Genomic DNA, 57,447 nt, shown 5'->3' with positions numbered 1-57,447 from the left:
GCGCTCGTGCATATCGCACGCCCCTCGGGGCAGCGCACCATCGCGCTGACGGATTTCCATCGGCTTCCCGAGGACAAGCCTCATCTCGATACCAATCTCGGCAGCTGCGAGATCATTATCGCCATCGAGCTGCCGCCGCACGGCTTTGCCCGGAACTACAGCTATCTGAAGATCCGCGACCGGCTGTCCTACGCCTTTGCTCTGGTCTCGGTCGCGGCCGCGGTCGACCTGGAGGGCAACGCGATCAGCGAAGCGCGCCTTGCGCTCGGTGGCGTGGCCCACAAGCCCTGGCGAAGCCTCGAGGCCGAAGCCGCATTGCGCGGTCAGGCGGCAACACCGGATCATTTCGGGCGCGCCGCCGACCTGCTGCTGCAGGGAGCGACGGCACGCTCCCACAACGGGTTCAAGATCGACCTGGCGCGCCGAGCCGTCGTGCGTGCGCTGATGCAGGCCGCAAGCGCCACGCCGCAATCACAAGCTCACAAGAAGATCGCATGAGGACCCGATGAACGCCTATGTCGGAACACCAACGTCGCGCGTCGACGGCCGCGCCAAGGTCACCGGGGCCGCCAAATATGCCGGCGAATTCGCAGCAGACGGTCTCCTTCACGGCTTCGTGGTCGAGGCCAGCATCGCGCGCGGGCGCATCGCTCGTCTCGACACCAGCGAGGCGCTGAAGGTGAAGGGCGTGGTCGACGTGCTCACGCATGAACATCGGCCGCCCCTCGCCGACAAGGACGAAGCCTGGAAGGATGAGGTGGCGCCGGAGAAGGGCTCGCCGTTCCGGCCGCTCTATGATGAGAGGGTCAAGTTCAACGGCCAGCCGATCGCACTGGTCGTCGCGGAGGACTGGGAGATCGCCAAGTTCGCCGCAACCCGCGTTCGCGTCGAATATGAGCAGGAGGCGTTTTCGACCGATCTTGAATCCGAACGCGGCAAGGCCGAGAAAGTGGATCAACCGCACAAGCCGCGTGGTGATGCCGCAGCAGCCCTGACGCGCGCGGCCGTGCGCCACGAGGCGGATTACGTCATTCCGACCGAGCACCACAACCCCATGGAGCTCTTCGCGACGACAGCCGTCTGGAACGGCAGTGGCGGGCTCACGGTCTACGACAAGACGCAGGGCGTCCAGAACGTCCAGAAGTTTCTCTGCAGTGTTTTCGGCAAGGAACCGGACGACATCCGCGTGATCTCGCCCTATGTCGGCGGCGCCTTCGGCTCGGGCCTGCGGCCGCAGCACCAGGTGGTGCTGGCAACCCTTGCCGCGCTCGCACTGAAGCGGTCCGTCCGGGTCGTGCTGACGAGGCAACAGATGTATGGCCTGGGCTATCGTCCCATGACCATCGAGCGCGTTGCGCTCGGTGCAAAGCCGGACGGCACCCTCGATGCGATCACCCACGAAGCCATCGCCGTGACCTCACGCTATGAGGATTTTTCGCGCAACGATACGGGCTGGGCCGAGCAGCTTTACAAGAGTCCCAACAGCAACTTTTCCCATAAGCTGGTCGACCTCGACGTTTCGACGCCCTCCGACATGCGCGCGCCGGGTGCGGCAACGGGCGTGTGCGCACTCGAATGCGCCATGGACGAATTGGCCGTCGCGCTGAAGCTCGATCCGGTCGAGCTGCGCCTGAGGTGCTACTCGGATCGCGACCAGAGCCAAGGCCTGCCTTACACCAGCAAGCAGTTGCGCGAGTGCTACGCCCGCGGCGCCGAAGCGTTCGGCTGGAGCCGGCGTAATCCGGCGCCGCGTTCCATGCGAGACGGCAAGGAACTCGTCGGCTGGGGCATGGCGACTGGGGTGTGGGAAGCGCTGCAGATGCCGGTCGCCGTCCGCATCGTGCTGACGGCCAACGGCCATGCCGAGGTCTCCTGCGCCGCGTCCGATATCGGCACCGGCACCTACACCATCGTGGCGCAGGTCGCGGCCGATGCTCTCGGGCTGCCGATCGAGAATATCAGCGTCCGGCTCGCCGATTCGACCTTGCCGCAAGCCCCCGTCGAGGGCGGCTCCTGGATGGCGGCATCAAGCGCGCATGCGGTCTTGGGAGCGGCCGAAGAAATTCGCTGGGAACTCGCACGTCTTGCCAAGGCCATGCCGGGCACACCGCTCGCTGACCTCGACGCCGCCGACGTCACCCTGACTGACGGCATGATCGCCAGCAGCGACGGTCGCGGGGCCGCTGTCTCGATTGCGGATGTCATGCGCCACAGCAAGCTCGAGCGGATCGAAAAGGAGAAGCTCAACCAATTCGCGGAGGATAATTCGCATGCCCGCAACACACATTCGGCGGTCTTCGCGGAGGTGAAGATCGACGAGGAGCTGGGAATTATCCGCGTCACCCGGATCGTGAATGCGGTCGCGGCCGGGCGCATCCTGAACACCAAGACCGGCCGCAGCCAGATCATGGGCGGGGTGGTCTGGGGTATTGGAATGGCGCTGCACGAGGAAACGGTGATGGATCACCGCTTCGGCCGCATCATGAACGCGAACATTGCCGAATACCACATTCCCGTGAACGCCGACGTCCACGACATTGACGTCATTTTCGTCGACGAGCCCGACGACCGCATCAACCGGTTGGGAATCAAGGGGCTCGGCGAGATCGGCATCGTCGGCGTCCCGGCCGCAATTGCGAACGCCGTCTATCATGCCACCGGCAAGCGCATCCGGCGCTTCCCGATCACACTGGACAAGCTGCTGGAGTGAAGCGTCAGGCTAACCTTGCCGCAGCACTCGGGCATGTCATCCAGATGTCATCGAATGTGCAGAGAGCTGTATCTTCCTGCACATTCGGGACCTGCCATGGACTATTTCAAGCGCTTCAACTTCCTGTTCGCCGCCCCAGTGTTCGATGCCGACGATCTCGAAGGCGTCCGCTTCAACCAGATCATCGAGGAGATCCAGCGCTCCGGCTTCGAGGTGGTCCGGGCCCGCAAGCTGGAGGATGCCGAGATGGCGGTGCAGACCGATGCCGCGATCGGCTGCATGGTGGTGGACTGGGGCAAGAAGGGCCTGGAAGGCAAGACCTCGGCGCTGATCAATCTGATGCGCCGCCGAGGCCTCGACTTCCCGATCATCCTGCTGATCCGTCGCAAGCGGTTCGAGGATTTGCCGGTCGAGGTGCTCGATTTCATCGACGGCTATGTCTTCCTTTCCGAGGAGACGCCAACCTTCATCGCCAAGAACCTGATCAGCCGGCTGAAGCAATATGCTGAGACGCTGAAGACGCCGTTCTTCGGCGCGCTGGTCGACTATGCCGAGGAAGGCAACCAGCTCTGGACCTGCCCGGGCCACAATGGCGGCGTGTTCTACAACCGCAGCCCGATCGGGCGCGTGTTCGTCGAGCATCTCGGCGAATCCGTGTTCCGCGACGACCTTGACAATTCCGTGCTCGACCTCGGCGACCTCCTCACCCATGAGGGCCCGGCGCTGAGGGCGCAGAAGGAAGCGGCGGCGATCTTCGGTGCGGAAAAGACCTATTTCGTGCTCAATGGCACCTCGACCTCGAACAAGGTCGCGCTGGGCGCCCTCGTCACCGACGGCGATCTCGTGCTGTTCGACCGCAACAACCACAAGGCCGCCCATCACGGCGCGCTGATGATCAATGGCGGCATCCCGGTCTATGTGCCGACCGTTCGCAACGCCTGGGGACTGATCGGCCCGATGCGCTGGGACCGGCTCGAAGAGAAGAGCTTGCGCGAGGCGATCCGCAACCATCCCCTGGTGAACGATCGCGACGCTTGGCGCAAGGAGCGGCCGTTCCGTGTCGCCGTGGTCGAGCAGTGCACATATGACGGCTCGATCCACAGCGCCGAGATGATCATCAAGCGTATCGGCCATCTCTGCGACTACATCCTGTTCGACGAGGCTTGGGCCGGCTTCATGAAATTCCACCCCCTTTATGCCGGCCGCTTCGCCATGGGGCTGGTAAATCTCTCGCCCGACGCCCCCGGCATCATCGCGACGCAGTCGACCCACAAGCAGCTGGCAAGCTTCTCGCAGGCCTCGCAGATCCACATCAAGGACCGCCATATCCGCGGCCAGAAGCGTCGCGTCGAGCACCGCCGCTTCAACGAGAGCTTCATGCAGCACGCCTCGACCTCGCCGTTCTACCCGCTGTTCGCCTCGCTCGACGTCGGCGCACAGATGATGAAGGGCCGCTCCGGCGAAGTGCTGTGGGACGACACGATCCGGCTCGGCATCGAGCTGCGCAAGAAGATCCGCGCGATGCGCCAGGAGTTCGAGGAGAAGGAGCAGAACCCGGATCGCCGCTGGTTCTTCGAGCCCTTCGTTCCCGATCGCGTCGCCATTGCCGATGTCAGCCGTCCCGGCGCGGCGCATAACGTCGCCTGGGAGACCCTCTCGACCGACGAGCTCGCCACCAACCCCGCGCTGTGGCAGCTCTCCCCGGATACCAACTGGCACGGCTTTCCCGATCTCGCGGAAGGCTTTGCCATGACCGATCCGAACAAGCTGACGCTGCTCACGCCCGGGTTCGATCGTGCGACGGGAGCTTATGCCGAGCACGGCATTCCCGCGCCGGTCGTCGCGCAATATCTGCGCGAGAACCGCATCGTCCCCGAGAAGAACGACCTCAACTCCCTGCTCTTCCTGCTCACGCCCGGCGTCGAGGCGAGCAAGGCGGGCACGCTGATCTCCGGCCTCGTCGCGTTCAAGCGACTGCACGACGACAATGCGCTACTCGCCGACGTCATCCCCGAATTCTATCAGAGGCGGCAGGCGCGCTACGCCGGTGCACGGCTGCGTGACCTCTGCGGCGAGATGCACCGTTTCTTCCGCACCGCCGATGTCAGCGCGCTCCAGGCGCGGCAGTTCATGCCCGAGCATATGCCCGAGATCGCGATGTCGCCCCGCGATGCCGCGCGCTATCTGTTCAAGAACGACGTCGACTACCTCCCGATCGAGGCGATCGCCGGCCGCATCGCCACGACGCCCTTCGTGGTCTACCCGCCCGGCATCGCCACGATCGTGCCCGGCGAGCGGCTGACGGAACGAGCCAAGCCCATGATCGATTATCTCAAGATGTTCGAGACCTGCTTCAACACATTTCCGGGCTTCGACGTCGAGATCCAGGGCGTCTACAAGGAGGTCGATGCGAATGGGCGCATCGGGCTCTACACTTATGTCGTGACCGAGTAGGTGCCGATGAACGAAGCAGCTGCGCGCGTGGGCGATGAACCCGTCCTGGTTCGGCCATCACGTGAGAGCGACATCGAGGCGATGCTGGCGATCTACCGCCATCACGTCCGCAACGGCGTGCCGCGCGATGTCGAAGGTACCGGTGCGCCAGAGCCGGACGATCTGCGCGACCGGCGCAAGAACCTGAAGCAGACCCGCCTGCCGCATCTGGTGGCGACCTGGCGCGGCGAGGTCGTCGGCTATGCCTATGCCGTGCTGTTCCGCAAAAGGCCGGCCTATCGATACACCGCCAAGCACTCGATCTACGTCCATCACGCCCATCTCGGCCGCGGGGTCGGACGGCTGTTGCTGCAGGAATTGATCGACGCCTGCGCTGCGGCCGGCTTCCGCCAGATGATCGGCTATATCGATGCAGATAACGCGCCCTCGCTGGCGCTGCACGAGCGGTTCGGTTTCGCACGCGCCGGCCTGCTCAGCGGCGTTGCCTACCGCCACGGCCGCTGGTCCGACACCGTCATGGTGCAACGCTCGCTCGGCGCGGGGACGACGACGCCCCCGCCCGTCACGGCACCCGGGCGCTAGTCGCTACGACGGGAAGTCGGCGGGTCTGACATGGATGCGGTCGGCATGCAGTGACCAGTGATGCAACGCCTGGTCCTTGCAGAACCTCGCTTTCGCCCGTTCCCTGGCCTCGTCCTCGTCGGCGGCGTCGATCTCGAGCGTGCCTTGGCAGACCTCGCATTGCCGGCCGTATTCGCCGAGCACGTCCTTCATGAACCTGACGACATAAGTTGACATGGGACCTCCCTGCCTGCCCGCCGGCACTCTAGTCCCATTTAGGCCGGACGGGGAAAGGAGATTTTGACGCGGATCAAGGCTTGTCCAGTCCCGGCGGAAGATTCGTTGCGGAACCTGCCGCGCGGGTTTATGGGCAAATGCCGGTCGCCAATGAGGAACTTGCCTTGCACTTTGTCTCCGATACCGAAGTCACGAAGGCTCTGACCTTTCCGATCCTGATTGCGGCCCTCGAAGAAGGGCATCGCCGGCCGAAGATGGAGGTGCTGGACGCCTTCCTTGGAGACGAGAGGGGGCAATACGTCATCCGCAGCGCCGTCGATTCCGGCCGATACATGGCCAGCAAGATGTTCACCAGCTTTCCGGCCAATCTGGCCGAAGGCAGGATGCCGGCGGTGCAGGCCGTGTGCGTGCTGTTCGACGGCACCAACGGCCGGCCGCTGGCGGCGATGGACGGGACCGAGATCACGCATTGGCGCACCGCAGCCGACTCCGCGTTGGCCACGAAACTGCTCGCCCCGCCCAATCCCGAGACGCTGCTCTGCGTCGGGGCCGGCGAGATGTCCGAATGGCTGATCCGGGGTCATCGCACCGTGCGGCCGTCACTGGAGCGCGTGCTGATCTGGAATCGCAGCCCGGACCGGGGCGTGGATCTCGCTCAGCGCTTGGCGAAGGCCGGCATCAAGGCGGAAGCAATCACGGATCTCGACGCCGCGACGCGCGAGGCCGATGTCATTACCACCTGCACCCGCGCGCATCAGCCGCTGATCAAGGGCCGCAATCTGCGGCCGGGCACGCATCTGGACCTCGTCGGCGGCTACACACCGCAAACCCGGGAGGCTGATGACGAGGCGGCCAAGCGCTCCCGCGTCTTCGTGGACCGGCGGGAATCCGCCTTCCACGGCGTCGGCGACATCCTGCAGCCGATCGCGAGCGGCGCGATCAGCGAGACGGACGTCCTCGGCGACCTCTACGACCTCGTCGGCGGCCTTGTGCAGGGGCGAACGTCACCGTCCGACATCACGTTCTTCAAGAACGCGGGCGGCGGCCATCTCGACCTCATGACCTGCGAGGCCGTGTTCCAGCAGCTCGGCGCAAAGCTGGGGTAGTGGCCCAGGCTGGCGAGACACGGCCGACGTCAGCCCTCACGCCTTGATGTCGAGGAGCGTGTCTTGCGTCTCGGCGTAGGCCTGAATGACCTTCGCATTGGCAACGAAGCTGTATTTTGCGGTCACCAGCTGAGCGAATTCGCTAGCAAGATCGACATTCGGCGCTGCGATCAGGCCGTCCTGGTTTGCGAAGGGAGCGCTCGGGTCGGATTGCGCGGTATAGCTCGGCGATACCGTCGATACGGTCGCAACCGTACCGCCCGGCGTCGAACCGCTCGACTGGGAGACCTGATCGACCCGCAAGGGCACGTAGGCTGCAGGAAACGTTGGAGCAATGCCCGCACCGGCCGATGCGCTCGACCCGCCTGACGCGGGTAGTGGGTCGGTCGTCCTGATGTTGGCGATATTGCTCGCCGCCACGTTCACGCGCAAACTCGCCGCAGAAAGTCCGGATGTCGCAATCGAAAGTATGCTCATGCTCCCTGATCTACAGGAGAGGTCATACGCGTTCATTCACGCCATCAGTAAAATCCACCGCTCTCCGTTTTCATCCTGATAACCAAGGATCGGCGCGCGACTGGGCTTCGCGCGCCCTACCCCGGCGTCACGCCAAAAGCCTGCTTGAAGCGCTCGGCATAGCGCGGCCAGGCTTCGGGATTGATGATGCGCGGCGGGCGCTTGCCGTCGAGCACATCCAGCACCTGCTCGGCGGCGATCCGGCCCATGTTCTGGCGCGCCTCGATGGTGACGCCTGCCGTGTGCGGGCTCGCCAGCACGTTGTCGAACTGGAGCAGCGGATGCTCCGGCGGCGGCGGCTCCTTGGACCAGACGTCGAGGCCGGCACCGGCGATGCGCTTGTCGCGCAGCGCCTGCAGCAGCGCGTCCTCGTCGTGGATGAAGCCGCGTGCGGTGGTGATGAAATAGGCATGCGGCTGCATCAGCGCGAATTCGCGTGTGCTGATCAAGTTGCGGCTGCCCTTGTTGAGCGGGCATGAGATCGAGACGAAATCGGCGCGGCGCAACAGCTCGTCGAGCTCGACCTTCTCCCCGCCCCGCTCGGCCATCACCTCAGCCGACAAATACGGATCGTAGGCAAGCACTGTCATGCCGAGCAGGCCCTTGCACAAGGCGGCGATGCGCCGGCCGACATTACCGAGGCCGATGATGCCGACGGTCTTGCCCTCGACCTCGTTGCCGACGAGATCGTTGCGGTTCACGTCGCGCTCGCGGCGCAGCCGGCGATCCGACTGGATGATGCGCTTGGACAGCGTCAGCATCATCGCCAGCGCGTGCTCGGCGACCGAATGGGCGTTGCCGCCGGACTGGTTGACGACTACGACGCCTGCCTCCGTGCAGGCCTCGACGTCGACGGGATCGAAGCCGGCACCATTGCTGGAGACCAGCAGCAAATTCGGCGTCCGCTTCAGGAAGGCGGCATCGACATGGAAATGCGGGGCGAGCTCATCGCGGGCGGCGCCGACCTGGTAGACGTGGGCAGCGCCGAGGAGCGGGCCATAAACATCCTCGGGGCTTCCATTTTCGATGCGATCGAGCCGGACGTCGGGCCGGGCCTTCAGGATATCGATATAGATCGGATTGGCCAAATAATTGGAGTAGACGACGCGCTTGTTGTTGACGGACATCAGGACCCTTCCGGCTCGTTCGCGGGAGATCCGCAAGGTCAGCGCGATGCGCGCCCTCCTATGCCCCTCCCGTGTTCTGGTTGTCGCCGCTTATGCCATGGCGGTGCCGGCCACGGCAGGCCTGCTGGCGCAGATCACGGTGACGGGGCGGACATGTTGACAATCCCGCTGCCCGCGTCAAGTTCGGCAGACCGCCGCGACGGCAAGAACCAAGAAGCATGCGCGGCCCCAGGGAGAGCGCGATGGCGATTGCGGAACAGCAGCCGCAGGGGAGCAGCGACGGAAGCTGGCACGGCATCGTCCTGCAAACCTTGAAGCGGAACGAGATCAACCTGATCCCTTACGTGCCGGACCGCGTGGTGACGCCGCTGATCAAGAACCTGCACGCCGATCCCTTCTTCACCACTTTCGCGACCGCCCGTGAGGAAGAGGCCGTCGGCATCGTCGCCGGCGCCTGGATGGGCGGTCGGCGCGGCGCGGTGCTGATGCAGACCTCCGGCTTTGCGACGCTCGCAAACGTGCTGGCCTCGCTCGCAGTGCCCTACCAGATTCCGCTGATCATGCTCGTCTCTGAGCGCGGCACGCTCGGCGAATTCAACTACGGCCAGTCCCTGGTCTGCCGCACCATGCGACCGGTGCTGGATTCGCTGGCGCTGGAGCATCACACCATCACCCGGCTCGACGAGCTCGAATTCATCACCGACCGCTCGATCAAGCAGGCCGTCACCACGCAGGCGCCGGTGGCGTTGATCCTCAACCCGCTGCTGACGGGCGGCAAGGTCTTCGACAAGTGAGGCCGGCGATGAACACTGGCAACACCAAGGTGATGAACCGCTTCGACGTCACCTCGCGGCTGATCGCGAAGCTGAAGCACGAGGAAGCCGTGATCGGCGGCATCGGCAACACCAATTTCGACCTGTGGGCCGCCGGCCACCGCCCGCAGAACTTCTACATGCTGGGCAGCATGGGACTCGCCTTTCCGATCGCGCTCGGCGTCGCGCTGGCGCAGCCCGACCGCCGCGTCTTCGCGCTGGAAGGCGACGGCTCGCTCCTGATGCAGCTCGGTGCGCTCTCGACGATTGCAGCCTTGAAGCCGAAGAACCTCACGATGATCGTGATGGACAACGGCATCTACCAAATCACCGGGGCGCAGCCGACGCCGGCAGCGAACGTTGCCGACATCGTCGCCATTGCCATTGGCTCTGGTCTTGCGAGCAGCGCCTGGGCCGCGGACGAGGAAGATTTCGAGCGGTTGGTCGACGACGCCATGGCCGCTTCCGAGCCGAGCCTGATCGCGGTCAGGATCGACGACAAGCCCGGCGTGGGCACCACCCGGCGCGACCCCGTGCAGATCCGGGAACGCTTCATGCATGGCCTCGGCGTGCGCGATCCGCTTTAACATTTTTGTCATTAACTACACGGCGATCTGATACGAGCCTCGCGACAACCCGACCAAATTCGTGCTAAGCGACCCGGATGTTCATTCGTACCTTTGCTTGGCTGCTCGCCGCTGCCGTTACGTTCGCCACCCTCGGTCCTCCCGGCCTTCGCCCCCATTCCGACCTCGGTCAGGACGGCGAACATGCGCTTGCCTTCGTCATGGTGGGATTGGCCTTCGGCCTCGCCTATCCACGCCGGCGCCTACTGAGCGCAGCGGCCGCGGTCGTCCTGATCGGCGTTCTCGAGCTGATGCAATTTTGGGCACCCGGCCGTCACGCGCGGCTGGTGGATTTTTTGGTCGATGCTGCCACCGCGTGCCTCGGCTTTGCACTCGCCGCCGCCGCAGACCGGCTACTCTCGCGCTTTCGCACCAGCTCCGCCATGACAAGCGAAGGCCCCGCGGAGTGATGCTCCGCAGGGCCCTGCTCAGCACAAAGAATTGCGTCGATCAGTCGATGATCTTGACCACGCGGCGTGTGCGCGGCTCGACGATCACCCGGCGATCGTTCACGACCGCATAGCGATATTCGGTGTAGTTCGGCACGGGCCGCAGCACCACGGTCGGAGGCAGCGGCTCGCCGACCACGACGCGCTCCTGGACCACGACGGAGTCGCTGCGAGGAATTCCGCCGAGGACCGCATTCGGAATTTCGAGACCGGCGCCGACGGCTGCACCCACGGTGCCGCCAACCATTGCACCGATCGGGCCGCCGATGTCGCCACCTGCACGCGCGCCGTCCCTGGCGCCCTGTTCGGTCGTCGACTGAGCAAAGGCTGCGCTCGACGCCAGCAGCGACGCTGCAGCCAACGTAATCGCAAGACGGGTTTTCATGGTGTTTTGTCTCCAGTGATTGTCCTGCGCCTTCAACCCGCGGGGCCGGAGCATTGTTCCGGTTCCCCTGCGACGAAAGATGCATCACTGGACAGTGTTACCGCGTAACAGTTCAGGCCCTGGCGATCTCATGCCCCGCCATCAGTTCCAGCGCCCGCACCATGGCGGAGTGATCCCAGGCCCTGCCGCCATGTGCAGTGCAGGACGAGAACAATTGCTGCGCCACCGCCGTGCTCGGCAGCGACAGGCCGAGTGCACGCGCAGCTTCGAGCGCGAGATTGAGATCCTTCTGGTGCAGCTCGATGCGGAAGCCAGGATCGAAATTGCGCTTCACCATGCGCTCGCCATGCACCTCCAGAATTCGCGAGGACGCGAAGCCGCCCATCAGCGCCTTGCGCACCAGCGCGGGATTCGCACCGGCCTTGGATGCGAACAACAGGGCCTCGCTCACGGCTTCGATGGTGAGCGCGACGATGATCTGGTTGGCAACCTTTGTCGTCTGCCCGTCGCCGTTGGCGCCGACATGCGTGACGTTCTTGCCCATCTTGTCGAAGATCGGCTTCATGGTGCCAAAGGCCCGCTCGGGCCCGCCGACCATGATGGTGAGGCTCGCCGCCTTGGCGCCGACCTCCCCGCCCGACACCGGCGCATCGAGATAATCGGCGCCGAGCGCCTCGATCTTCCTCGCAAACTCCTTCGTCGCCAGCGGCGAGATCGAGCTCATGTCGACGACGATCTTGCCCTTGGAGATGCCGCTAGCGACACCCTCCTTGCCGAACAGCACGGCCTCCACATGCGGCGTATCCGGCACCATGATGATGACCGCGTCCGCCTGCTCCGCGACCTCCCTGGCCGATGTGCAGGCGATGCCGCCCGCGGACATCAGCTCCGGCGCGATCGGAGCAACGTCATGCAGGAGAACGCGATGGCCCGCGGCCAGGAGATGGCCGGCCATCGGCCGTCCCATGGTGCCAAGTCCGATGAAGCCGATGTTGGTCATGTTTGATTTCTCACAGTTGAAGTAGCAAAATTCATCCGCGCACTCGGTGCACCTCTCCCGCTAGCGGGAGAGGGAGCGCACCGCCGACGTGGCAATATTCTCAGGTCTCAAACGTCTGTGCCGCATGCCACGACAGGCCCTCCAGCGTCGTGGTGCGGGGCTTGTATTCGCAGCCGATCCAGCCGCGATAGCCGATCGCGTCGAGGTGGCGGAACAGGAAGGGATAGTTGATCTCGCCGGTGCCGGGCTCGTGACGGCCGGGATTGTCGGCAAGCTGGACGTGGGCGATCTGAGGCAGATATTCCTGCATGGTGCGGGCGAGATCGCCCTCCATGATCTGCATGTGGTAGATGTCGTACTGGATGAAGAGGTTGTTCGACCTCACCTCGGAGATCAGCTGCACCGCCTGCTCGGTGCCGTTGAGGAAGAAGCCGGGAATGTCGAGCGTGTTGATGGGCTCGACCAATAGCTTGATGTTCTCTCGCGCCAGCGTCGAAGCTGCAAAACGCAGATTCCCGACCAGCGTCTCTCGAAGCTCGTGCGGATCGGCGTCGACAGGGGCGATGCCGACGAGGCAGTTGAGCTGCTCGCAATCGAGCGCCCTGGCATAATCGATCGCGCGGAACACGCCGTCGCGGAATTCGGCGATGCGGTCGGGCAGAATCGCAATGCCGCGCTCGCCCCCCGCCCAGTTGCCGGCGGGGAGATTGTGCAGCACCTGCGTCAAGCCATGCGCCTCGAGCTGCTCGCGCAGCTGCGCCTTGTCGAAATCATAGGGGAAGAGATATTCGACCCCGGCAAAGCCCGCCGCCTTCGCCGCCGCAAAGCGGTCGAGGAACGGCATCTCGTTGAAGAGCATGGTGAGATTGGCGGCAAATTTCGGCATGGTGCTTCTTCCCCTATTCCGCCGGCTGCAGCACGCGCGTGGTCTCGACTTCGTCGAGCGGAAGGTCCAGCACCTCCTCGAACTCGACGATGTTGTCGATCTCCGTGCCCATCGCGATGTTGGTGACCCGTTCGAGGATGAACTCGACCACCACAGGCACGCGGTGCTTGGCCATCAATTCGCGGGCGGTCGCAAACGCTGCCTGCGTGTCCTTCGGGTCGGTGACGCGGATGGCCTTGCAGCCGAGGCCTTCGGCGACCGCGACATGGTCGACGCCGTAGACGCCGATCTCGGGCGCGTTGATGTTCTCGAAGGAGAGCTGGACGTGATAGTCCATGTCGAAGCCGCGCTGGGCCTGTCGGATCAGGCCGAGATAGGAATTGTTCACGACGACGTGGATGTAGGGCAGATTGAACTGCGCGCCGACCGCGAGCTCCTCGATCAGGAACTGGAAATCGTAGTCGCCGGAGAGCGCGACGATCTCGCGCTCCGGGCACGCCGCGCGCACGCCGAGCGCGGCCGGCAGCGTCCAGCCGAGCGGCCCCGCCTGCCCGGCATTGATCCAGTTGCGGGGCTTGTAGACGCCGAGGAACTGCGCGCCGGCGATCTGCGACAGGCCGATCACGGTGACATAGGTGGTGTCGCGGCCGAACGCCTTGTTCATTTCCTCGTAGACGCGCTGCGGCTTGATCGGGACGTTGTCGAAATGGCTCTTGCGCAGCATCGTCTTCTTGCGGTCGCGGCAGGCCGCAGGCCACGCCTGGCGCTCGCGGAGCCTGCCTGACCGCCGCCACTCCCTGGCGACGGCGACGAACAGTTCGAGCGCGGCCTTTGCGTCCGAGACGATGCCGAGATCGGGATTGAACACGCGCCCGATCTGCGTCGGCTCGATGTCCACGTGAACGAATTTGCGACCCTTGGTGTAGGTCTCGACCGAGCCGGTGTGGCGGTTGGCCCAGCGATTGCCGATGCCGAGCACGAAGTCGGACTCCAGCAGCGTGGCATTACCATAGCGGTGGCTGGTCTGGAGACCCACCATGCCGGCCATCAGCACGTGATCATCGGGGATCGCGCCCCATCCCATCAGCGTCGGCACGACGGGTATGTTGGCGATTTCGGCGAACTCGACCAGCAGATCCGAGGCGTCGGCGTTGATGATGCCGCCGCCCGCGACGATCAGCGGCCGTTCGGCGGCGTTGAGCATCTCCAGCGCCTTCTCGACCTGCTTGCGCGTCGCGGCGGGCTTATAGACCGGCAGCGGCTCGTAGGTCTCGTCATCGAATTCGATCTCGGCGAGCTGTACGTCGAGGGGCATGTCGATCAGCACCGGCCCCGGCCTGCCTGAGCGCATCACGTGAAAGGCTTGGCTGAACACACGCGGCACCAGCGCCGGCTCACGTACCGTCAGTGCCCACTTCGTGACAGGCTTTGCAATCGACTCGATGTCGACCGCCTGGAAATCCTCCTTGTAGAGCCGCGCGCGCGGCGCCTGCCCCGTAATGCAGAGGATCGGGATGGAATCGGCGATCGCGGAGTAAAGACCGGTGATCATGTCGGTGCCAGCCGGCCCGGAGGTGCCGATACAGACCCCGATATTGCCGGCCTTGGCGCGCGTATAGCCTTCGGCCATGTGCGAAGCGCCCTCGACATGGCGCGCCAGGATGTGGCGGATCGAGCCGCGCTTCTTCAGCGCCGAGTAAAGCGGATTGATTGCAGCGCCGGGAACACCGAAGGCCGTCGATATACCTTCCTTCTCCAGGATACGCACGGCCGCATCGACAGCTCGCATCTTCGCCATATCGGACCTCGCTCAAATTGCGTCAGCGAGCGAGATCATCAGATACGCAGAAGCCGATCTCAACGAGACCGATTTTATTTTCCACGATGCGGCAACCACGAGAAAATCGTGGACGTGTCAATCGGTTAGATCAACAGATGCGTGAAAGCAGCTCACTCGAACAGCGGCACCAGCTGCATCTGCGGCACCAGCACGAGTCCCTTATCGGTGATGCGAATTTCCGGAATGACCGATAGCGGAATCAAATTGAAGCCCATGTATGGGATGGTGCAGCCGGCCTCGGCCCATTCCTTCTTCAGCACCTTCACCTCTTCCGCCACTTCGGTGACACGCTTGTCGGACAGGAGTCCTGCGATCGGCAGCGGAACCAGCGCCCTCACCTCGCCGTCGGCGACGACGCAGACGCCGCCCTGCCGCTCCTTGATGGCGGCGATGGCGACCTGCATGTCGCCCTCGTTGGTGCCGGCGACGATGAGATTGTGGCTGTCGTGCCCGACGCTGGACGCGACCGCGCCGCGCTTCAGGCCGAAATCCTTCAAGAGGCCATGGGCGACGTTGCCCGCGGATTGGCCATGACGCTCGACCACCGCGACGAAGCAGAGGCCATAGCGCGCGAACAGCGACGGCCAGTCTTTTGCGGGTTCGATCGCGACCTTCTCGTGGATCAGCGTGATGCCAGGCAGCGCGGTCTTGATGGCGTTGACGGCGCAGGCCTTGGCCGGCAATTCGGGCGTCAGCTTCATGGTCTGCGGCAGCTTGACGGTCGCATAGGCTCCCTTGGGATATTGGTAGCGATGCGACAGCGCCTGATCGAGACGCGGGGTGATCTTGCCGTGCTCGACCACGAGCTCGCCACCATACCACGTGCATTGTGGCTCGAGCTGATCGTCCATCAGCACGAGATCGGCGCGGCGGCCGCCGCCAAGCCCGCCGATATCGCCTTCCATCCCGAAGCGGGTCGCGCCATGCAGAGAGCCCATTGACCAGGCCTGCTCGGGCGACATCCCCGCCTTCACGGCTTCCCGCACGACCCAGTCGAGACCGAACAGCAGGAGATCATCGGCGTCACGATCGTCCGTGCACACGGCGGTGCGCTTGTGCGAGGCCCCGAGCTCGGTGATTGTTCGGATCGCTTGCGGCAGCGAGTGCCAGGGCGTAGTCGGCGGTCCCCCGCGCAAAAACACCCAGACGCCGGCATCGAGCAGGTCATCGGCGATGTCGCGGTCGATCGCCTCATGGGTGTCGGTGACGCCGGATGCCGCATAGGCCGCAACGAATTCGCGGCCGTAGACATGCCCGGAAACGGGACGCCCCCGCTTTAAGGCTGCGGAGAGGATGGCATGGCTGCGCTCGTCGCCCATCGTGACAGGCACGAAATCCATCTTCTCGCCAAGCGCCACCGCTTCGGGCCAGCGATCGAACAGACCGGCGATCTTGTCCGGCGTGAGGTCGCCGCCCGCCGTCTCCAGTTCAGCCGAGGTCGCGGGAACCGTGCTCGGCACGGTCAAGAAGATCGACAGCGGCGCCTCGCGCGCATCTTCCAGCATCGCCTCCACACCGGCGACGTCCATGACGTTGCCGATCTCGTGGCTGTCGCAGAAGATCGTGGTGGTGCCGTTCAGCAACGCAGCCTCGGCATAGGCGCAGGCCGTCACCATCGAGGATTCGATGTGGATGTGCGGATCGACGAGGCCGGGCGCGATGATGCCACCGGCGGCGTCATACAGCGGAACATCGCTCCAGGCTTTCTTGGCTGTGCCTGCCGGTTTCACCGCCGCGATGCGGCCGCCTGTGATCCAGACTTCCCGCCCCTGATGAATGCGCTCCGAATAGGTCGAGAGCACCCGCGCCCCCGTGACGACGAGATCCGGCGCGACGCGGGCCGACGCAACATCGGCCAAGCGCCGCGTCATGCTGTGCAGGGGAGCAACGGTGAAGCGGGTGAGTTTGGTCATCGGGGCTCTCACGGATATTGGACAGCCCAGCGATGGTTGCCCCCGACGGCGGCAGGGGCAACTCAAATAAAACGGCATCTTTGCTTACGCATTGGGCAAACTGGCCGTTGATGAGTTCCGCTAGTCCTCATTCGCCTTGAACCGCCCGAGCCCCTTCAAGACGAAGGGCGCGACCAGCGCGATCAGCGCGACGCCGAGGAGCGTCGCCGAGATCGGGCTCTGCAGCAGCGTCATGGGATCGCCGAGGCTGATCGCGAGCGCGCGGCGCAGCTGGCTTTCGGCAATCGGGCCCAGGATCAGGCCGACGACGACGGGCGCGATCGGGAAATCGAACCGGCGCATCAGGAAGCCGAGCACGCCGAAACCGGCCAGCATCGACAATTCCACCACCGACGGCTTTGCCGCGATGGTGCCCATGGTCGCGAACACGAGGATGCCGGCATAGAGCCAGGGCTGCGGGATCGCGAGCAGCCGCACCCACAGGCCGACCAGCGGCAGATTGAGCACCAATAGCATCATGTTGGCGATGAACAGGCTGGCGATCAGGCCCCACACGAGGTCGGGCCGCTCGGCGAACAGCAGCGGGCCCGGATTGAGACCATATTGCTGGAAGCCCGCCAGCATCATCGCGGCGGTCGCCGAAGTCGGCAGGCCCAGCGTCAAGAGCGGCACCAGCGTGCCTGCGGCGGAGGCGTTGTTGGCGGCTTCGGGCCCGGCGACCCCTTCGATCGCGCCCTTGCCGAACTCTTCGGGGTGCTTCGTCAGCCGCTTCTCGGTCGAATAGGACAGGAAGGTCGGGATCTCCGCACCGCCGGCCGGCAGCGCACCGATCGGAAAGCCGAACATGGTGCCGCGCAGCCAGGGCTTCCAAGACCGCTTCCAGTCCTCCTTGGTCATCCACAGCGAGCCGCGCACCGGCTCCAGCTTCTCCTCGGTGTGGTGGCGGCGCGATGCGACGTAGAGTGCCTCGCCCACCGCGAACAGGCCGACCGCGAGCGTTGTGACTTCAACGCCGTCGAGCAATTCAGGAACGCCGAACGCAAGCCGCGCCTGACCGGTCAACTTGTCGATGCCGACGAGACCGAGCGTCAGACCGATGAACAGGCTGGTCAGGCCGCGGACTGGGGAATCGCCGAAGGTCGCCGACACCGTGACGAAGGCAACGCACATCAGCGCGAAATAATCCTCCGGACCGAAGCGCACGGCGACATCGACCAGCCATGGCGCAAGGAAGGCCAAGCCAATGGTGGCGATGGTGCCGGCGACGAAGGAACCGATTGCGGAGGTCGCAAGCGCCGGCCCGCCGCGGCCGGCCTTGGCCATCTTGTTGCCTTCGAGCGCGGTCGCCATCGAGGCGCTTTCACCCGGCGTGTTGATGAGGATCGCTGTGGTCGATCCGCCGTACATGCCGCCATAATAGATGCCGGCGAACATGATCAGCGAACCGCCGGGGTCGAGCTTGTAGGTCACTGGCAGCAGCAGCGCGACCGTCAATGCCGGGCCGATGCCGGGCAGAACGCCCACGGCCGTGCCGAGGAACACGCCGATCAGCGCGTAAAGCAGGTTCATCGGCTGGACGGCGACCGCCATGCCGTGAGCCAGCGCGGCAAAGGTATCCATCACAGCAATCGCTCCAGCGGGCCGGCAGGCAGGCTCAGCGTCAACAACCGGTCGAACGCGAGATAGATGAGGGTCGACATCACGAGAGCGATGATGGCGTCGATGAGGATGGCACGGCGCCCGAAGGCCGCCGAGGTCGTCACGAACAGGGCCGAGGTCGCCAGGATGAAGCCGCCGCCAAAGCCGATGATGGCGATCAGCAGCGCCAGACCGACGAGGATCAGAACCACAGGCACGGGATCGGCGCTTTCGCGTGCCGGCAGATTGCCGCGCAGTGCGTCGATGAAATTGCCGATCGCAAGCAGCGCAAGGCCGCAGGCGACCACAACCGGCATCGCCTCCGGCCCCATCCCGTACATCGCGGCGGATTGCAGGCCGCGCGCGTCCCAGACCAGCACGGCGGCGAGCACCGCAAGCGATGCCGCGATGACGAGACCGGCGCGGTCGACGCGCCGCGGCGGCTGGACGGGATCGCCCGAGGTCATGACTTGACCAAGCCGACCGATTTCAGCACGTCGGTGACACGGGCCGTTTCCTTCTTCAGGAAGTCGGCAAAAGCATCGCCGCCGAGATAGGCATCCTCCCAGCCTTTTTGCTTGAGGATCTCTTTCCAGGCGTCAGACTTCACCATCTTCTCGACCGCATCGCTCAAGGTCTTGCGCTGCTCCGGCGTGATGCCGGGAGGCGCGACCACCGAACGCCAATTGGCGATCACGAGGTCGATGCCCTGCTCCTTGAACGTGGGGATGTCGCTGCCCGCGATGCGCTTCTCCGAGGTCACGCCGATCGCGCGCAGCTTGCCCGACTTGATCTGCCCTTCATATTCGCTGAGCCCCGAAATGCCCGCGGTGACCTTGCCGCCGAGGATCGCCGCCAGCGACTCGCCGCCGCCGGAGAACGGGATGTAATTGATCTTCTTGGCGTCGGCACCGACGGCGCCGGCGAACAAGGCCGCCATCACATGGTCGACGCCGCCGGCCGAACCGCCGGCAAAGGTGACCTTGGCGATATCGGCCTTCACCGCGGCGGCCAGATCCTGCGCAGTCTTGATCGGCGAGTTCGCGGGAACCACGATCACCTGGATTTCCTCGGTGAGGCGCGCGATCGGCGTCACCTGCTCCAGCGTCACCGGCGACTTGTTCATGGCGAGCGCGCCGACCATGACGAAGCCGTTGACCATCATCTGGTTGCCGTCGCCCTTGGCGCCGTTGACGAACTGCGCGATGCCGACGCTGCCACCTGCACCGGGAACATTGGTGACCTGCACGCTGCGGGCGACGCCCGCAGCCACCAGCGCCTGCTGCATCGAGCGCGCGGTCTGGTCCCAGCCTCCGCCCGGAGCCGCCGGCGCCATCAACTTGAGCTCGAGCTGCTGGGCAAAACCCGGATTGGCTGCCGCCAGAGTCAACGCGACGGCTGCGCCGACAAGGCGCACGGGAAATCGGAACATGAGGGCATCTCCAGGCTCATGCGGACGTTTGCCGCATTGTGTCGTTTGGTCGCATATCAACCAAAACGGCCGATGCTGTCCAGTGACATGCCTCAGGGTTTTTGGTCAGCGGGGCGCCGGGATCACCCCGCCGAGCGCGGCAGTCAGTTCCGCCGCGACGTCCCGGACGATCTGGCCGATCTCCGGCAACCGTTCGTCGGTGACGCGGCTCGTCAGGCCGGAAACAGAGATCGCCGCAAGCGGTTCGGCCAGCGCGTTGTATACCACCGCGGCGACGCAGCGCAGGCCGATCTGCGCCTCCTCATCGTCGACGGCAAAGCCCTGTTTGCGGATTTTCTCGAGCTCCCTGAACAGGTCGCTCGGGCGCACGATCGACTTCTCGGTCAGGCGGGGCATGCCGTGATGACGGATGACGGCGCCGACATCCTCGTCTGAATAGGTTGCGAGCACCGCTTTGCCGACGCCGGAGGTCACCATGGGGACGCGGCCGCCGACCTTGGTCAGCGAGCGCATGATCTCGCGGCTTTCCATACGGGTCAGCACGATGATGAACTCATCGTCGACCACGGCGAGATTGGCCGTCTCGCGGGTGAGATCGCGCAGCTTGCGCAAATATGGAATCGCCTGTGCGGAGAAATTGCGTCGCCGCGCAAAGCTGGCGCCAACCGTGAAGCTGCGCACCCCGACATGCCATTTGGATTCGCCACGGTCGAACTGCACGAAGCGGCGGCTTTCGAGCGTTGCGAGCAGCCGGTGCACGGTGGACGCCGACAGGCCGGTGCGGATCGAGAGATCGCTCAGACGATAGCCTTCGTCGTCCTCGGCCAGCGTCTCGATGATCGACAGCGCGCGGTCGACCGATTGCACGCCACCGTCGCGGCTCTCGTGATCGGCCTCCGAGGCCGATTTGGGCTCGAGCGACTTGCGCCGGATCACGTTCTTGCTCATCGCGACCTGCATTTCTTCTCTTCCCCTCTCCCGCTTGCGGGGCCGAGACGAGCAACGCTCGCTCTGAAAGGGTCAGGGTGAGGGGGAGCTTCCGCAAGGACAGTGGCAATTGGACTCGCGGAAGCTCCCCCTCGCCCGGAATTTGCTGTGCAAATTCCGGCCTCTCCCCGCAAGCGGGGAGAGGTGAACGCAAGCTCAGAGCAGCCCTGCCCCGCGCGCCCACTTGTACTTGGCGCCAAGCACCTCGACCGGTAGCTCGGTCGAATAGGCGTAAGCCGGGATGCCGTTCTGATAGAGATATTCGGCGGCCTCCTCGACCTCGACGTCGCCAGCGAGCGAGGCAACCATCGGCTTCACAAAACCCTTGGCCTCCATCTCCTTCTTCACCTCGACCATGTTGCGAGCGAACACCATCGGCGGCGTGACGATGGTGTGCCAATAGCCGAGGATCAGCGCGTGGATGCGCTCATCCGACAGGCCGAGCTTCACGGTGTTGACGTAGGTGATCGGCGGCTCGCCGCCGGTGATATCCACGGGATTGCCGGCCGCTCCAAACGGCGGGATGAACTTGCGGAAGGCCGCATCGAGATCCGGCGGCATCGACATCAGCGACAGGCCGTTATCGACGCAGGAGTCCGACAGCAGCACGCCCGAGCCGCCGGCACCGGTGATGATGAGAACGTTCTCGCCCTTCGGCGTCGGCAGCACCGGTACACCGCGGGCGAATTCAAGCAACTGGCGAAGTGAGCGGGCACGGATCACGCCGGACTGCTTGAACACGTCCTCATAGATGCGATCGTTGCCGGCGAGCGCGCCGGTGTGGGACGACGCCGCCTTCGCGCCGGCCGAGGTCCGGCCGGCCTTGAGCACCACCACCGGCTTCTTCTTGGACACGCGCTTTGCGGCTTCCGCGAAGGCGCGGCCGTCCTTGAGGTCTTCGCAGTGCTGGGCGATCAGATTGGTGTTCGGGTCCTGCTCGAAGAAGGCGAGCAGATCGTCCTCGTCGATATCGGACTTGTTGCCGAGGCCGACGATCGCGGACACGCCCATCTTGGCCGAGCGCGAGAAGCCGATGATGGCCATGCCGATGCCGCCCGACTGCGACGACAGCGCCGCATGGCCCTTGACGTCATAGGCGGTGCAGAAGGTCGCGCAGAGATTGGCGGGCGTATAATAGAAGCCGTAGATGTTCGGCCCCATCAGACGGATGTCGTACTTCCTGCCGACCTCGACGATCTCGGCCTGCAGCTCCGGCGCACCGGCTTCAGCGAAGCCCGACGGAATCAGCACCGCGCCCGGGATCTTCTTCTCGCCGCATTCGGTCAGCGCGGCCGCGACGAATTTCGCGGGGATTGCGAACACGGCGACGTCGATCACACCCGGCACGTCCTTGACGCTCTTGTAGGCCTTGTAGCCGAGGATCTCGGCGGCCTTGGGATGGATCGGATAGATCTCGCCCTTGTAGCCGCCGTTGATGAGGTTCTTCATCACGGAATTGCCGATCTTGCCGTCCTCCGCGGAGGCGCCGACGACGGCGACCGCCTTCGGCTGCATGATGCGGTTCATCGCCGCGACGATCTCTTCGGTCGGACGCGGCTTCGGCTTCGGCTTGTAGGCGAAGTCGACCACGATGCGGACGTCTGCGGCCGTGGCATCCTTCGGCGTCGCGAACACCGGGTTGAGGTCGAGCTCGACGATCTCAGGGAAATCGGTGACGAGCTGCGAGACCTTGACGATGACGTCAGCGAGCGCATTGCGGTTCACCGGCTCGCCGCCGCGCACGCCCTTTAGAATCTCGTGCGCCTGGATGCCGTCGAGCATCGAGAGCGCGTCTTCCTTGGTCGCCGGCGCGAGGCGGAAGGTGATGTCCTTGAGCACCTCGACCAGCACGCCGCCGAGGCCGAAGGCGACCAGCTTGCCGAACGAGCCGTCGGTGATCGAGCCGACGATGACCTCGGTTCCGCCGGCCAGCATCTGCTGCACCTGCACACCTTCGATCTTGGCATCGGACTTATATTTCTTTGCGTTGCCGAGGATGGTCTCGTAGGCCTTCTCGGCCTCTTCAGTCGTCTTGAGGCCGACGATGACCCCGCCGGCTTCGGTCTTGTGGAGAATGTCCGGCGAGACGATCTTCATCACGACCGGGAAGCCCATGGACGAAGCCATCTTGCCGGCCTCGCCCGCCGACTTGGCCACGCCCTCCTTCGGCACCGGAATGCCGTAGGCGTCGCAGACCAGCTTGCCTTCCGGGGCCGTCAGGCTGGTGCGGTTGTCCGCCTTGACCTGGTCAAGCACCTTGCGGACGGCATCTTTGGAATTGGACATGTGGCTTCTCCCTTGACCTCAGTTCGTTCTTTTCAAAGCGCGCGCGTGTTTGCGGCTGCCCATGATGCTTGCCATTCGCCGCGCTCTGTTCCATGCGGCGGTACGGAGTGGCATAAGCCTCAGGACTACTCCGCCGGCATGGATCAAAAATGGCTGGCGATGGCATTTGGTATGCCAGAAGCCAACTTGTCAAGCTGGTGCATGGCCTAGAAGGCCGCAAAAAATAGGCAGCTTGACATTCTGGCATGTGGTATGCCAAAAACTTTCCAGTTAATATTCCTGTAAAAGACGACTCCCCACTGGAGGAGATTCGTCGTGTCACTACGGAAACCAACCAAGGCGTTGCCGAACATGGCCGAGGCAGACATCGCAATCGTTCGTATTGCCCCGGAGAGCAGCTTCAAGAACAAGGCGTATGACGCCTTGAAGGAAGCCATCCTCAAGATGGACATCTACTCGACGCCCGAGCCGGTGATGCTCGACGAGCGCGCGCTGTCCGAAAGGCTCGGCGTCAGCCGCACGCCGATCCGCGAGGCCATCGCGATGCTGGAGCAGGACGGTTTCGTGAAGACCGTGCCCCGCCGCGGCATCATGGTGGTGCGCAGGACCAAGAGCGAGATCGTCGACATGATCCGCGCCTGGGCGGCGCTGGAGAGCATGGCCGCCCGCCTCATCACCACCACCGCGCGCAAGAAGGACATCACGGCGCTGCGCGACTATTTCAAGGATTTCGGCAAGGACCGACTGCCCGAGGATCACGTCGAGGAATATTCGCGCGCCAACATCGCCTTCCACCAGGCGCTGATCTCGCTGTCGGAATCGCCGGTGCTGGTCGATCTCACCAACGACCTGCTCTTGCACGTGCGCGGCTATCGCCAGCTGACCATCGGACGCAAGGACCGCACCGCGACGTCACTGCCCGAGCATCTCGGCATCATCGAAGCGCTCGAAGCGCGCGACACCGAGCTTGCCGAGAAGCGCGCCCGCGATCACACCCTCGGCCTTGCCGCTTACGTCGAAGCGCACGGCCAAGAACTGTTTACGTAACTGTTCACTTAAGCAACGTTCACCAGAAGGGCGAACAATTCGCCCCAACGACCTTGAGACCAGGGAGACAAGGCCCATGCTGAATACCGCGACCAAGTCCGAAGCACCGGGCACCGAGCAGGAACTGACGGATGGCTTCCATCTCGTCATCGACGCGCTCAAGCTGAACGGCATCAACACCATCTATAATGTGCCGGGCATCCCGATCACGGATTTGGGCCGCATGGCGCAGGCCGCGGGTATTCGCGTGATCTCGTTCCGTCACGAGCAGAACGCCGGCTACGCCGCCGGCATCGCCGGCTATCTCACCAAGAAGCCCGGCGTCTGCCTCACGGTGTCGGCGCCCGGCTTCCTCAATGGTCTCACCGCCCTCGCCCACGCCACCACCAATTGCTATCCGATGATCCTGGTCTCCGGCTCTTCCGAGCGCGAGATCGTCGACCTCCAGCAGGGCGACTACGAGGAGATGGACCAGCTTGCGATCGCAAAGCCGCTGTGCAAGGCGGCCTATCGCGTGCTGCACGCCCAGGACATCGGCATCGGCTTCGCCCGCGCCATCCGCGCTGCGGTCTCAGGCCGTCCGGGCGGCGTCTATCTCGACCTGCCGGCAAAACTGTTCGGCCAAGTCATGAACGCCGAGGCCGGCCAGAAGTCGCTGGTCAAGGTGATCGACGCGGCGCCCGCGCAGATCCCCTCGCCCGCGTCCGTGAAGCGCGCGCTCGACGTGCTCAAGAGCGCCAAGCGCCCCCTCATCATCCTCGGCAAGGGCGCGGCCTACGCGCAGGCCGATGAGGAGATCAAGAGCTTCGTCGAGAAGAGCGGCGTTCCGTTCCTGCCCATGAGCATGGCCAAGGGCCTGCTCCCCGACACCCATCCGCAATGCGCCGGCGCCGCCCGCTCGACGGTGCTGAAGGACTCCGACGTCGTCATGCTGATCGGCGCGCGGCTGAACTGGCTGCTGTCGCACGGCAAGGGCAAGAGCTGGGGCGAGGCGCCGAAGAAGTTCATCCAGGTCGACATCGAGCCGAAGGAGATGGATTCCAACGTCGAGATCGTCGCGCCCGTCGTCGGCGACATCGGCTCGGTCGTCTCCGCCTTCAACCAGGCGATGGGATCATCCTGGACCGCCCCGCCGGCCGAATGGACCAAGGCGGTCTCGTCCAAGCGCGAAGAGAACGTCGCCAAGATGGCGCCGAAGCTCATGAACAACAAATCGCCGATGGATTATCACGGCGCGCTCGGTGTGCTGAAGAACGTCATCAAGGACTATCCCGAGGCGATCCTCGTCAACGAAGGCGCCAACACACTCGACCTCGCCCGCGGCGTCATCGACATGTACAAGCCCCGCAAGCGTCTCGACGTCGGCACCTGGGGCGTGATGGGCATCGGCATGGGCCAGGCGATCGCGGCCGCGCTCGAGACCGGCCACCCCGTGCTGGCGGTGGAAGGCGACTCGGCGTTCGGCTTCTCCGGCATGGAGGTCGAGACCATCTGCCGCTACAATTTGCCGATCTGCGTCGTCATCTTCAACAATGACGGCATCTATCGCGGCACCGACGTCAACGGCGCCAACTCCGATCCGGCAACGACCGTGTTCGTCAAGGGCGCGCGCTACGACAAGATGATGGAAGCCTTCGGCGGCGTCGGCGTCAACGCGACCTCGCCGGACGAGCTGAAGCGTGCCGTCAACGACGCCATGAAGTCCGGTAAGCCGACGCTCATCAACGCCGTGATCGATCCGGCCGCCGGCTCGGAGAGCGGCCGCATCGGCAACCTCAATCCACAGAGCGTTCTGCAGAAGAAGAAGTAAGTCCACCCCTCAACCCTTATTCCCTGCCGGGTGCAGGGGCAGACAGAGTACGGAGCAATACGATGACCAAAGCGCTCGAGGGCGTTCGCATTCTCGACTTCACCCACGTCCAGTCAGGACCGACCTGCACGCAGCTGCTGGCCTGGTTCGGCGCCGACGTGATCAAGGTGGAACGCCCGGGCGTGGGTGACATCACCCGCGGCCAGCTGCAGGACATCCCGAACGTGGACAGCCTGTATTTCACCATGCTCAACCACAACAAGCGCTCGATCACGCTCGACACCAAAAACCCCAAGGGCAAGGAAGTCCTCACCGAGTTGATCAAGAAGTGCGACGTGCTGGTGGAGAATTTCGGCCCCGGCGTGCTCGACCGCATGGGCTTTCCTTGGGAGAAGATCCAGGCGATCAACCCGAAGATGATCGTCGCCTCGATCAAGGGTTTTGGCCCCGGACCGTATGAAGACTGCAAGGTCTATGAGAACGTCGCCCAGTGCACCGGCGGCGCCGCCTCCACCACCGGCTTCCGCGACGGCGTCCCGCTCGTCACCGGCGCGCAGATCGGCGATAGCGGCACCGGCCTGCACCTCGCGCTCGGCATCGTCACCGCGCTCTACCAGCGCACCCACAGCGGCAAGGGCCAGCGCGTCACTGCCGCGATGCAGGACGGCGTGCTCAACCTCTGCCGCGTCAAGCTGCGCGACCAGCAGCGCCTCGCCCACGGCCCGCTGAAGGAATACAGCCAGTTCGGCGAAGGCGTGCCGTTCGGCGACGCCGTGCCGCGCGCCGGCAACGATTCCGGCGGCGGCCAGCCCGGCCGCATCCTGAAGTGCAAGGGCTGGGAGACCGATCCCAACGCCTACATCTACTTCATCACCCAGGCCCCGGTCTGGGAGAAGATCTGCGATGTGATCGGCGAACCCACCTGGAAGACCGATCCGAACTACGCCAAGCCGGCGGCGCGCCTGCCGCGCCTGAACGAGATCTTCGCCCGCATCGAGCAGTGGACGATGACGAAGACAAAGTTCGAGGCGATGGAGATCCTCAACAAGGACGACATCCCCTGCGGCCCGATCCTGTCGATGAAGGAGATCGCGGAAGACCAGTCGCTGCGCGCCACCGGCACGGTGGTCGAGGTCGACCACCCCACCCGCGGCAAGTACGTCTCGGTCGGCAACCCGATCAAGCTGTCGGATAGCCCGGCAGACGTGACGCGATCGCCGCTGCTCGGCGAGCACACCGACGAGATCCTGCGCTCGGTGCTCGGCTTCAGCGATCACCAGGTCGCCGAGATCCACAAGTCCGGCGCGCTCGACCCGCCGCAGAAGCAGGCCGCGGAGTAAGCGGACCACATTTCACGAGACCAAAGGGGCCGTCCGAAGGGGCGGCTCCTTTTGCTTGTGAAGGCGTGCAATCGCAGGCTCAAAACTGGAAAACAACCCCATGCACAGTAGCCATCCCGTTGGCACGCAACGATATTTCTGATTCGACGAAAAACTTCTGACCCGTCGGGCAAAACAGGGGTATTATGCCATCGTGGATATCATGCCGGGAGCGCACATCAGGCGCTGGCTGCTGCACATTGGAGCGAATCCCCGACCACACGCTGTTCGCGGAAGGGGCTGCAGAGGTCTGGAGTCCAAGGGCGCTTATCGGACGTTAGCGCGAGGGACGTCAGCATGGCCACAACCGGACGGATCGCGGCGCGATCCAACGTGCCCGCCCAGCCGGAGCCAGTCGGTGCTAGCGAAGACCGGGAAGATCACCCTTCAGCCGCGCTTGCCGACCGTCGCAGACCCGGCGGTAACCTCGTCCTTGTGCGCGGCAAACGCAGCCAGCACCTCGGCTTTCTCGCGCTTAGGGACCTTGGCAAAGTCGAGGCTCCGCCCGAGTTCCGCCGCGACCTCATCGAACTCTGCCGGAGATATTCTGAGATTGCGGTGCGCTTCCTCAAGTCCGAGCGGCGTCGCGCCAGGCTTGGTGGCCGCGAACTTAAGGGGCCCGCCCGAAACGTCGCAGACCCACAGCGTCCGCATGAACTTGAGGCCCGGCAACCTTGTCAGGTTCTTGGTGTGCCATTCTCGTAGTTGCGGATTCTTGGACTTCTGGCCCACGACGGGATTCTTCACGACAGCGTCGCTGAAGTGATCCACCACGGCCGCAATAGCAAAAACGCCGCCCAGCCGCTCATACAGACTTTTCTCAGGCGAGGTTTGCTGGGCCTGCGCGTATGCCTTACTTGCTCCCTGCAATGCAGTCGTCGGGGCGGCCGTCAGCGCCATTCCTGCGACCATGCTTCGTCGTGTGATGGAAGTCGGAATAAATTGTACCATGGTCACCTCCTCTGGTGAGGCAACAGGATAATCCGTTGGGAGCATGCCGCCGGTCAGAATTTGTCACTTTGTCCCGGCATTAAATTTTAGGTCGATGGATTAAGATGGAAACGTCGGGGTTACACGCTAAGAATGATCCACCGCACATTGGCGTGTGTGGCCGCTCGGGACGTCAGCGATGGGCCACAAGCGGAAGTCGGCTCTCTATTCGATAACTTCATCGGCGCGGGCTAGGAGGCTTTCAGGTAATTCCAAGCCGAGCACTCTCGCGGTCTTGCGGTTGATGATGAATTCGAATTCGGTCGGAGCTTGCACTGGCAGGTCTGCCGGATTGGCGCCGCGCAAAATTCGATCAACGTAGGATGCCGCGCCTGCATATATTTTATTGAGGTTTACTCATACGAAACAAGACCCCCTACATCGCAGAATAGTCGTAGGAAGTAGATCGCGGGCAACCTGCACTTAGCAACAAGCGCGGTCATTTCCTTCCGTCGTGCGGCAGTCAGTGCGTCAGGTAGAAAAACAAGACCAGCGTTCCGCGCGTCTTGGAGAGATACGATTAACCGTTCGATGCTGGAGCTATCGCCGTGGGGCGTCTCCACCGAAACCACTCCGGAGGTTTGTGCGACGGCCTTTATCGAAGCGAGAAACGCAGCAGAGTTATTCCCTGGTTCTGGGTTGTAGACAACGCCGATCCGCTCAATCTGCGGCGCGATTTCCTTCAGCAGGGAGATCCACTTACCCCCGAGAGATGGTACAAAGGCAGTGAACCCGGTAACATTACGACCGGGCCGCGCGAAAGTCTCGACATAGCGCATTCCAATCGGATCGCTGACCATCGCGAATACGGTCGGGATATTAGACCCCTCAGCTTGCAGTGACGCCATCGACGTGTTGGTAACCGCGAACAAGACATCAGGCTTCAACGAGATCAATTCGCGCGCGCACTTGCGGCTCTCCTCAGTATCGCCATCGCTTATGCAATAGTCTATGAGCAGGTTCTGACCCAACAGCCAACCTTTCTCCTTCAATACTCTTTCGAGAATTGGCCTGCTTAGAGGGCTAGCTAGGAGAGCACCCACGCGGCGGACTTGGGCCTGAGCCCCCGCAGCAAATGGGAGGATTGCTACGGCACCGCTGAAGGCTAGGAATTCCCGCCGTCGCATGCGTCGCTCCCTCTAGGGATCACGCCTGTGGGAAGATCAGCTTAGCACTTTTTTCGTGAGACCGGGTGCAATGACTGCTTCGGGTCAAAAGCTGCTGTCGAACACGAAGCCGCAATAGGTCTGCCAAGGGCCAGAAGCGGAAGAAGTACAGCCGAACTAATCAGGTATTCCCCAGGTGGCACGCACAAATAAACGGGCCGGCGGCAGCACGGAGGCGAGGTCAACTGGGGCGCGGTCCGGCTTAATTGCAATCAGATCGTAGCTCGCACCATGGTCGCTCGTCGTGTCCCTTAGCATTACACCGTCCGCGGTGTCTCGCGTCAGGGTCGCCGGTGCGGGATCAACGATGACGGCGGCGGGAATGCGCGCGTCCTGTATCGGCTCGGGCGGCGTCTCGCCGTTGTGAAGCTGTGCGCACATGCCGGTCGTCTCCTTGCAGAGGCTGGCGACCCTGGCGAAATCCGGCTTGATCCCCATCAGCACGAGGCCGGTCGCCCCGCCGAGCGAGAAACCGACGAAGCCGACCCTTGCAGGATCGATCACGGCCCTGTCCTTCGCATTGACTGGTGGCGGCCTGCGCGCACGCCTCGTCCTTCGAGACGGCGCTCACGCGCCTCCTCAGGATGAGGCTCATCGGCGTCAGTGCTCGTTGGCTATCTCGAGCGGCTCAATGCGCCGACATCGTAGTCGACGAAGATGATGCCGCATCATCTCGGCATGGTGCGCAGCCAGTGCCGGATCGCCAGAGCTTTGGCGGCGGTATCGCAGTCTCGCGAGGCGCAAGGACGTCAGCGACAAGCCAATACGCGACTTTCACTGACTGTCACTCCTCTCAGGGGTGCCCACGCAAAAGGACCACGAACAGCGTCGCAGAAAGCACGCTAGCCAGAGCAGCGTCACGACAACAGTGGCGAAGTGCTAATCTATGTCGCGGCGTCTGGCGCGCATTTGTGTTTCCAGCGGGTGGTCAGAGGTCCGGGCGAACGCGACGTATGCACAGCGCAGGCGAGTCGCTCCGCCTCTTCGACCTTGAGGCGGAGTTCTTCTAGTTCTGCAAGTTGGGAAGAGAGTTCGTTCAGCCGTTCGACAAACACAATCGTGCGGTGGTTCTGCATCGACGCCCTCGCCACAAGACTTGAACGGTCTAAGAGTAGAGAAGAGGAAGTGCGCAGCTCATTAAGATAAGTGAATCGGGGGTTGCGCCAAAAGACCTCTAGCCCGATTCAGGCTCAAACCCGTCCACTCCCTCAGGAACTCTCAGAGAGCGGAAAAAAGCGACACAACAACTGCTAGATTCAATATAGGCGGATCACGCGAGCAAATGCATTCTCAAGCGGCTTCGGGTCTGCTCCGATTTTTACATAGACTGGGGCGTAGCTTCTTTTTTCGGAATTTCCATCTTTGTAGACCTGAGACACGCAGTCGCTTAGCAGGCAATATAATCTGAGATGTGGAAGCCCCGGAGCGTGCGTTACAAATTCCGGTTCTGGTTTGAGATCGCCGAGGCGAGCCCAATAAGCCGAAGATCTGTTAAATATCTCAATTTTGTCGTCATTGATGCTAACCCCGTACGTCAAAGGGGGACCAATCTGCTCTCCATACGCGTGCCTTGCAATCTTTCTGAATGCAGTATGAAGGTCTGCAAGAGCTAAACGCTTTTCATCGCGTGTACCTGATTTCTTGTTCGGGAAAAGCTCTTGGAAGATTCGGTCGATACTAGGGCTTTAGGCAATCGAGCTGTCGCTCAGAGAGTTTGACTCCGCTGTCAGTTACTTCTTCTTGCAGTGCAGCCACCAGCCCGTGGGCTTCCTCCTTCGTGAAGTTGACACTGGCGCCGGCGTCGGCGGATGCGTCAGCAGGTCTCAACAGTGTAATGCGACCGGTCGCATTTCCCTTCACTTCTGTTTTCTGCGTTGCCGAGCCGGTAGGGCATCCTACTTTAATAAGCCTCATGCCCAGCTCGATGCGTCTGGCTAAGTCGTCGGATTGGGCATGAGCCAATCCGATACCGATCGATTGAAGCGCGACAAGCCCAACGAATAGCAGCCGTTTCATCTCCTCCTCCACACTTTTAAGTGCTCAAAGCGACTAGGACAGGCCGGTTCGCGAGCTACGCCGCGGTTCGGTTGACAACTTCAAGTAGCTTATCTCTATTTCGACTACTTGAGCTTGGAAAAATGATGGGTGTGGGCGCGGCGTCGCGCGGCAGCTGCGCCCTCGGCTTTCGCGCTCCCTAAGCAGCGCAGATCAATTTCAGATCAGCTTCGAACCTGATGCTGCGCTTGCCCGCAAGCGCCGTGCCCTCGAGGAAACCGCCCTCGGCATCGCACGTCCCGGAAAAACCAATTCCAATCTCGTGTCCACCGAATACCGGATCTTCCCCTCGCGCCGGCGTATGCTCTTGATTGACCATCTGCCCTCTCCATCGACCGCTGGAGGAGGAATATGAACCCAGATAGTAGAAGAAGGCATCGCCACCCAGGATACGGCCGTTGTTCAATAGCATCACTCCAGTCAGGCCGCCGGGAACGCCGTCCAAGATTTTGAGATGGATGGAGTACAATCCGTTGGAAATGCCACCTTCACCAATCATCCCGGGCGCCGGAAGGTCGCTTTCATCCAGCGGGGTCATGATGGATCGAAAGACGGCACCGGGCACCTGCGGGGAGCTGCCCTCGAAGTGAAAGGCCTTACCAACCGCCCTTCCGACGACGGAAATTGACGAGACGTCGGAACCGAGCAAAGACTGATGATCGGCGCCAAAATTGTGTCGTCGGCTGGTCACATCGACACGGATTGAGTCCCCCTCGACATGGTAATTCCCTATATGAGCAAACCCTGAATTGCCGCCCAGCAACTTGCCCCGGCGCACGTACGTGACGCTCCGGCCAACCATTTGATTGATCGAGAATTCACTTTTGAAGAGGCCGTCGAAAGTGCTTGATAACTCGTTCATCCGGCACCACCGATTGACTCGGACTCCTCTTTTGCTCAGCGGCTAGTCTCGGAAGACCGAGAGTACCGTTCGATTATTTCGACATCGGAGTCGATGACGCCCTCGCGATAGCCGAACAAGTTGACGTCCGAGTTCGGGGCAGAGCAGACTTACTCTGCGCTGCCCATGGTTCGCTACTGGCCGCGCCTGCGTTACCACCACTAAGCACCACAAAATCCATTCAGTCAAAACCGATAGTTGATGCCGCCCTTGGCCGTATGAAGCTGAACCTCGGTGTCCGTGAAGGACGCGCCGGGGAATGCAAGCGCATTGCCGTTCGACTTTCCGAGATTGATGTAGATGTACTCGGCCTTGAATGTCCAGCGCGGGTCGAAAGCCCATTCCAGGCCGCCACCCGCGGAGAAACCCACCTGGACCTCCGACGAGGAAGCGCTTCGCGTCAGGGCCGGGAAGAAACCGTTGAAATTGGCGATATTCGGCGTGGCGAGGTTGGAGGTGAAGATGCTGTTCTTGACGTGGCCCCAGGCGAAGCCACCGGTACCGTAGATCAGCACATTGTTCGCCGCGTATCCGAGACGTCCGCGGATCGTGCCGAAGACGTCGATTTCCTGCTTGAGATTGAATACGCCGGTGAAGGCGCCATTGTCGCCGCCGATCGTTCCGGTGACGCTGAAGGGGCGGCTCGCCGTCTCCTTAATGGCAGCGCCGCTGACATCCGCTTCCAGGCCGTACACGAACGTGCCGGACTGCCAGTTATAGCCGATTTGGCCGCCGCCGAATCCGCCCTTGGGGCTCACATCCAGGGTGAACGGCCCAGTCCCGCCCGTGACGACATAGCCGGGCACCGTCCCGGTTGCGAGCGCGCCGGGATCGAAGGTCGCGGTCGGATCACTCCAGCCATAACCGCCATGCACGCCGGCGTAAAAACCGGTCCAGCTGAATGCGACCGGCGCGGGCGGCGCCTTGGTGTAGGCCCTGGCAAGATCGGCCGCGAAGGCGGCGTGGGAGAGACAGAGAGCCGAGAGCAGGAGAGTACCAGAGACAATGGATTTCATGACTTCCCTCAAATTGCGCCGAGAGGCGGCGCACCCATGGAACGATTCAGTAGCGGCTTTTCGCCTGCCTATTTCACAGAGGTGATCGCAACCACCATCTGCATGCGCGTTTGCCACCGTGCACCTAGTCGCAATAGCAGAAGCCATAGACGGCACCGATCTTCGCAATGTGAATATCCGCACTGGTCTTTCGCGACGTGGTGTCTGCGTTCGACCTGAAAATGGTCGTGATGCCCAGGGTCTGCGTGCTCGAGCTGGTCCGTGTCTCGTTGCGGTCGATGTCGAAGTGCATGTAGCGATATTCGCCGCGCAATGACCATCGCTGCGTCAGCTTGAACTCGCCGCCCGCGCCGGCCGTATAACCCGCCACCCACTTGCCGTTGGGCCCTTCGAAATTGCCGGGATCGGGAAAAGTGAAATGGCCCAGCGCCAGGCCGCCGAGACCGTAAAGCATCAAGTTCGGGGTCACGAGATAGCCGGCCCGGCCGATCACGCCGACGTTCGAGCGCAATTGCTCGCTGGCCTGCATCGCCACCTGATTGACACCTGTCGTCACGACACCGTTGGAAACTTGCCGGGTATTCCTCGTTTGCTCGCCGACCGTCTTGAACGCGACATCGGAGAACAGCGTGCCTTCGATCTGACCGCCGGCCACGACATTGCCGGCTCGCCAATTGTAGCCTGCGAACAGGTCGACCATCGAGCCCATCGTGTCGCCGACGGCATTGCCGCGGGTCGTCGTGCTGACGACGCCATTCGTCGTTAGCACGGCGCCATTGAAATTCTGCTGCGCGGAGTCGGCCGTCGAGGCGAGGTTCTGTCGGGCGCGGCCTGCGCCGGCAGCGAAATAGGCGCCGAGATAGGGGCCCGCCCAGTGGTCGCTGGGCGCGCCAGGCATCGCGGCCATGGCCGAACGCGGTCCGCCTTCACCGAACCGGTAGACCATGCCGATCTTCCCGGTGTGGAAATCGGCATTGATCTGACGATGGGTGCTGTCGGTGGACACAGAGGTCCTGGAGGATCCGGTCGATTGCGAGTTCGATGCGAATTTGCTGGATTCGTCGCGGTCGAAGCCGTAATGCGCATAGCGATACTCGCCACGCAGCGACCAATTGCCTGTCAGCTTCACTTCGCCGCCGGCGCCCAATGTGTAGCCGGCCACCCACTTGCCGCTGGAATCGCCGCGGCTGAAGTCCCCGTCTGCGTTAGTGAAATGCCCCAGCGCCAGACCCCCGAGGCCGTAGAGCAGCACGTTCGGTGTCAACAGATAACCGGCCCGGCCGATCACGCCGACATTCGAACGCAGCTGCTGCTGAGCCTGGCTCGCAGCGGTTTGCGAGCCCGAGAACCGCGAGGTGACAGCTCCGTTCGAGGTGTCGACTGAGGTGAATGTCTGAGGACCGATGGTGTTGAACGTAACGTCGGAGAACACCGAGCCTTCGATCTGCCCGCCGGCCACGACATTGCCGGCGCGCCAATTGTAGCCCGCGAAAAGATCGACCATCGAGCCCGTCACGTCCCCGACGGGACGGCCGCGCGCCGATTCAGTGCTGGTGGAGGTCGTGGTCCCGACGCTGGTGGTCGTGCTGGTCCTGCTGTTGTTCGTTGCGATGGTTTCCGCCGCACGTCCGGCACCGGCACCAAAATAGGCACCGATATAGGGTCCCGCCCAGCCGTCGCTCCAGGCCGGGCCCGGCGGTGCCGCCATCGCCGACCGCGCGCCTGACGCGCCGAATTGGTAAACCAGTCCAACCTTGCCGACGTGGAAATCGGCATCGATATGCCGCCGGTGGACGGTGCTGTTGGTGGACGTGTTGGTGCCGCCGCCCGATACGGACGTCGACGAGTTGCCTGACGGCTCGTTACGGTCATATCCGAAATGCATGTAGCGGTATTCGCCGCGCAGCGACCAGCTGTCCGTCAGCTTGACCTCGCCGCCCGCGCCCGCGACATAACCGGCCACCCATTTGCCGTTCTTGTCGCTGACCTGCGCTTCCGGGTCGGGATAATTGTCGGGATAGGTCAGGTGCCCCAGCGCCAGGCCTCCGAGGCCGTACAGCAGCACATTCGGTGTCACCAGATAACCGGCCCGGCCGATCACGCCGACGTTCGAGCGCAATTGCTGCCGGTCCTCGATGCTGTTCGTCCCCGATTCTGTCGAGGTGACGACGCCGTTGTCGCTCGACACCGAGCTGTATGCCTCGTTGCCGACCATCCTTGTGGTGACGTCGCTGAACAGGGTGCCTTCGATCTGCCCGCCGACCACGACATTGCCGGTTCGCCAATTGTAGCCCGCGAACAGATCGACCATCGAACCGGTCATGTCGCCGGCGAGATTGCCGAATCCTGATCGCGTGAACGCCGACGACCCGCCGAGACTGCTGGCATTGCCTTCGTCGTCGATTCTCGTGGAGGTCTGCCTTGCCCGCCCGGCGCCGGCGCTGACGTAAGCACCGATATAGGGGCCGGCCCAGCTGTCACCCCAGGCGCCTGCGAATGAAGACCCGCGTGCTGCCGAAGGTATCGCCGCCATTGCGGACAGCGGCCCGGAATCACCGAATTGGTAGACCAGACCGATCTTGGCCAGGTGGAAATCAGCATTTATGCGTGACGAAAAGGATTGACTGCTAGTCGAGACGGACGTGGTTGCGCCCGTCGCCGAGCTGGCCGTTGAGCTGGCGGCTGCGCTCCGGTTGAAGCCAAAGTTCAGATACCGATACTCGCCGCGCAGCGACCAATTGCCGGTCAGCTTCAGCTCGCCGCCGGCGCCGACCGTGTAGCCGGCAACCCATTTGTTGTTGTCACCGCCGAAAGGATCGGCGCCGTCGGCAAAGGTAAAGTGACCGAGCTCGAGGCCGCCGAGGCCATACAGCAGCAGATCCGGACGCGCGAGAAAACCGACCCGGCCGATCAGCCCGACCCGCGAGCGCAGCTGCTGGTTGCTCTGCACGATCGCCGTGCGGGCACCCGTCGAGGTCACCGCCCCGAGCAGCACGTTGGTGCTGACGCTGTTGAGCGTCTCGTTGCCGAACGGCTTCAACGCGACATCGGAAAAGACCGTGCCTTCGACCTGCCCGCCCGCCACGATACTCCCGGCCTGCCAATTATACCCCGCGAACAGGTCGACCATCGAACCGGTCACATCGCCCGCAAGATTGCTCGCGGTCGTTCCGGCCAGGGTCGAGCTCGACGTCACAACACCGGCGTTTGTCGAGACAGAACTGTTACCGAAACGGCCCGTCGAGGATTCCGTCACACGTCCGGCACCCGCGCCGAAATAGGCGCCGATATAAGGCCCGGCCCAGCTATCGACCCAAGCCGGTCGGGGCGGCGCCTTCACAGTGGGGTCGGCGGCCAGAGCTCCTGCAGAAACCATGATCGAGGCGCCAGCCAATGAAGCGCCCGTCAGTGATGTCAGCTTTTTCACTCCACCCCCCAATTCCAATTCCAAAGCAGGCGCTCCAAAACTACCGGAACGCCCCCTCAACAGGCGTAGCGCACCACGCCTTTGCCGCCTTCGTTCGATGGCTAAGTTACTGACACGTCATGGCCATCGGCTTCTTGTCCTGGCCTGCACCCGAGTTGGACGATTCCGCATCGTCTGCCCTTTTCGGAATCCATGTTGCTCGGTGGATACATTCGCCCGTTCAAAGCATGACGAAGTTTGACAGCGGCGCGCTCGACTTAGACTGGCGCGCGCAGCCAATCAGTTCTCGCAGAGAATGCGGCGCTTTACCGCACGTAGCGCTTGCGCCGCGATAAACTCTGCGGCGGTATCAAGTTACACCTGAACTTTGCCGTGCAACGATGTCCAAGGTCGTATTCGCTTCGGATCAGCTTCCCGCGCATCTTGACGAAGGTGCGCGCCAGCGGCTGTGGCTCGACCTGTTCACCGACCATTTGTGCGCGGCGGACATTTCGTTCTTTCCCGATGCGCCGTTTTATTCGCGGTCCGAATTCCTGAAACTCGGCGATATCGCGGTCACCCAGCTTGAGGCTAATATTCAGACGGCAGTTCGTACCCAGCGTCACGTCGAAGCCGATACCCGCGGCGACTACATCATCGGCACCACGTTCAACGGTGTGAGTACGCTAATCAGGCAGGAAGGCCGCGAAGCCATTCGCGGCGCGGGGGAGGCGATGCTCTATACCAACGCCGCGCCGATCGCGTCGCAACTTGATGGGCCGATCGCCTTTCGCGGCATCACGGTGCCGCGCGCGCTGCTGGCCGAGCGGCTGCCGAATTTCGAGGACCTTGCCTTGACGCCGTTGGCTGCATCGCCGGCCTTGCGTCACCTGGAGCGCTATCTCGCCATCGTCATCGACTCCGACATCGATGCCGACCTCGTGCTGAAGGAGAACATCGGCACGCATCTCATCGATCTGGTCGCGCTGGCCCTCGGCGCCCGCGGCGATTCAGCCGAGCTTGCGACGCGGCGCGGGTTGCGTGCCGCGCGGCTGCAGGACGTGATCGCAGATATCAGGGGGCGTTTCGCTGATCCGTCGTTTTCGCCGAGCGAACTTGCACGCAAGTTAGGGCTTTCGCCGCGTTACGTCCAGGAACTGCTGCAGGAGACCGGATCGAGCTTTACCGAACGTGTCACCGAGCTGCGGTTGCAGAAGGCACGGAAGATGCTGCTCGATTCCCGCTACAACCGATCGAAGATCAGCGATATCGCCTATACCTGCGGATTCAACGAGGTGTCCTACTTCAACCGCTGTTTCCGCCGCCGCTTCGGAACTTCGCCGAGGCATTATCGCCGCGATGTCGGCGAGCCAGTGTGATCGGACGCGCAGTCCGGCGCTCGGCTGGCTCGCGTCCACCACGCACCATGATCGCCTCCGATCGTGTCGTGGCTGCGGCTTGCCAGGCGGAGACACCTTGCCGCCGCTGTTGGTGTTGAGGCAAAGTGTCCGCAAGAAAGTCAGGGCTATCGCATATGACTAGTGGCGGCCTGCGCGCACTCCGCCCTCATCCTGAGAGCCCGCCTAAGCGGGCGTCTCGAAGGATGGCCGCAAGGAGAAGCTTTCAAATGCGATAGCCCCGCGCAAGGCAGGGAGGTCAGCATGTCACTGCTCGGCAAGGCCGCCGTCGCGATGTGGTGGAGCGTCCGCCCGGAGCAGCGCAGCGAGTTCGGCGACTGGCATTCGCACGAGCACTTTCCCGAGCGGCTGAGCATTCCCGGCTTCCGGCGGGGTTCGCGCTGGACCAGCGCGACGGATGCCGAGGGCTTCTTCGTGCTCTACGAGCTCGAGCACTACGGCGTTCTCACGTCGAAGGGATATCTCGACCAGCTCAATGCGCCGACACCGTGGTCGACAAAGATGATGCCACATCATCTCGGCATGGTGCGCAGCCAGTGCCGGATCGCCGCGAGCTTTGGCGGCGGCATCGCAGGCGCGCTCGCCACCATCAGGCTGTCGCCGCTCTCTGGACGTTCCGCCGAGCTGCAGGCGCGCCTTCTCGATACGCTCGGTGCCCTTGCCTCGAAGCCGGGACTGACGGGCGCCCACCTCCTCCTGACCGATACGCCCAAGACGAGTTCGCCCACCACTGAACAGCAAATCCGCGGCAATGACGGTGCCGCCGACTGGATCATTCTGTTGTCAGGTTACGATATCGATGCGGTTGACGCTGTCATCGCCGGACAGCTCTCGCCGCCATCGCTTCAAAGAGCGGGCGCGCAGGATGGTCCGACGCCAGGTCATTACAGATTGGCGTTCACAATGACACCGAATGACGTTGGGGCCTAGGCCGAGCCGATCAAAGAGCGCGCCGCTGCTCCGCAAAGAACTTCCTTGCCGCGGCTTGAAGTTTGCGCCCATCGTTTGGTCGTAGACCGACAATGAGCGCCTCCTGAACTCATTTGGGCGTCGAGCTCTTCTTGGAGGATTGTCCGCCAGGGGTGCTGCTGCCCGAGCCGTCCGTGGTGCCGGTCGACGAGGTCCCGGTCGTCATGCCGCCTTTGGTTTTGTCATTGTTCTTCGTGGTGTCGCTTGTTCCGCCCACCCCGGATTGCGCGCCTCCCTGTTGCTGACTGGGTTGCGCCATTGCGGTGGATCCCATCATCGAGGCGATCACTGCGCCCAGCATGAGCTTCTTGATCATCTGACTGTCTCCTGTTCTGACTGCCAACAACAAGCCGATACGCTCCGTGTTCCTCACGTGCGCGGTTAAACCAGGAGAGAGCTTCTGCGCTCTGCGGTCCCTGCGCAGGCAGGGTTCTCGCATATGAGGGTTCGCGGTCCCGGCACCCGCGACAAAAAATCCGCAAAGTCCTGTCGGATCAGCGACGTCCCGGTCGTCCTCGTGACATGAATGGGCCATAGAGGCCAGCTCGGGCCCATCAACACTGAGGATAACAACCATGCCCAATACCGTCCGCCTGCACCGCGTTCTCGCCACCAGCCCGGAGAAAGTCTATCGCGCCTTCCTGGAAGCCGACGCGATGGCGAAATGGCTTCCGCCGAACGGCTTTACTTGCACCGTGCATCATTTCGAGCCCAAGGTCGGCGGCACGTTCAAGATGTCGTTCCGGAACTTCACGACGGGCAACAGCCATTCGTTCGGCGGCGAATATCTCGAGCTCGTGCCGGGCGAACGTCTCCGCTACACCGACAGATTCGACGACCCCAACCTGCCCGGCGAAATCCAGGTGACCGTGATCCTGAAGAAAGTCTCGGTCGGCACCGAGATCGACATCACGCAGGCCGGTATCCCCGACGTCATTCCACCGGAGGCGTGCTATCTCGGCTGGCAGGAATCGCTGCGTAATCTGGCCAGGCTCGTCGAGCCGGAGATCAATGAATAGCGGTCAGTATGGTAGGGTGGGCCAAGCGACTTGTCCGCCGTAGCTCGACGAGCGAAGGCGGAAGCGTGCCCACCACCAACGGTCTCTCAACCTCGCAAAGATGGTGGGCACGGCGCGCGAAGAGCGCGCCTTTGCCCACCCAACGGCACTTGCCAGATGGCGCGCACGGCGGAGCGCGCCTTTGCCCACGCGGCGGCACTGGTGTGCAGTCTTGATATGCATCAAGCCGTCAAGACGGCGAAGCGGCTAGGAGCAGACGTCTTCCCTGCGCGCGTCGGAGGCGAAATGATGCGATCTGCTGTCGAATGGTTGATCATTGCCGGTGTTGCCGCCGGTTTCGCCACCGCCGCCAAGGGCGAAGACGTCGATATCGGCAAGGCGGAATTTCAGTCTTCGTGCGCGAGCTGTCATGGCACTGACGCGAGGGGCAACGGACCCGTCGGCAGCCAGCTCAAGACCCGGCCTTCCGACTTGACCGTGCTGACCAAGAACAACAACGGGGTGTTTCCCACCAACGCCGTCTACGAAACCCTGTATGGGTCGAAATCGGTCCCGGCGCACGGCACCCGTGAAATGCCGATCTGGGGCGAGCGGTTCAACCCCATCGTCAACCTGCCTCACGCCGTGGATTCCTATTACTGGCAAAAGGCAGGGCCGCAGCAGAACCCGGAGGTCGTCGTGCGGACTCGGATTCTCGCCGTGATCGACTACCTGAACCGAATTCAGCAGAAATAGCGATCGAACAGCGTCGTCGCACAGACGCCGAACGCCGCCTGCTATGCCTTCGCGGCAGGTGCACCGCCTGCCGTCCAGCGCTCGGGATCCGGACTGTGCCCGATCAGCGCCAGGCCATAGGCGATCGACTCGAACTGGTCGCCGGACATCAGGCGCTCGTTGCCGAAGCGGTCGGCGAACAATTTTCGGACCGCAGGCACAAACGAGGTGCCGCCGGTCAGAAACACCTTCTCCACCTCGCGCGAGGCGATGCGGGCCTCGGCCAGCACCTTGTCGACGGTGGCACCTAACCGGGCGATGTCGTCGGCAATCCAGGCTTCGAATTTCTTCCGCGTGATGGCCGCGCCGATGTCGACGCCGCCGCCCCTAAAGCGGAAGTCCACCTCGTCCTGCGCCGAGAGCGCCACCTTGGCGTCGGACACCGCGCGGTAAAGCGCAAAGCCGAGGTCGAGATCGACGATAGTGATGAAGTCCTCGAGCAGCTCGGGCTTCAGCGCGGTGCGCGCGAGCTCGCGGAGCTCGCGCAGATCGCCGTTGCTCTTCATCATCGCGAGCTGATGCCAGCGCGCCAGGTTCGTGTAGTGCCCGGTCGGGACCGGCAGCACCTTGTCGAACGAGCGGAAGCTGGAGCCCTTGCCGAGCCGCGGCGACACGATGTGGTCGACGATGCGATAGTCGAAGGTGTCGCCGGCAACGCCGATGCCGGCATGGCCGAGCGGCTCGGCGCGAAGAACGCCGCCCGTACGCGAGAAACGCATCACGGAGAAATCGCTGGTGCCGCCGCCGAAATCGGCCACCAGCACGGTGGCATCGCGCTCCAGCCTGCGGGCAAACGAGAATGCCGCGCCCACGGGCTCGTAGACATAGCGCGCGTGGCCGGCGCCCAAGCGCTCGAACGCGGCGCGGTAGCGCTGCATCGCCAGCGCCTCGTCGGGATTGCCGCCGGCAAAGCGCACAGGGCGGCCGACCGTGATGTTCGCCGCCTCGAAGCCGAACTTGTCCCCGCCATGGCGCGCCAGCGTGCGCAGGAACGCCGCCAGGATGTCCTCGAATTTGTAGCGCTGCCGGAAGACTTGCGTGGTGTTGAAGCTCGAGCTCGCTGCGAAGGTCTTGAACGATTGCAGGAAGCGGTAGACGTGGCGTCCTTCGAGAAACTGCTCGATCGCCCATGGCCCGCCCTCGGCCTGGGCACCGGCGCCCGGCCGGTCCTCCCAGAAGCACAGGGCCGACACGTAGACGCTGTGGCGCTGCCCGCCATGGTCGAAGCGAATGGCTTCGACCCGGCGGTCGTCCGCCGCCAGCGCAACAACCGTGTTGCTCGTGCCAAAATCGATGCCGATCGAGACGGCGGGCGAGGCGCTCGACATGAACCACTCTGAATGATGCTTGGAAAGGGGGCAGAGCACTAACGGCTTTGCCGTCCCCTTGCAAGACCTGGTCCGAGATGGTCGAGCCCGGACCTCACGTCGCGTGGCTGGCAGGCACGTCGATCAGTTGGACTGATCGCCTCGACGCCAGGCCGGAAACGGATCGGCGAGAGCGGACCATGCGGCGATGTCCATGGTGGACGTATCAGGGACAAGGCATGCGTCCAGCCTGCCACGGATCTCGGCCTCGTCCATGCCGGTGCCGATGAACACGATCTCCTGGCGACGATCGCCGTACAGCTTGTCCCAATACTGGTCGAGCCGCTTGCGCCAGGCCTCATCGTTCGGCCACCGCTCCTTTGGAACGCTCGCCCACCAGAACCCCAGCGCTTCGGTCCTCACGATCGCTCCCGCCTGGCTGATCTCGCCGAGCCATTGCGGCCTCGTCGCCAGCCAGAAATGACCCTTCGCCCGGATCACGCCTGGCCAGGATGCCTTGACGAACTTGTCGAACTTCGCCGGATCGAACGGCCGGCGGGCGCGGTAGACGAAGTTCTTCACGCCATATTCCTGCGTTTCAGGCACGTGGTGGGCGAAACCATAGAGCTCCTTGTACCAGAGCGGATGCTGCTGGGCCTTCTCGAAGTCGAACCGGCCGGTGTTGAGCACGCGGTCGAACGGCACGCGGCTGTGATTGGCTTCGATGATGTCGGCTTCGGGATTCAACGAGCGGATGATCTGCCGTGCCGCCTCGCGCTGTTGCGGCGAGGCATCGTCCACCTTGTTGAGGACGATCACGTCGGCGAACTCGATCTGCTCCACGAGGAGATCGACCAGCGTCCGCTTGTCGCCGTCCAGCGCCTCGCCGCGCTCGCCGAGGAATTCGGTCGAATAGTCCTTCAGCAGGTTGGCGGCGTCGACCACCGTCACCATCGTGTCCAGGTGGGCGATGTCGGAGAGGCTTTCGCCCTCTTCCGAGCGGAAATCGAACGTCGCTGCGACCGGGAGCGGCTCCGAAATGCCCGTCGATTCGATCAGCAGATAATCGAAGCGCCCGCTTTCGGCGAGCGCACGTACTTCCCTCAGGAGATCGTCGCGCAGGGTGCAGCAGATGCAACCGTTGGTCATCTCCACCAGTTTCTCATCAGTCCGCGAGAGGTTGGCACCACCATCGCGGACCAGGTCCGCATCGATGTTCACCTCGCTCATGTCGTTCACGATTACCGCCACTTTCAAGCCGTGCCGATTGTTCAGGACGTGATTCAGCAAAGTGGTCTTTCCAGCCCCGAGGAAGCCGGACAAGACGGTGACGGGGAGTTTGGGCATGGAGATCGAACAGCCTCTTGAGGGGGATGGGCCGAGGACAACGAGACACGGCATCTCACTATGTAATGTTATAACATTACATTCTCTATTCGACCTGACCCTGTCAAGGCGCTCGGCCCGCCCAGGGTTCACCGCCTATGCCGCAATGCGGAAGAAAGAATGCTGCTATGCAAACAAGAGCATGGACGCTGGCATCTGGCATACATAGATTGTTCCAGAAATGAGACAGCAAGACTGACTGTTCTCAAGAAAGGGATTTCCGATGTCCAAGACCGCTTCCGTCGCTCTTGCGCCCTCCTCCTCGCTGTTCGCCCGCCTGATGGCCGCGATCGACGGCTTGCTGCTGGCGAGCGCCGAAATCTCCAATCGCAACGGGGACTTGCCGCGTTTCGGCCTGTAAGAAGGCCTTCGCTGCCTCACCGAACGGGCGACGGCACAGAAGCCAAAAACACGGTGTTTGACCAAATGGCCCCGCCTGTCGGGGCCATTTCTGTTTGGCAGCGCCCTCCCTCGCAGGCGAGCGCAACTGCGACGATTAGTCCGCCGATCCCAACCGACGATTCCGGTTGTTTGTCTACTGGCATTTCGCATACCATCCATTCAAACAAGAATGGTTGCACGATTCAAAAGTGTAAGGACGGGGAAGCGTAACGCAGGACGGAAGGCCGAGTGGCAAGTTTTGCCGCGCCCTTGGCGAAGCCTTAGCCGAAAGATGCGGATGCCGCGCGTTATCCCTGCTCATACAGTTTCTATCGGGACTGCCATGGGTGCTAGACCGCAAGGGTAATCCCGGGGCATGTGACTCGGGATGGGCTAACGCAAGCCGACAAAGAGCGGCTGCGTTGAGGGTTCGACAGGGAGTGAACAAGATGAAGCCATTCGTTCTGAATGTCGCGTTGGCGGCAATGGTGATGTCGTGCGCGAGCAGCACCGCTAGCCGTGCCGCCTGGGAGCCGGTCCGTCCGGTCGAGTTCATCGTGCCCGCGGGCACAGGCGGCGGCGCCGACCAGATGGCGCGCACCATCCAGGGCATCGTCACCAAGCACAATCTGATGAAGCAGCCGCTGGTCGTCATCAACAAGGCCGGTGGCGCAGGCGGTGAAGGCTTCCTCGATGTGAAGACGTCGGCGAACAATCCGCACAAGATCATCATCACGCTGTCGAACCTGTTCACGACGCCGCTGGCGACGGGCATCCCCTTCAACTGGAAGGATTTGACTCCGGTTGCGATGCTCGCGCTCGACGAGTTCGTGCTTTGGGTGAATGCCGAGAAGCCGTACAGCTCCGTGAAAGACTATGTCGAGGCCGCGAAGAAGGCACCGAGCGGCACGTTCAAGATGGGCGGCACTGGATCCAAGCAGGAAGACCAGATCATCACGGTCGGGATCGAGAAGGCCATCGACGCCAAGTTCACCTACATTCCCTACAAGGGCGGCGGCGAAGTCGCGGTGCAGCTGGTCGGCAACCACGTCGATTCGACCGTCAACAACCCGATCGAGGCGGTCGCGCAATGGCGCGGCGGCAAGCTCCGTCCGCTCTGCGTGTTCGACGCCCAGCCGATGGCCTATGACGAGCCGATCGCCGACGGCAAGGCCTGGAAGGACATTCCGACCTGCAAGTCGCAGGGCCTTGCGATGGAATATCTCATGCTGCGCGGTATCTTCATGTCGCCCAAGGCCACGAAGGACCAGGTCGAATATTACGTCGAGCTGTTCAAGAAGGTGCGCGCCACGCCGGAATGGCAGGAGTTCATGAAGAGCGGCGCCTTCAACACGACCTTCCTGACCGGCGCCGATTACGCCAAGTGGATCGAGGCGGAGGAGAAGCGGCACGAAAGCCTGATGAAGGAAGCCGGCTTCCTCGCATCGAATTGAGCCTGGCATCGATGACGGCCGAGGATGCTGCGCGTCCTCGCGCCGGCAGCGACTGCGAAAGACTGCATTTCCGCCTGGAGGCCTCATGACTGAACGATCCCGAGCCGAATCCGGCCCCGCCCACAAGACGCTGGAAATCGGCATGGGGCTGCTGATCGGCGTGTTCGGCCTCATCGTGATCTTCGGCAGCCTCAAGGCCGGCATCAATTGGGGCCCGGAGGGGCCGCGCGCCGGATTTTTCCCGTTCTATATCGGCGCGGCCATCGTCGCGGCGAGTGCGATCAACGTCTGGAACGCGCAGCGCGACGACGACGGACGGTTGTTCGCCGAATGGGGGCAGCTGCGCCAGGTCATGAGCGTCGTGGTGCCGACCGCCATCTACGTCGGCACAATGCCGTTCATCGGCCTTTACGTCGGCTCGATGCTCTTCATCGCCTGGTTCATGCGCTGGCTCGGCGGCTATCGCTGGCTGACCGTCGCAGCGGTGGCGGTCGGCATGCCGGTCGTGACTTACCTCGTTTTCGAGCGCTGGTTCCTCGTCCCTCTGCCCAAGGGGCCGCTCGAGGAATGGCTCGGCCTGTGAGACCCATCCACCCATTCAATTGCTGCTGCAGGACGTTTTGACATGGAAGAGTTGGCCAATCTGTTTCACGGCTTCGCGGTCGCCCTGCAGCCCTACAACATCATACTGATGGTGATCGGCATCACGCTCGGCGTCCTCATCGGCGTGCTGCCGGGGCTCGGGGGCGCCAACGGCGTCGCGATCCTGCTTCCGCTGACCTTCAGCATGCCGCCGACATCGGCCATCATCATGCTGTCCTGCATCTATTGGGGCGCATTGTTCGGGGGAGCCATCACCTCGATCCTGTTCAACATCCCTGGCGAGCCATGGTCGGTGGCGACCACCTTCGACGGCTATCCGATGGCCCAGCAGGGCAAGCCCGGCGAGGCCCTGACGGCGGCCTTTACCTCCTCCTTCGTCGGCGCGCTGTTTGCCGTCGTCATGATCACGCTGGTTGCGCCGCTCGTCGCGGGCTTTGCGCTTCGATTTGGGCCGGCGGAGAAGTTCGCGGTGTATTTCCTCGCCTTCTGCTCCTTCGTCGGCCTCAGCAAGGAGCCGCCGTTCAAGACCATCGCCGCAATGATGATCGGCTTTGCGCTCGCGGCGGTCGGACTGGACTCGATCACCGGACAATTGCGGCTGACCTTCGGCATCACCGAACTGCTCAACGGCTTCGACTTCCTGATCGCCGTGATCGGCCTGTTCGGCATCGGCGAGATCCTGCTGACCATGGAGGAAGGGCTCGCCTTCCGCGGCGGCAAAGCCAGCATCAACCTTCGTGTCGTGCTCCAGACCTGGCGCGAGTTGCCCGCCTATTGGATGACATCGCTGCGGTCCTGCCTGATCGGCTGCTGGATGGGCGTCACCCCGGCCGGCGCGACGCCTGCTTCCTTCATGAGCTACGGCATCGCCAAGCGGCTGGCGCGACGCGGCAACAATTTCGGCAAGGGCGAGATCGAGGGCGTGATCGCGCCGGAGACGGCCGCACATGCCGCCGGCACCGCGGCGCTGCTGCCGATGCTGTCGCTCGGCGTGCCGGGCTCGCCGACCGCCGCCGTGCTGCTCGGCGGCCTCTTGATCTGGGGCCTGCAGCCTGGCCCGATGCTGTTCGTCGAGCAGAAGGAATTCGTCTGGGGCCTGATCGCCTCGATGTATCTCGGCAATCTCGTCGGGCTCATCGTCGTACTCACCTGCGTGCCGATCTTCGCCGCGATCCTGCGCGTACCCTTCGGCATCATCGCGCCGTTGATCCTGGTGCTCTGCGCGATCGGCGCCTATTCGGTGCACAACAGCACCTTCGACGTGATGCTGATGTTGGTGTTCGGCGTGATCGGCTATCTCCTGAAGAAGTGCAATTACCCGCTCGCGCCGCTGGTGCTCGCCATCGTGCTCGGCGACAAGGCCGAGGAAGCCTTCCGACAATCGCTGCTGGGCTCGCAAGGATCGCTCGGGGTGTTCTTCTCCAACGGCCTCGTCAGCACCATCATGGCGCTCGGCTTGGTCGCCCTGTTCTGGTCCGCGATCCAGGAAGGCTACAGCCGGCTGCGCACGTCGATGGCGTGAGGCGGGATCTGCGCAATCCGCATCGGTACCGACGCCAAATTGCCGCACTCCAGACTTCTGGAATATAGAATTCCAGAGATTGCGCCGTCCCCCGCCGACGGCGCCTCGGCGCACGCGACCAATGCAGGCCTGCAAGAACGCCAAGTGCATAGGCTTTCAACAACGCCCCGCGACGTCGCCGATCCGAGATAAAGCGCTGTAAAAACAGCCTCTTAGCTTTAATCAACTGCAATCGCCGCCATCACGCCGACGCGATCGGGCTTTACATTTCCGCGCTCATAGCGCATGTGAACAAGCCCGCGCTATTTCGCCGCACCCTCCCGTCCTCGCTTGAATCTTGGCATATTGCATACCAGAGTGCGCGCCAGCGCATGCATAAAAATGATGGGCGCGTTTGGGAGGGTTTTTGATGACGGACATGGTGCAGTCGGCAGCAGCGGCCCCGAGTGCCGCGCGCGTAAGCGATGCCTATCGCTGGGCGCAATTGGCGATCGGTGTGGCGGCGATGGTGATGATCGCCAACTACCAATATGGCTGGACGTTCTTCGTCCCCGACATCCAGAAGACGTTCGGCTGGGATCGTGCCTCGATCCAATGGGCCTTCACGCTCTTCGTGTTGTTCGAGACCTGGCTGGTGCCGGTTGAAGGATGGTTCGTCGACAAATACGGCCCGCGCATCGTGGTGCTGGTCGGCGGCGTGCTCTGCGCTATCGGCTGGGCGATCAACGCGCAGGCGACCTCGCTGAACGGCTACTATCTCGGCATGATCATCGCAGGCATCGGCGCCGGCGGCGTCTACGGCACCTGCGTCGGCAACGCGCTGAAATGGTTTCCGGACAAGCGCGGTCTTGCGGCCGGCATCACGGCGGCCGGCTTCGGGGCAGGCTCCGCGCTGACCGTGGCGCCGATCCAGGCCATGATCAAGGACAGCGGATTCCAGACCACCTTCCTCTATTTCGGCCTCGGGCAAGGCATCATCATCTGCCTCCTCGCCTTCTTCCTGCTCGCGCCGAAAGCGGGCCAGGTGCCGCACGTGGTGGCGAATGCCAATATCATCCAGACCCGGCGCAACTATCAGCCGACCGAAGTGCTGCGCCAGCCGATCTTCTGGCTGATGTACTTCATGTTCGTGATCGTCGGCGCGGGTGGACTGATGGTCACCGCGAACCTGAAGCCGATCGCGGTTGACTGGAAGGTCGACAGCGTCCCTGTGACGCTGATGGCGGTGACGATGACGGCGGTGACCTTCGCGGCCACGATCGACCGCGTGCTCAACGGCCTGACGCGTCCGTTCTTCGGCTGGATCTCCGACATGATCGGCCGCGAGAACACGATGTTCATCGCCTTCGGCATGGAAGGGTTCGGCATCTGGATGCTCTACCTCTGGGGTCACGATCCGGTCTGGTTCGTGCTGCTCTCGGGCTTCGTGTTCTTCGCCTGGGGTGAGATCTACTCGCTATTCCCCTCGACCTGCACCGACACGTTCGGCACCAAGTTCGCGACCACCAATGCCGGCCTGCTCTACACCGCGAAGGGCACCGCCGCGCTGCTGGTGCCGATCGCCAACTACATGCAGCAGACATCGGGGACCTGGGACAGCGTGTTCATCATCGCGGCCGGCGCCAACATCCTGGCTTCGGTGCTGGCGATCGCGGTGCTCAAGCCCTGGCGCAAGATCGTGGTCGCGAAATCGACGATCTGACCGGCGATACAATTCAGCAAGCACGACGCCCGGCCTCACGGCCGGGCGTTTTTCTTTGGCGATCGTCGCATCGCCTCGCCGGGGCGCGGGCGGAGCCACCAAGAAGTGACAAGTTAGGGCTTGCAATCTGGAATATCGTATACCAATCTCCGCGTCGCGCCTGCGACGATAAGCCACAATACTCGCGACACCAGGTCGTCTTGCGATCCTGTGTCACGGACAATCAGGCGCTGGGAGGTTCTCGATGATTTCCAGCCCGGACGGCGCCGTCACCGCCGCGCCGCTTCGCACCGGTTTCCGCTGGCTCCAGCTCGGCATGGGCATCGTCTGCATGGCGATGATCGCCAATCTGCAATATGGCTGGACGCTGTTCGTCGATCCAATCGATGCCGCCCACCACTGGGGCCGCACCGCGATCCAGCTCGCCTTCACCATCTTCGTCGTCACCGAGACCTGGCTGGTGCCGGTCGAGGCCTGGTTCGTCGACAAATACGGCCCGCGCATCGTCATCATGTTCGGCGGCGTGATGATCGCACTGTCCTGGATCCTCAACGCCTCCGCTGACAGCCTCACCCTGCTCTATGCGGCGGCGATCGTCGGCGGCATGGGCGCGGGTGCCGTGTACGGCACCTGCGTCGGCAACGCGCTGAAATGGTTTCCCGACCGCCGCGGCCTCGCGGCGGGCGCGACCGCCGCCGGCTTCGGCGCAGGGGCCGCGATCACCATCGTGCCGATCGCGAGCATGATCGCCTCGAGCGGCTATCAGCACGCCTTCCTCACCTTCGGCATCGCCCAGGGCCTCGTCGTGTTCGTGCTCGCCTTCTTCATCCAGCCGCCGCGCCTCTCCATTCCGCCGAAGAAGAAGCAGATCAACCTGCCGCAGACCAGGATCGATTTCACCCCGCCGCAAGTGCTGCGCAGCCCTGTTTTCTGGGCGATGTATCTCGTCTTCGTCATGGTCGCTTCCGGCGGACTGATGACTGCGGCGCAGATCGCCCCGATCGCACACGACTTCAAGATCGCCGACAAGCCGGTGACGCTCGCCGGCTTCCAGATGGCGGCGCTGACCTTCGCGATCTCGCTCGACCGCATCTTCGACGGATTCGGGCGACCCTTCTTCGGCTGGGTCTCCGACACGATCGGCCGCGAGCCCACCATGTTCATCGCCTTCGGCACCGCGGCCTTGATGCTGCTGACGCTCTCGGCCTATGGCCAGGTGCCTGTCGTCTTCGTGCTGGCCACCGCGGTTTATTTCGGCGTGTTCGGCGAGATCTATTCGCTGTTCCCCGCGACCTGCGGCGACACCTTCGGTGCGAAGTTCGCAACCACCAACAACGGCATGCTCTACACCGCGAAGGGCACGGCCTCCCTGCTCGTCCCGCTCGCGAGCGTGATCTCGACCGCCTATGGCTGGAAGGCCGTATTCGTGGTGGCGGTGGCGCTGAATGCCACGGCGGCGCTGATGGCGCTGCTCGTGATCAAGCCGCTGCGCCGCGCCTTCATCCTCGGCCAGGAAGCCGAGCGCACGGAGACCGCAAGCGGAACCGCCAAGACCGAGACGGCGTAAGGCGCCGCACCTTGCCGGCTTGCAGAGGGGCGCAGCGATGCGCCCCTTTCTTTTTGGGCACGGCGATAATGTCAGTACGCCTGTCGCAAGATTTTTCGGATGCGCCAAATCCAGCGCTTGACGATTGGCATTATGTATACCACACTTCCTCACCACTCACCCAGGGAGGTTGCAATGCTGGTCGGAGACATTCTGCGCAAGAAGACGCCGCGCGTTGTCACGGTACGTATGAACGAAACGGTGGGGATCGCGGCCAAGCTGATGCGCGCCAACAATATCAGCGCGCTGGTGGTCAAGGATGTGGTCCGCTCCGAGGGCAACACCGCGGTCGGCATGTTCACCGAGCGCGACGTGGTGCGCGCCCTCGCGGAGCACGGCGCGGGCGCCGTCAACGTCAAGGTCTCCCAGCTGGTCTCGGTGCAGCAGCTGGTGTCCTGCACCTCCACCGACACGATCGAGCACGTCCGGCATCTGATGAACCGTCATCATATCCGCCATCTGCCCGTGATCGACGATTACAGCCTCGTCTCCGTCATCAGCATGCGCGACATCGCCGCGGCGATGGATGAGGCGCTCAACGGCACGCCGCAAGCGGCGGCTTAAAGCATGATCCGGAAAAGTGCGCAGCGGTTTTCCGACAAGATCATGCTCAAACAATAGACTAAAGCGCATCGCGCTTTAGAGCGGCAAAACTTCCCCCTGCGACTGCCGGCCCCGGCTCGGATCCTTCCGAGCCGGACCGGATCTTTCGTCCCAAAATCCGTCTCTGCTCGCGAGGATTTCATGAAGATCTGCATCTACGGCGCCGGCGCGATCGGCGGATATCTCGGGGTTCAGCTCGGGCGCGCGGGCGCCGACGTCAGCCTGATCGCACGCGGCGCGCACCTTGCCGCCATGCGCGAGCGCGGCCTGACGCTGCTCGCGGGCGAGGAAAAGCACACCGTTCATCCGCGCTGCACCGATGATCCCACCGAACTCGGCGTGCAGGACTTCATCATCATCACGCTGAAGGCCCATTCGATCACCGGCGTGATCGAAAAGATGCAGCCGCTGCTCGGGCCTCACACCCGCATCGTCACCGCCGTCAACGGCGTTCCCTACTGGTACTTCTACAAGCACGGCGGTCAATATGAGAACTCGACGCTGGAGAGCATCGATCCCGGCGGCCGGCAGTGGCGTGAGCTGGGGGCCGAGCGCGCCATCGGCTGCATCGTCTATCCCGCCACCGAGATCGAGGCGCCCGGCGTGATCCGCCACGTCTACGGCAACAACTTTCCGCTCGGCGAGCCCTCGGGCGAGATCACCTCCGACGTGCAGCACCTCGCCGATCTCTTCGTCGCCGCCGGCCTGAAGGCTCCCGTGCTCGACCGCATCCGCGACGAGATCTGGCTGAAGCTCTGGGGCAATGTCTGCTTCAACCCGATCAGTGCGCTGACCCACGCCACGCTCGACGTGATCTGCACCGATCCCGCCACGCGCGCGCTGTCGCGCGCGATCATGGTGGAGACGCAAGCCATCGCCGAGACCTTCGGCGTCAAGTTCCGCGTCGACGTCGAGCGCCGCATCGAGGGGGCGCGCAAGGTTGGCGCGCACAAGACCTCGATGCTGCAGGATCTCGAGCGCGGCCGCCCGATGGAGATCGATCCGCTCGTCACCGTGGTGCAGGAGATGGGCCGGCTCACCGGCATCGCCACGCCCGCGCTCGATTCGGTGCTGGCCATGGTGACGCAGCGCGCCCGCATCGCCGGCCTCTATGACGGCGTCTCGACACCGGCTGATTCGCGCGCACTGGCGGTGGCGTGATGACGAGCGTGACCAAATGGCTGCGCTTCCGCCATGCCGGGACGACGGGCTTCGGCACGCTGACGTCCTCCGGCATCACCGTGCACGAGGGCGACATGTTCGGTCGCAACGCCGCAACGGGCAAGATTTTGGCGCTCTCGGAGGTCGAGCTGCTTGCGCCCTGCGTGCCCAGCAAGATCGTCGCGCTCTGGAATAATTTCCACGCGCTCGCGGCCAAGCTGAACCAGCCTGAACCGCCGGAGCCGCTGTACCTGCTCAAGGCCACCACCAGCATCGCCGCACCCGGCGCCGTCATCCGCCGCCCGTCTCATTACGACGGCAAGACCACCTATGAGGGCGAGCTCGGCATTGTCATCGGCAGGACCTGCGCCCGTGTCTCGCCAGATGAGGCCGACAGCTTCATCTTCGGCTACACCTGCGTCAACGACATTACCGCCAACGACATCCTGACGCGCGACCCCACCTTCGCCCAATGGGCCCGCGCCAAGGGCATCGACGATTACGGTCCGTTCGGCCCTGTGATCGCGACCGGTCTCGATCCGGCAAAACTCACGGTTCGCACCATCCTCAACGGCGCGGAGCGGCAGAACTACCCGATCTCGGACATGATCTTCAGCGCGCAGGAGCTGGTGAGCAGGATCTCCCACGACATGACCCTCTCGCCCGGCGACCTCATCGCGGTCGGCACCTCGATCGGCGTCGGCGTGATGAAGGAGCCCGTGAACACGGTGACCGTCGCGATCGACGGCATCGGCGAGCTCACCAACGAATTTCGGCTGTAGACTTTTTCGCCGCCGCAGAGCAGCAAAATTGATCTGGCGCAAACCCGCCGTCGCGGCCAAGGCTACCCTGCCCGGCAAAAGATTGATTTCTGATGCAAGGGAGGACGCACATGTCGAATGCCGGCAACGCACTGCTGTGGACCGTGCTGTACGTCGCTCTCTCGTTCGCCGCGATCTTCGTGGTCTGGTTCGCCGATAGGATTCGGTCGAACTTGCTCGGGAAGCGATAGCCCCAGGGCACGTTGCTTCGTCCTAGCGCTGGCGGCTGGCCTGGGTGCAAGCGGGCCGGCACAGGGACGTGGGCGCCACCTCGCATCTTCCCGCAGCGCCTGGCGTTGACGGAATCCCGGTGCTGCGCGCTCCCGGCAAGCCCAGCGGGCCCCTGTCGGCACCAAGGGTCGGTCGCGCTCCGAAACATCCAGACACATCACATCTTCGCGCGCCCGAGCAATGCCGCCAACATGTCCCGTGCGCGCCGCAACTTGGACGCATTCGGCCGCCCTTTTGGGAGGCGTGTCTGGGGGCACGGCATGACCGTGTTTGGACCAAACCTTCTAGGGGTATCACTGTGAAGAAGATTGTATTTGCTCTGGGTGCCACGCTTGCTTTTGCGACGGCTGCAAACGCTGCGGATCTGCCGCGCCGGCAGCCGGTGCCAGCCTATCCGGGCGAGCAGGCGCCAATCGGCAAGATGCCGATCGGCAAGAGCCCGATTGGAAAGGCCCCGATCGGCAAGGCGCCGGGCCCGGTCGCCGCGCGCTACTGACGCGCAGCGAAATACGCGTCAGACATTTGCGCTCGATGGTCGAGGGGGAATAGCGTGACGAACAAAGCTGGTCGATCGGGATCCTGCATCCTCGCGGGCTTCGCTCTTGCAGCTATGCTCTCATGCACGACGCCCTCGGCCTCGGCCCATGAGACCGACAAGCAGACCGACAAGCAGACCGACAGGCGCGTTGCCGATGCGAACGCGCTTGCTACGACCGACACTGCCTCGCGGCCACAGCCGCAATCGACGCGGCGCTCGGTCGCGCGGGCGGAGAAAGGCCCCTATTACGTCGACTTCCGCGCCCGCACGGCTGCGAGCTGGGGCCATGCCTTCGTCTGGTACGGCAAGACCAGCGAGAAGGCCGTCGAGGTTGCGGGCCTGACGCCGGCGGGCGATACGCTCGCTTACGTGCTCGGTCACATTACCTTTGTGCCATCCGAGACCGGCGCCAGCTACGGCGATCTCGATCCGGAATATCTGACCGCGAGCTATCGGGTCTATCTCAACGAAGCCGACGCCAAGCGCGTGTTCGCCTACATCAAGGAGTTGCAGGCCAGCTCGCCGGTCTGGAATGCCGAGACCATAAACTGTACCGGCTTCATCGGCGACATCGCGGAGTTCATGGGATTGAAGGTCCCCCATCGCTGGCAGCGCCCGGAAAACTTCGTCAACAGCCTCAAGGAAATCAACGGCGGGCGGCAGATGGTGCGGTTGTCGGCGAAGTAGCTCTTCGCCCCATACTCGGTGTCATTGCCCGCGGAGGCGGGCAATCCAGTATTCCAGAGACTGCGAGGGTAGAGCCGAGAGGTCGCGGCGTACTGGATACCCCGCCTTCGCGGGGTATGACGGCGGAGTTTGAGGAAAGAGCTTGCCCTCATCAGGCAGCAGCGCACCCCAATTATCCGCCCCGCGGAATCTCCTCGCCTTCCGCATGGTCGCCCCGCCGGGCGGCGCAATAGACTTTTCCCACCCCCAGCGGCATCCTGCCGCCATCAACCGAGAACAAAGCGCCACGCGGGGCGCGGGGGGAAACAGATCATGTTGCAGACACGGTTCACCAAGCTCGTCGGCGTCCAGCACCCGATCGTTCAGGGCGGCATGCAATGGGTCGGACGCGCCGAGCTGGTCGCAGCCGTCGCCAATGCCGGCGCGCTCGGCTTCATCACCGCGCTGACCCAGCCGACGCCGGAGGACCTGACCAAGGAGATCGCGCGCTGCCGCGACCTCACGGACAAGCCGTTCGGCGTCAACCTCACCATCCTGCCGGCGATCAAGCCGCCGCCCTATGCCGAATACCGCGCCGCGATCATCGAGAGCGGCATCAAGGTGGTCGAGACCGCCGGCAACAAGCCGCAGGAGCATGTCGACGAGTTCAGGAAGCACGGCGTCAAGGTCGTGCACAAATGCACCAGCGTCCGCCACGCGCTCTCGGCCGAGCGGATGGGCGTCGACGCCATCTCGATCGACGGCTTCGAATGCGCCGGCCATCCCGGCGAGGACGACACGCCCGGCCTGATCCTGATCCCGGCCGCCGCCGACAAGATCAAGATCCCGATGATCGCCTCGGGCGGCTTTGCCGATGGCCGCGGCCTCGTCGCGGCGCTGGCGCTGGGAGCCGAGGGCATCAACATGGGCACCCGTTTCATGGCCACCAAGGAGAGCCCGATCCATCAGCTCATCAAGGAGAAGATCGTCGCCAATGACGAGCGCGAGACCGAGCTGATCTTCCGCACCATGCGCAACACCTCGCGCGTGGCCAAGAACGCGGTCTCGACCAAGGTCGTCGCGATGGAGAAGGAAGGCGCCAAGTTCGAGGACATCCGCGAGCTCGTCGCCGGTGCCCGCGGCAAGATGGTCTATGCCACCGGCAATTCCGACGAAGGCATCTGGTCGGCCGGCCAGGTGCAGGGCCTGATCCAGGACATCCCGAGCTGTGCCGAGCTCGTCTCCCGCATCGTGCGCGAGGCGGAGGCGATCATTCGCAGCCGGCTCGAGGGGATGATCGTTCAGTCACAACGCGAAGCGGCGGAATAATCACTGCAAGACGTGAGAGTATTGCATGAAAGCCTACGTCTACGGCCCTGAAGGCGCGAGGATTTCCGACGTCGCTCAACCAAAGCCCAAAGGCACGCAGGTGCTCGTCCGCGTTCGCGCCTGCGGCCTCAACCGCGCCGACACCGGCATGCGCAAGGGCCACGCCCATGGCGCGGCCGGCGGCGTCGGCACCGTGCTGGGCATGGAATGGGCCGGCGAGGTCGCCGAGCTCGGGCCCGATGCGAAGGGCGTGAAGATCGGCGACCGCATCATGGGATCGGGCGGCGCGGCGTTCGCCGAGTATACGCTGGCCGATCACGGCCGGCTGCTCCATACGCCCTCGAACATGAATTTCGAGGAGGCCGCCACCCTCCCCGTCGCGCTCGCGACCATGCACAACGCCGTCGTCACGATCGGCGGGGTGCAGGCTGGCCAGAGCGTGCTGGTGCAGGGCGCGAGCTCTGGCGTCGGGCTGATGGCGATGCAGATCGCCCGGCTCAAGGGCGCGAAGCTGGTGATCGGCTCGTCCACCGACGCGTATCGCCGCGGCCGGCTGAAGGAGTATGGCGCCGACCTCGCCGTCGACAGCTCCGATCCGAAATGGGTCGACGAGGCGCTGAAGGCGACGAACGGCGAAGGCGTCGACCTCGTCGTCGACCAGGTCTCGGGCAAGGTCGCCAACCAGAACCTCGCCGCGACGAAGATCAAGGGCCGCATCGTCAATGTCGGTCGCCTCGGCGGCACCCATGCCGACTTCAATTTCGACCTGCACGCGGCCCGCCGCATCGACTATGTCGGCGTCACCTTCCGTACCCGTACCATCGAGGAGGTCCGCGAGATCTTTGCCGAGGTCCGCAGGGACATCTGGTGCGCGGTGGAATCGCGCAAGCTGCAACTGCCGATCGACAAGGTGTTCGCGTTCGACGACATCGACCAGGCGTTCGCGCACATGGAAGCGAACAAGCATCTCGGGAAGATCGTGGTGACGGTGCCGTAGGGCGCCGGCAGCGGCCCGGTAGGGTGGGCAAAGCGAAGCGTGCCCACGATCTGCATCCATCGCGGACGAATGGTGGGCACGGCGCTAACGCGCCTTTGCCCACCCTTGTAATAGCGCAATCGGATATTGATTGGGGTGTTCCGAGAGGAATGGCCTGCCGGGGCTGCAACCCCGGCAGGCCGCTGGCGATCGGATCGAGCCCACCCAGAGCAGTTTGTGGCTGCC

General features: G+C 63.4%; 52 protein-coding genes (1 of these 52 only partly in view). 28 read left to right on the top strand and 24 right to left on the bottom strand.

Going from position 1 to position 57,447, the window contains the following annotated elements; translation table 11 throughout:
• The 4 genes from I6F20_RS28525 to I6F20_RS28510 form a co-directional block, all read left to right on the top strand.
• Positions 1-498: the 3' end of an FAD binding domain-containing protein gene (locus I6F20_RS28525; RefSeq protein ID WP_225128849.1), read on the top strand. 519 nt of this gene lie to the left of the window's left edge; only the last 498 of its 1,017 coding nucleotides appear in the window; the start codon falls outside the window, past its left edge; the stop codon is at positions 496-498.
• Positions 499-505: 7 nt separating this feature from the next.
• Positions 506-2,710: a xanthine dehydrogenase family protein molybdopterin-binding subunit gene (locus I6F20_RS28520; RefSeq protein WP_225128847.1), complete on the top strand. Its 2,205-nt coding sequence runs from the start codon at positions 506-508 to the stop codon at positions 2,708-2,710.
• Positions 2,711-2,806: 96 nt separating this feature from the next.
• On the top strand, positions 2,807-5,164 hold the full coding sequence (locus I6F20_RS28515; protein WP_036023350.1) for an Orn/Lys/Arg family decarboxylase: 2,358 nt from the start codon (positions 2,807-2,809) through the stop codon (positions 5,162-5,164).
• Positions 5,165-5,170: 6 nt separating this feature from the next.
• A complete protein-coding gene (locus I6F20_RS28510; protein WP_225128845.1) occupies positions 5,171-5,746 on the top strand; it encodes a GNAT family N-acetyltransferase in 576 nt (191 codons plus the stop codon).
• Between the two features lie 3 nt (positions 5,747-5,749).
• Here the strand turns inward: I6F20_RS28510 and I6F20_RS28505 are convergent, their stop codons facing one another.
• Positions 5,750-5,962, bottom strand: a complete 213-nt coding sequence (locus I6F20_RS28505) for a hypothetical protein (protein ID WP_036005605.1) — start codon at positions 5,960-5,962, stop codon at positions 5,750-5,752.
• Between the two features lie 164 nt (positions 5,963-6,126).
• Here I6F20_RS28505 and I6F20_RS28500 point away from each other — a divergent pair, with 164 nt between their 5' ends.
• On the top strand, positions 6,127-7,068 hold the full coding sequence (locus I6F20_RS28500; protein WP_225128843.1) for an ornithine cyclodeaminase family protein: 942 nt from the start codon (positions 6,127-6,129) through the stop codon (positions 7,066-7,068).
• A 36-nt stretch (positions 7,069-7,104) separates the two neighbouring features.
• Here the strand turns inward: I6F20_RS28500 and I6F20_RS28495 are convergent, their stop codons facing one another.
• Positions 7,105-7,545 (bottom strand): flagellar basal body rod protein FlgC, encoded by a 441-nt coding sequence (locus I6F20_RS28495; protein ID WP_225129003.1) that lies wholly within the window; start codon positions 7,543-7,545, stop codon positions 7,105-7,107.
• Between the two features lie 116 nt (positions 7,546-7,661).
• On the bottom strand, positions 7,662-8,711 hold the full coding sequence (locus I6F20_RS28490; RefSeq protein WP_036035094.1) for a hydroxyacid dehydrogenase: 1,050 nt from the start codon (positions 8,709-8,711) through the stop codon (positions 7,662-7,664).
• Positions 8,712-8,953: 242 nt separating this feature from the next.
• On the opposite strand from I6F20_RS28490, the gene I6F20_RS28485 reads away from it, so the two are divergent.
• The 3 genes from I6F20_RS28485 (at position 8,954) to I6F20_RS28475 (ending at position 10,559) form a co-directional block, all read left to right on the top strand.
• Entirely contained in the window at positions 8,954-9,505 is a 552-nt protein-coding gene (locus tag I6F20_RS28485; RefSeq protein WP_225128841.1) for a thiamine pyrophosphate-binding protein, read from the top strand.
• A gap of 8 nt (positions 9,506-9,513) precedes the next feature.
• Positions 9,514-10,110, top strand: a complete 597-nt coding sequence (locus tag I6F20_RS28480; protein ID WP_225111779.1) for a thiamine pyrophosphate-dependent enzyme — start codon at positions 9,514-9,516, stop codon at positions 10,108-10,110.
• Positions 10,111-10,187: 77 nt separating this feature from the next.
• On the top strand, positions 10,188-10,559 hold the full coding sequence (locus tag I6F20_RS28475) for a VanZ family protein (protein ID WP_036005619.1): 372 nt from the start codon (positions 10,188-10,190) through the stop codon (positions 10,557-10,559).
• Between the two features lie 40 nt (positions 10,560-10,599).
• Here the strand turns inward: I6F20_RS28475 and I6F20_RS28470 are convergent, their stop codons facing one another.
• From I6F20_RS28470 to I6F20_RS28425, 10 genes are all read right to left on the bottom strand, one after another.
• Complete coding sequence (locus I6F20_RS28470) at positions 10,600-10,983, bottom strand: DUF1236 domain-containing protein (protein ID WP_036005622.1); 384 nt, start codon at positions 10,981-10,983, stop codon at positions 10,600-10,602.
• A 112-nt stretch (positions 10,984-11,095) separates the two neighbouring features.
• Positions 11,096-11,983: a 2-hydroxy-3-oxopropionate reductase gene (locus I6F20_RS28465; RefSeq protein ID WP_225128839.1), complete on the bottom strand. Its 888-nt coding sequence runs from the start codon at positions 11,981-11,983 to the stop codon at positions 11,096-11,098.
• 100 nt (positions 11,984-12,083) lie between these two features.
• Entirely contained in the window at positions 12,084-12,869 is a 786-nt protein-coding gene (gene hyi / locus I6F20_RS28460; protein ID WP_057030057.1) for a hydroxypyruvate isomerase, read from the bottom strand.
• Between the two features lie 13 nt (positions 12,870-12,882).
• Complete coding sequence (gene gcl / locus I6F20_RS28455; protein ID WP_036023343.1) at positions 12,883-14,667, bottom strand: glyoxylate carboligase; 1,785 nt, start codon at positions 14,665-14,667, stop codon at positions 12,883-12,885.
• Positions 14,668-14,819: 152 nt separating this feature from the next.
• The gene (locus I6F20_RS28450) at positions 14,820-16,622 is read right to left on the bottom strand and encodes an adenine deaminase C-terminal domain-containing protein (RefSeq protein WP_225128837.1); all 1,803 of its coding nucleotides are present in this window, start codon (positions 16,620-16,622) and stop codon (positions 14,820-14,822) included.
• A gap of 120 nt (positions 16,623-16,742) precedes the next feature.
• Positions 16,743-18,242 (bottom strand): tripartite tricarboxylate transporter permease, encoded by a 1,500-nt coding sequence (locus I6F20_RS28445; RefSeq protein WP_225128835.1) that lies wholly within the window; start codon positions 18,240-18,242, stop codon positions 16,743-16,745.
• Positions 18,242-18,727, bottom strand: coding sequence for a tripartite tricarboxylate transporter TctB family protein (locus tag I6F20_RS28440; RefSeq protein ID WP_157282511.1), 486 nt, complete (start codon positions 18,725-18,727; stop codon positions 18,242-18,244). Before I6F20_RS28440 ends, I6F20_RS28445 begins: the two co-directional genes overlap by 1 nt.
• On the bottom strand, positions 18,724-19,692 hold the full coding sequence (locus tag I6F20_RS28435; RefSeq protein WP_036023339.1) for a Bug family tripartite tricarboxylate transporter substrate binding protein: 969 nt from the start codon (positions 19,690-19,692) through the stop codon (positions 18,724-18,726). Before I6F20_RS28435 ends, I6F20_RS28440 begins: the two co-directional genes overlap by 4 nt.
• Positions 19,693-19,797: 105 nt before the next feature.
• A complete protein-coding gene (locus I6F20_RS28430) occupies positions 19,798-20,640 on the bottom strand; it encodes an IclR family transcriptional regulator (protein ID WP_225129000.1) in 843 nt (280 codons plus the stop codon).
• A 195-nt stretch (positions 20,641-20,835) separates the two neighbouring features.
• Positions 20,836-22,965, bottom strand: a complete 2,130-nt coding sequence (locus I6F20_RS28425) for an acetate--CoA ligase family protein (protein WP_225128832.1) — start codon at positions 22,963-22,965, stop codon at positions 20,836-20,838.
• Between the two features lie 351 nt (positions 22,966-23,316).
• Between I6F20_RS28425 and I6F20_RS28420 the strand changes: the two genes are divergently transcribed.
• The 3 genes from I6F20_RS28420 to frc all read left to right on the top strand — a co-directional run bounded on the left by I6F20_RS28420 (position 23,317) and on the right by frc (position 27,162).
• Positions 23,317-24,012 (top strand): GntR family transcriptional regulator, encoded by a 696-nt coding sequence (locus tag I6F20_RS28420; RefSeq protein ID WP_157282741.1) that lies wholly within the window; start codon positions 23,317-23,319, stop codon positions 24,010-24,012.
• Positions 24,013-24,088: 76 nt separating this feature from the next.
• The gene (gene oxc, locus I6F20_RS28415) at positions 24,089-25,822 is read left to right on the top strand and encodes an oxalyl-CoA decarboxylase (protein ID WP_225111776.1); all 1,734 of its coding nucleotides are present in this window, start codon (positions 24,089-24,091) and stop codon (positions 25,820-25,822) included.
• 62 nt (positions 25,823-25,884) lie between these two features.
• A complete protein-coding gene (frc, locus tag I6F20_RS28410; RefSeq protein ID WP_036005670.1) occupies positions 25,885-27,162 on the top strand; it encodes a formyl-CoA transferase in 1,278 nt (425 codons plus the stop codon).
• Positions 27,163-27,588: 426 nt separating this feature from the next.
• Here the strand turns inward: frc and I6F20_RS28405 are convergent, their stop codons facing one another.
• The 8 genes from I6F20_RS28405 to I6F20_RS28375 form a co-directional block, all read right to left on the bottom strand.
• Positions 27,589-28,152, bottom strand: a complete 564-nt coding sequence (locus I6F20_RS28405) for a group I truncated hemoglobin (RefSeq protein WP_036023379.1) — start codon at positions 28,150-28,152, stop codon at positions 27,589-27,591.
• Between the two features lie 204 nt (positions 28,153-28,356).
• Positions 28,357-28,533 (bottom strand): ABC transporter substrate binding protein, encoded by a 177-nt coding sequence (locus I6F20_RS38430; RefSeq protein WP_518513074.1) that lies wholly within the window; start codon positions 28,531-28,533, stop codon positions 28,357-28,359.
• 11 nt (positions 28,534-28,544) lie between these two features.
• On the bottom strand, positions 28,545-29,318 hold the full coding sequence (locus I6F20_RS28400; protein WP_275945410.1) for an ABC transporter substrate-binding protein: 774 nt from the start codon (positions 29,316-29,318) through the stop codon (positions 28,545-28,547).
• 156 nt (positions 29,319-29,474) lie between these two features.
• Positions 29,475-29,861 carry an alpha/beta hydrolase gene (locus I6F20_RS28395; protein ID WP_225128831.1) on the bottom strand — a complete coding sequence of 129 codons (387 nt, stop codon included), beginning with the start codon at positions 29,859-29,861 and terminating at the stop codon, positions 29,475-29,477.
• Positions 29,862-31,034: 1,173 nt separating this feature from the next.
• Positions 31,035-31,373 (bottom strand): hypothetical protein, encoded by a 339-nt coding sequence (locus tag I6F20_RS28390; protein WP_225128829.1) that lies wholly within the window; start codon positions 31,371-31,373, stop codon positions 31,035-31,037.
• Positions 31,374-31,551: 178 nt separating this feature from the next.
• Positions 31,552-32,274: a hypothetical protein gene (locus tag I6F20_RS28385; RefSeq protein ID WP_225128827.1), complete on the bottom strand. Its 723-nt coding sequence runs from the start codon at positions 32,272-32,274 to the stop codon at positions 31,552-31,554.
• A gap of 224 nt (positions 32,275-32,498) precedes the next feature.
• A complete protein-coding gene (locus I6F20_RS28380) occupies positions 32,499-33,329 on the bottom strand; it encodes an outer membrane protein (RefSeq protein WP_225128826.1) in 831 nt (276 codons plus the stop codon).
• A gap of 124 nt (positions 33,330-33,453) precedes the next feature.
• Entirely contained in the window at positions 33,454-36,756 is a 3,303-nt protein-coding gene (locus I6F20_RS28375) for an outer membrane protein (protein WP_225128824.1), read from the bottom strand.
• 380 nt (positions 36,757-37,136) lie between these two features.
• Here I6F20_RS28375 and I6F20_RS28370 point away from each other — a divergent pair, with 380 nt between their 5' ends.
• Together I6F20_RS28370 and I6F20_RS28365 are read left to right on the top strand one after the other, a co-directional pair.
• The gene (locus tag I6F20_RS28370; protein WP_225128822.1) at positions 37,137-38,114 is read left to right on the top strand and encodes an AraC family transcriptional regulator; all 978 of its coding nucleotides are present in this window, start codon (positions 37,137-37,139) and stop codon (positions 38,112-38,114) included.
• Between the two features lie 282 nt (positions 38,115-38,396).
• Positions 38,397-39,083: a hypothetical protein gene (locus tag I6F20_RS28365; RefSeq protein WP_225128820.1), complete on the top strand. Its 687-nt coding sequence runs from the start codon at positions 38,397-38,399 to the stop codon at positions 39,081-39,083.
• 109 nt (positions 39,084-39,192) lie between these two features.
• Here the strand turns inward: I6F20_RS28365 and I6F20_RS28360 are convergent, their stop codons facing one another.
• Positions 39,193-39,438, bottom strand: a complete 246-nt coding sequence (locus I6F20_RS28360) for a hypothetical protein (RefSeq protein ID WP_036005707.1) — start codon at positions 39,436-39,438, stop codon at positions 39,193-39,195.
• 259 nt (positions 39,439-39,697) lie between these two features.
• Between I6F20_RS28360 and I6F20_RS28355 the strand changes: the two genes are divergently transcribed.
• Both I6F20_RS28355 and I6F20_RS28350 read left to right on the top strand, forming a co-directional pair.
• Complete coding sequence (locus I6F20_RS28355) at positions 39,698-40,141, top strand: SRPBCC family protein (RefSeq protein ID WP_036023321.1); 444 nt, start codon at positions 39,698-39,700, stop codon at positions 40,139-40,141.
• Positions 40,142-40,297: 156 nt separating this feature from the next.
• Positions 40,298-40,876, top strand: a complete 579-nt coding sequence (locus I6F20_RS28350; RefSeq protein ID WP_225128818.1) for a c-type cytochrome — start codon at positions 40,298-40,300, stop codon at positions 40,874-40,876.
• A 41-nt stretch (positions 40,877-40,917) separates the two neighbouring features.
• On the opposite strand, the gene I6F20_RS28345 is transcribed toward I6F20_RS28350, so the two are convergent.
• Together I6F20_RS28345 and zigA are read right to left on the bottom strand one after the other, a co-directional pair.
• Positions 40,918-42,243, bottom strand: coding sequence for an Hsp70 family protein (locus I6F20_RS28345; RefSeq protein WP_225111765.1), 1,326 nt, complete (start codon positions 42,241-42,243; stop codon positions 40,918-40,920).
• Positions 42,244-42,366: 123 nt separating this feature from the next.
• Positions 42,367-43,569 carry a zinc metallochaperone GTPase ZigA gene (zigA, locus tag I6F20_RS28340; RefSeq protein WP_225128816.1) on the bottom strand — a complete coding sequence of 401 codons (1,203 nt, stop codon included), beginning with the start codon at positions 43,567-43,569 and terminating at the stop codon, positions 42,367-42,369.
• Positions 43,570-43,831: 262 nt separating this feature from the next.
• Between zigA and I6F20_RS28335 the strand changes: the two genes are divergently transcribed.
• The 13 genes from I6F20_RS28335 (at position 43,832) to I6F20_RS28275 (ending at position 57,222) form a co-directional block, all read left to right on the top strand.
• Positions 43,832-43,969: a hypothetical protein gene (locus tag I6F20_RS28335; protein ID WP_167361641.1), complete on the top strand. Its 138-nt coding sequence runs from the start codon at positions 43,832-43,834 to the stop codon at positions 43,967-43,969.
• Between the two features lie 469 nt (positions 43,970-44,438).
• Positions 44,439-45,443 carry a Bug family tripartite tricarboxylate transporter substrate binding protein gene (locus tag I6F20_RS28330; RefSeq protein WP_036023325.1) on the top strand — a complete coding sequence of 335 codons (1,005 nt, stop codon included), beginning with the start codon at positions 44,439-44,441 and terminating at the stop codon, positions 45,441-45,443.
• 85 nt (positions 45,444-45,528) lie between these two features.
• Positions 45,529-46,026, top strand: coding sequence for a tripartite tricarboxylate transporter TctB family protein (locus I6F20_RS28325; RefSeq protein WP_036005718.1), 498 nt, complete (start codon positions 45,529-45,531; stop codon positions 46,024-46,026).
• A 42-nt stretch (positions 46,027-46,068) separates the two neighbouring features.
• The gene (locus I6F20_RS28320; protein ID WP_225128815.1) at positions 46,069-47,568 is read left to right on the top strand and encodes a tripartite tricarboxylate transporter permease; all 1,500 of its coding nucleotides are present in this window, start codon (positions 46,069-46,071) and stop codon (positions 47,566-47,568) included.
• A 409-nt stretch (positions 47,569-47,977) separates the two neighbouring features.
• Positions 47,978-49,270, top strand: coding sequence for an oxalate/formate MFS antiporter (oxlT, locus tag I6F20_RS28315; protein WP_057030074.1), 1,293 nt, complete (start codon positions 47,978-47,980; stop codon positions 49,268-49,270).
• Between the two features lie 244 nt (positions 49,271-49,514).
• Entirely contained in the window at positions 49,515-50,837 is a 1,323-nt protein-coding gene (gene oxlT / locus I6F20_RS28310; RefSeq protein WP_036005726.1) for an oxalate/formate MFS antiporter, read from the top strand.
• Between the two features lie 174 nt (positions 50,838-51,011).
• A complete protein-coding gene (locus I6F20_RS28305) occupies positions 51,012-51,440 on the top strand; it encodes a CBS domain-containing protein (protein WP_225128813.1) in 429 nt (142 codons plus the stop codon).
• 180 nt (positions 51,441-51,620) lie between these two features.
• Positions 51,621-52,640, top strand: a complete 1,020-nt coding sequence (locus I6F20_RS28300) for a 2-dehydropantoate 2-reductase (protein ID WP_225128812.1) — start codon at positions 51,621-51,623, stop codon at positions 52,638-52,640.
• Positions 52,640-53,422 (top strand): fumarylacetoacetate hydrolase family protein, encoded by a 783-nt coding sequence (locus I6F20_RS28295; protein ID WP_225128810.1) that lies wholly within the window; start codon positions 52,640-52,642, stop codon positions 53,420-53,422. Before I6F20_RS28300 ends, I6F20_RS28295 begins: the two co-directional genes overlap by 1 nt.
• 568 nt (positions 53,423-53,990) lie before the next feature.
• Positions 53,991-54,188 carry a hypothetical protein gene (locus I6F20_RS28290; RefSeq protein ID WP_198399686.1) on the top strand — a complete coding sequence of 66 codons (198 nt, stop codon included), beginning with the start codon at positions 53,991-53,993 and terminating at the stop codon, positions 54,186-54,188.
• A 54-nt stretch (positions 54,189-54,242) separates the two neighbouring features.
• Positions 54,243-54,917 carry a hypothetical protein gene (locus I6F20_RS28285; RefSeq protein ID WP_036005736.1) on the top strand — a complete coding sequence of 225 codons (675 nt, stop codon included), beginning with the start codon at positions 54,243-54,245 and terminating at the stop codon, positions 54,915-54,917.
• A gap of 312 nt (positions 54,918-55,229) precedes the next feature.
• Positions 55,230-56,225, top strand: coding sequence for an NAD(P)H-dependent flavin oxidoreductase (locus I6F20_RS28280; RefSeq protein ID WP_036005739.1), 996 nt, complete (start codon positions 55,230-55,232; stop codon positions 56,223-56,225).
• 25 nt (positions 56,226-56,250) lie between these two features.
• Positions 56,251-57,222: a zinc-binding dehydrogenase gene (locus I6F20_RS28275; protein WP_225128808.1), complete on the top strand. Its 972-nt coding sequence runs from the start codon at positions 56,251-56,253 to the stop codon at positions 57,220-57,222.
• Positions 57,223-57,447: the final 225 nt, after the last annotated feature.

This window comes from Bradyrhizobium sp. IC3123 (genome assembly GCF_020193625.1).
Taxonomy (GTDB): domain Bacteria; phylum Pseudomonadota; class Alphaproteobacteria; order Rhizobiales; family Xanthobacteraceae; genus Bradyrhizobium; species Bradyrhizobium yuanmingense.
This window is presented reverse-complemented; position numbering and strand designations above follow the sequence as displayed.

Bases quoted from the DNA above. Each gene is read 5' to 3' on its own strand.
- I6F20_RS28520 (WP_225128847.1), top strand. From the start codon at position 506: ATGAACGCCTATGTCGGAACACCAACGTCGCGCGTCGACGGCCGCGCC.
- I6F20_RS28515 (WP_036023350.1), top strand. From the start codon at position 2,807: ATGGACTATTTCAAGCGCTTCAACTTCCTGTTCGCCGCCCCAGTGTTC.
- I6F20_RS28510 (WP_225128845.1), top strand. From the start codon at position 5,171: ATGAACGAAGCAGCTGCGCGCGTGGGCGATGAACCCGTCCTGGTTCGG.
- I6F20_RS28505 (WP_036005605.1), bottom strand. From the start codon at position 5,962: ATGTCAACTTATGTCGTCAGGTTCATGAAGGACGTGCTCGGCGAATAC.
- I6F20_RS28495 (WP_225129003.1), bottom strand. From the start codon at position 7,545: ATGAGCATACTTTCGATTGCGACATCCGGACTTTCTGCGGCGAGTTTG.
- I6F20_RS28490 (WP_036035094.1), bottom strand. From the start codon at position 8,711: ATGTCCGTCAACAACAAGCGCGTCGTCTACTCCAATTATTTGGCCAAT.
- I6F20_RS28485 (WP_225128841.1), top strand. From the start codon at position 8,954: ATGGCGATTGCGGAACAGCAGCCGCAGGGGAGCAGCGACGGAAGCTGG.
- I6F20_RS28480 (WP_225111779.1), top strand. From the start codon at position 9,514: ATGAACACTGGCAACACCAAGGTGATGAACCGCTTCGACGTCACCTCG.
- I6F20_RS28475 (WP_036005619.1), top strand. From the start codon at position 10,188: ATGTTCATTCGTACCTTTGCTTGGCTGCTCGCCGCTGCCGTTACGTTC.
- I6F20_RS28470 (WP_036005622.1), bottom strand. From the start codon at position 10,983: ATGAAAACCCGTCTTGCGATTACGTTGGCTGCAGCGTCGCTGCTGGCG.
- I6F20_RS28465 (WP_225128839.1), bottom strand. From the start codon at position 11,983: ATGACCAACATCGGCTTCATCGGACTTGGCACCATGGGACGGCCGATG.
- hyi (WP_057030057.1), bottom strand. From the start codon at position 12,869: ATGCCGAAATTTGCCGCCAATCTCACCATGCTCTTCAACGAGATGCCG.
- gcl (WP_036023343.1), bottom strand. From the start codon at position 14,667: ATGGCGAAGATGCGAGCTGTCGATGCGGCCGTGCGTATCCTGGAGAAG.
- I6F20_RS28450 (WP_225128837.1), bottom strand. From the start codon at position 16,622: ATGACCAAACTCACCCGCTTCACCGTTGCTCCCCTGCACAGCATGACG.
- I6F20_RS28445 (WP_225128835.1), bottom strand. From the start codon at position 18,242: ATGGATACCTTTGCCGCGCTGGCTCACGGCATGGCGGTCGCCGTCCAG.
- I6F20_RS28440 (WP_157282511.1), bottom strand. From the start codon at position 18,727: ATGACCTCGGGCGATCCCGTCCAGCCGCCGCGGCGCGTCGACCGCGCC.
- I6F20_RS28435 (WP_036023339.1), bottom strand. From the start codon at position 19,692: ATGTTCCGATTTCCCGTGCGCCTTGTCGGCGCAGCCGTCGCGTTGACT.
- I6F20_RS28430 (WP_225129000.1), bottom strand. From the start codon at position 20,640: ATGAGCAAGAACGTGATCCGGCGCAAGTCGCTCGAGCCCAAATCGGCC.
- I6F20_RS28425 (WP_225128832.1), bottom strand. From the start codon at position 22,965: ATGTCCAATTCCAAAGATGCCGTCCGCAAGGTGCTTGACCAGGTCAAG.
- I6F20_RS28420 (WP_157282741.1), top strand. From the start codon at position 23,317: ATGGCCGAGGCAGACATCGCAATCGTTCGTATTGCCCCGGAGAGCAGC.
- oxc (WP_225111776.1), top strand. From the start codon at position 24,089: ATGCTGAATACCGCGACCAAGTCCGAAGCACCGGGCACCGAGCAGGAA.
- frc (WP_036005670.1), top strand. From the start codon at position 25,885: ATGACCAAAGCGCTCGAGGGCGTTCGCATTCTCGACTTCACCCACGTC.
- I6F20_RS28405 (WP_036023379.1), bottom strand. From the start codon at position 28,152: ATGGTACAATTTATTCCGACTTCCATCACACGACGAAGCATGGTCGCA.
- I6F20_RS28400 (WP_275945410.1), bottom strand. From the start codon at position 29,318: ATGCGACGGCGGGAATTCCTAGCCTTCAGCGGTGCCGTAGCAATCCTC.
- I6F20_RS28390 (WP_225128829.1), bottom strand. From the start codon at position 31,373: ATGAAACGGCTGCTATTCGTTGGGCTTGTCGCGCTTCAATCGATCGGT.
- I6F20_RS28385 (WP_225128827.1), bottom strand. From the start codon at position 32,274: ATGAACGAGTTATCAAGCACTTTCGACGGCCTCTTCAAAAGTGAATTC.
- I6F20_RS28380 (WP_225128826.1), bottom strand. From the start codon at position 33,329: ATGAAATCCATTGTCTCTGGTACTCTCCTGCTCTCGGCTCTCTGTCTC.
- I6F20_RS28370 (WP_225128822.1), top strand. From the start codon at position 37,137: ATGTCCAAGGTCGTATTCGCTTCGGATCAGCTTCCCGCGCATCTTGAC.
- I6F20_RS28365 (WP_225128820.1), top strand. From the start codon at position 38,397: ATGTCACTGCTCGGCAAGGCCGCCGTCGCGATGTGGTGGAGCGTCCGC.
- I6F20_RS28360 (WP_036005707.1), bottom strand. From the start codon at position 39,438: ATGATCAAGAAGCTCATGCTGGGCGCAGTGATCGCCTCGATGATGGGA.
- I6F20_RS28355 (WP_036023321.1), top strand. From the start codon at position 39,698: ATGCCCAATACCGTCCGCCTGCACCGCGTTCTCGCCACCAGCCCGGAG.
- I6F20_RS28350 (WP_225128818.1), top strand. From the start codon at position 40,298: ATGGCGCGCACGGCGGAGCGCGCCTTTGCCCACGCGGCGGCACTGGTG.
- I6F20_RS28345 (WP_225111765.1), bottom strand. From the start codon at position 42,243: ATGTCGAGCGCCTCGCCCGCCGTCTCGATCGGCATCGATTTTGGCACG.
- zigA (WP_225128816.1), bottom strand. From the start codon at position 43,569: ATGCCCAAACTCCCCGTCACCGTCTTGTCCGGCTTCCTCGGGGCTGGA.
- I6F20_RS28335 (WP_167361641.1), top strand. From the start codon at position 43,832: ATGTCCAAGACCGCTTCCGTCGCTCTTGCGCCCTCCTCCTCGCTGTTC.
- I6F20_RS28330 (WP_036023325.1), top strand. From the start codon at position 44,439: ATGAAGCCATTCGTTCTGAATGTCGCGTTGGCGGCAATGGTGATGTCG.
- I6F20_RS28325 (WP_036005718.1), top strand. From the start codon at position 45,529: ATGACTGAACGATCCCGAGCCGAATCCGGCCCCGCCCACAAGACGCTG.
- I6F20_RS28320 (WP_225128815.1), top strand. From the start codon at position 46,069: ATGGAAGAGTTGGCCAATCTGTTTCACGGCTTCGCGGTCGCCCTGCAG.
- oxlT (WP_057030074.1), top strand. From the start codon at position 47,978: ATGACGGACATGGTGCAGTCGGCAGCAGCGGCCCCGAGTGCCGCGCGC.
- oxlT (WP_036005726.1), top strand. From the start codon at position 49,515: ATGATTTCCAGCCCGGACGGCGCCGTCACCGCCGCGCCGCTTCGCACC.
- I6F20_RS28305 (WP_225128813.1), top strand. From the start codon at position 51,012: ATGCTGGTCGGAGACATTCTGCGCAAGAAGACGCCGCGCGTTGTCACG.
- I6F20_RS28300 (WP_225128812.1), top strand. From the start codon at position 51,621: ATGAAGATCTGCATCTACGGCGCCGGCGCGATCGGCGGATATCTCGGG.
- I6F20_RS28295 (WP_225128810.1), top strand. From the start codon at position 52,640: ATGACGAGCGTGACCAAATGGCTGCGCTTCCGCCATGCCGGGACGACG.
- I6F20_RS28280 (WP_036005739.1), top strand. From the start codon at position 55,230: ATGTTGCAGACACGGTTCACCAAGCTCGTCGGCGTCCAGCACCCGATC.
- I6F20_RS28275 (WP_225128808.1), top strand. From the start codon at position 56,251: ATGAAAGCCTACGTCTACGGCCCTGAAGGCGCGAGGATTTCCGACGTC.